This is a genomic window from Comamonas sp. Z3 (assembly GCF_008121565.1).
Classification (GTDB): Bacteria; Pseudomonadota; Gammaproteobacteria; order Burkholderiales; family Burkholderiaceae_C; genus Comamonas; species Comamonas brasiliensis.
The window spans coordinates 227458-284656 of the sequence record NZ_VOQU01000004.1 but is presented as its reverse complement, the minus strand read 5'-3'; the positions used below and the strand labels follow the sequence as shown (position 1 = coordinate 284656).

The following is a 57199-nucleotide window of genomic DNA, read 5'->3' as shown; positions in this document are numbered from 1 at the left end:
GGAACCCATCGCCTGCATGATGCGCAAGGACGATCCCGCCTTCAAGAAGGCCGTGGACGAATCCATCGTGCGTCAGATCAAGGATGGCTCCCTGACCAAGCTGTACGACAAGTGGTTCCTGCAGCCCATTCCTCCCAACAACGTGAAGGTGGGCCTGCCGCTGTCGGCTGCCACCAAGGATGCGTGGGCTCACCCCAACGACAAGCCCATGGAAGCTTACGAAGTCAAGTAATCCCGCCCAATAGGTGTACCGCCCCTTCTGCCAAGCGGTTAGAAGGGGCTTTTTTGTTGCGAGGGCCGGTGTGAGCGTTTGCCCTCATAAACCGAGAATGAAAGAGGTGCTCGTATGAGTTGGGATTGGCAGGTGTTCTGTGAGGACACCATTACCCAAGAGGTCGGGCAGAGTTGTTTTGGCAAGAACGGTGACATCACCTATCTGGACTGGATGATGTCGGCCTGGGGCTGGACCGTGGCGGTGGCCTTGCTGTCGCTGGTCATTGCCCTGGTGCTGGGCGCAGTCATCGGTACCTTGCGTACCTTGCCCGACCGTCCGTGGATCGTGCGCCTGGGCAATGCCTGGGTGGAGTTGTTCCGCAATATTCCCTTGCTGGTCCAGGTGTTCATCTGGTATCACGTGATTCCCGCCATGGTGCCGGCCATGAAGTCCCTGCCGGGCTTTGTGCTGGTGGTGTTTGCCATCGGTTTCTTCACCTCGGCGCGTATTGCCGAGCAGGTGCGATCCGGTATTCAGGCCCTGCCGCGAGGCCAGCGCTACGCCGGTATGGCCGTGGGTTTCACGACCTTCCAGACCTACCGCTATGTGCTGCTGCCGATGGCGTTTCGCATCATCATCCCGCCGCTGACCAGCGAGGCCATGAACGTGTTCAAGAACTCGTCCGTGGCATTTGCCGTGTCAGTGGCCGAGCTGACCATGTTCGCCATGCAGGCACAGGAAGAAACGGCGCGCGGCGTCGAGATCTATCTGGCTGTCACCGGTCTGTATGTGATTTCTGCCTTCATCATCAACCGCATCATGGCCTTCATCGAGAAGCGTTCCCGCGTTCCCGGCCTGATTGCAGCCAGCGGTGGAGGCCACTGATATGAATCTCAACCTCGACTGGTCGTTTTTCTCGTTGGAACTGTTCAGCAACTTTGTGCTGAAGGGGCTGTATTTCAGCGTGTTCCTGACGGTGGTCGCCACGCTGGGCGGCATCTTCTTCGGCACCTTGCTGGCGCTGATGCGCCTTTCGGGCAAGAAGTGGCTGGAGCTGCCAGCCACCATCTATGTCAACGGCATGCGCTCCATCCCGCTGGTGATGGTGATCCTGTGGTTCTTCCTGCTGATGCCCATGCTGATCGGCAAGCCCATCGGCGCGGAGACTTCGGCCATCATCACCTTCGTGGCTTTCGAAGCCGCATATTTCTCTGAAATCATGCGTGCCGGCATCCAGTCCATTCCACGTGGACAGGTGTTTGCGGGCCAGGCGCTGGGCATGACCTATGGTCAGAACATGCGTCTGGTGGTGCTGCCTCAGGCCTTCCGCAACATGCTGCCCGTGCTGCTGACCCAGACCATCATCCTGTTCCAGGATACTTCGCTGGTCTATGCGATCGGTGCCTACGACATGCTCAAGGGCTTCGAAATTGCCGGCAAGAACTTTGGCCGACCCATCGAGTCCTATCTGGCGGCTGCCGTGACCTATTTTGTGATCTGCTTTGCACTGTCTTGGTTCGTCAAGCGTCTGCACAAGAAGATCGCCATTATTCGATGAAACACCCCCTGAGTCGCTTCGCGCCCTCCCCCTCAAGGGGGACGACGGCCTCGGCTGCGGGGCGGCCCTTGCTGGCCGTCCCTGGCCTGACCGAGCCCGTTGCAGGCGCTGCGATGGATCACTGACAAAAGTCGGAGTGAAAAATGATTGAACTCAAGAACGTTTCCAAGTGGTACGGCAGCTTTCAGGTGCTGTCCGATTGCTCCACCAATATCAACAAGGGCGAGGTGGTGGTGGTGTGCGGCCCTTCGGGCTCTGGCAAGTCCACGCTGATCAAGACCATCAATGCGCTGGAGCCCTTCCAGAAGGGCGAGATCTTTGTGGACGGCACGGCCGTGCACGACCCCAAGACCGATCTGCCCAAGCTGCGCAGCCGCGTGGGCATGGTGTTCCAGCACTTTGAGCTGTTCCCCCATCTGTCGGTGACGGAGAACCTGACCATCGCGCAGATGAAGGTGCTGGGCCGCAGCGCGGCCGATGCCAAGACCCGTGGCCTCAAGATGCTGGACCGCGTGGGCCTGACCGCTCACAAGGACAAGTTCCCCGGTCAGCTCTCCGGCGGCCAGCAGCAGCGCGTGGCCATTGCGCGCGCGCTGTCCATGGACCCCATCGTGATGCTGTTCGACGAACCCACTTCGGCGCTGGATCCGGAAATGGTGGGCGAAGTGCTGGACGTGATGATGGGCCTGGCCAACGAAGGCATGACCATGATGTGCGTGACCCACGAAATGGGTTTTGCACGCAAGGTGGCCAGCCGTGTGATCTTCATGGACGTGGGCGGCAAGATTCTGGAAGACTGCAGCAAGGAAGAGTTCTTCGGCCATCCCGAAAACCGCCAGCCGCGTACCAAGGAATTCCTCAACAAGATCCTGCAGCATTGATGCCGCAGGCAAGCCGCAAAAAAGGCGCTCGCAGGAGCGCCTTTTTTCATGGCCTCGCGCCAGCCTCAGACTGAGTCGCTCAGCATTGCAGCACGCCGCGAGGCTCGCGCATCAGCGTGCTCTGGCCAAACAGGCTTTGCACCAGATCCACCACCAGCTCCGCCGTCTGGTTGCGCAGGTCCAGTGCCGGATTCAGCTCCACGATGTCCAGCGATGCAAGGCGGCCGGTGTCGGCAATCATTTCCATGCACAGCTGGGCCTCGCGGTAGGTGGGGCCGCCGCGTACCGGCGTGCCGGTGCCGGGCGCGATGTCGGGGTCGAGAAAGTCCACGTCGAAACTCAGATGCAGATGGACGTCGCTGTCGTTGCGCCCCAGCAAGGTGGCCAGCGCGCGGCGCATGACTTCACGCATGCCCAGCTCGTCGATGGCGCGCATGTCGTAGACCTCCAGCCCCAGCTCGCGGATCATGTGCTTCTCGCTCTCGTCCACGCTGCGCAGCCCGATCTGGCAGAACGATGAGGCGGGCAGGGCGGGAGTTGCCCCGGACAGCGCAGCCAGCTGAGCCGGCCCCAGTCCGCACAGGCTTGACACCGGCATGCCGTGCAGATTGCCCGTGGGCGAACTGTCGGGGGTGTTGCAGTCCGAATGGGCATCCAGCCAGAGCACGCGCAGCTGCTTGCCCGTGGCGCGGCAATGGCGGGCCACGGCGCTGATGGAGCCCGTGGCCAGCGTGTGGTCGCCGCCCAGCAGCATGGGCAGCCGGTTTTGCTGCAGCACCTGCAGTACCGCGTCATGGGCGATCTGGTTCCAGCTCAGGCATTCGGCCAGATTGCGCAGGCCCTGGGCATCGCGCGCGCCACGCGGATTGCCGGGGCCGGCCAGGTTGCCCAGATCGCTGACCTGTACGCCCAGTCGTTCAAGCGCCGGACCGAGCTGGGCCACGCGCAGGGCGTCGGGCCCCATGGCGGCGCCAAGGCGCGAAGCGCCGACATCGGTGGGAAGACCTATCAGTGTGCATGAGGTGTGTGTCATAAGCCGCTCCGCTTCAGGCCGTCTTACGGGCCGCAAGATGGGTGAACTGGGGACTCGATGCCTGTCTCACCATGGCAAACAGATCCTTGGGGTCGGCGAGCTCCGGCACCAGCTCGATCTGCGACAGCAGGCCCGCCTCGCCTGCCAGGCGGTGCATGGTGCGCAGCGCCGAGTAGTCCTCCAGTGCGAAGCCCACGGAGTCGAACAGGGTGATCTGGGCGTCCGATGTCCGGCCCGGCGCCAGCTTCTGCAGCACGCGCCACAGCTCGGTCACGGCAAAGTCGGCCGGCATCTGTTGCAGCTCGCCTTCGATGCGCGTCTGCGGCTCGTATTCGACAAAGACCTGTGCACGCTGCAGGGCGCTGGCATCGAACTCCGTCTTGCCGGGGCAGTCGCCGCCCACGGCATTGATATGCATGCCGGGCTCCAGCAGATGGCCGGGGATGATGGTGGCGCGGGTCTTGTCGGCGGTGGCGGTGGTCACGATATCCGTGCCGGCCACGGCATCGCGCACGCCGGTGCAGACGATGGCCGTGGCGCCAAAGCCGGGCAGGAACGGCTGCAGGTTGCGCAGCAGCTTTTGCGAGGCGGCCGGGTCAATGTCGAACAGGCGCAGCTCGCGCACGCCCAGCAGTTCCATGAAGGCCAGTGCCTGAAATTCGCTTTGCGAGCCGTTGCCGATCAGCGCCATGCTGCGGTTGCCGGCGCGCGCCAGATGGCGCGCGGCCATGGCCGATGTGGCGGCGGTGCGCAAGGCCGTGGTCAGCGTCAGCTCGCTGACAAAGCGCGGCATGCCGGTGGCGACATCGGCCAGCGCGCCGAAAGCCATCACCGTGGGCAGGCCCAGGCGCGGATTTTGCGGATGGCCGTTGACGTATTTGAAGGCGTAGTCCCGTGCATCGGCCACAGGCATCAGCTCGATCACGCCGCTGGCGGAATGGGCGGCCGTACGCGCGCTTTTGTCGAAGTCCTGCCAGCGGCCGAAGTCGGCCTCCAGGGCTTCGCTGACCAGGCGCAGCACCTGGGTGATGCCGATGCGCGCGACCAGCCGGGCAGCGTCGCTGGCGCTGAGAAAGTCGGTGCGCAAAGGTGTGCCGGCCAGAGCTTGAGGAACAGACATAAGACCTCCTCCTTGGCTTCATTCTTGAGGATTTCTGCGCCAAATGCCAGAGACAACAGCCTGTGACCGTCGTGGGAGCACTGCTCTTGCGGGTCGGGTGCGACCTTGCCGCCAGGGAAGATGGGACAATATCGGCCATGACTCAGACCATCACGATTACCCGCCCCGATGATTGGCACTTGCATGTGCGCGATGGCGATGCCATGCGCTGCGTGGTGCCGCACACGGCCCGCCAGATGGGCCGTGCCATCATCATGCCCAACCTCAAGCCCCCGGTCACCACGGCGGAGATGGCAGCGGACTACCGCGCCCGCATTCTGTCTGCCGTGCCTGCAGGCAGCCGGTTCCAGCCGCTGATGACGCTGTATCTGACGGACAACCTGGGCCCCGAGGAAATCGTGCGAGCCAAGGCGGCCGGCGTGGTGGCCTGCAAGCTGTACCCCGCAGGTGCCACGACCAATTCCGACCATGGCGTGACCGATCTGCGCAAGATCTACCCGACGCTGCAGGCCATGCAGCGCGAAGGCCTGGTGCTGCTGGTGCACGGTGAAGTGACCGATCAGAGCATCGACCTGTTCGACCGCGAGGCCGTGTTCATCGAGCAGCAGCTCAAGCCTCTGCGCAAGGATTTCCCCGAGCTCAGGATCGTCATGGAGCATGTGACGACCAAGGAAGCCGCCGAGTACGTGGCCGCAGCCGATGATTTCCTGGCGGCCACCATCACGCCCCAGCATTTGCTGTTCAACCGCAATGCCATCTTCCTGGGTGGCGTGCGACCGCACTTCTACTGCCTGCCGGTCCTGAAGCGAGAAACCCATCGCCTGGCGCTGGTGCAGGCCGCCACCAGCGGCAGCAGCAAGTTCTTCCTGGGCACGGACAGCGCTCCCCATGCCGCGCATCTGAAGGAAGCCGCGACCGGCTGCGCCGGCTGCTACAGCGCCCACGCCGCCATCGAGATGTATGCGGAGGTGTTTGACGGCGTTGGCGCCCTGGACAAGCTGGAGGCCTTTGCCTCCTTCAACGGCGCCGATTTCTACGGCCTGCCCCGCAACACCGACACCATCACCCTGGTCAAGGAAAGCTGGACACCTCCCGTGAGCTTTGAATACGGCGAAGGTGCGCAGCTCAAGCCCCTGCGCTTTGGCGAAGCCTTGCCCTGGAAGATGCTGGATTAAAAACAGTAGCTGCAAGCGCCTGTGTTCACTTGAATTAAAGGTGTTTCCGGTCTGAAATCAAGAAAGGAGTTGAGTAAGCTGCTCCTTTTTTAATTTGGCTTTACGCAAGGCCTCGGTTAGGCTTGGCCAAACAGCGCTCAGGAGATTGCATGCCCAACGATGTCCAGCCCAGGATTGCCTTGCTGATCGATGCGGACAACGCGCCCGCGGAGATGATTGACGAGATATTGACCGAGCTGTCCACCTTCGGCCTGATCAATATCCGCCGTGCCTATGGCAACTGGACCAAGGCCGGTCTGCATGGCTGGCAGAGCAAGCTGCTCGAATATGCCGTGCGGCCCATGCAGCAGTTCGATTACTCCAAGGGCAAGAACGCGACCGACATGGCCATGACGGTGGATGCCATGGAGCTGCTCTATACCGAAAAGCCCGATGCCTTCGGCATCGTCTCGTCGGATGCCGACTTCACCCCGCTGGTCATGCATTTGCGCGCCAAGGGCGCTGCCGTCTATGGATTCGGGGCGGAGCAGACGCCCAAGGCTTTCGTCAACGCCTGCTCGCGCTTCCTGTATTTCGATGCGCTCAAGGAGCTGGGCGACGGCATTGTCAGCCGCAGCGAACGCCGCGAGTTGGAAGAAGATGCGGGGGACGCTTTGCCACAGTCATCTGCCAGCCTTGTCGCAGCTGTGACGGCCGTGCCTGCCATCCTTGAAAAAGCACCAAGCTCTGCGGAGCCGGCGACTCCGGCGCCGGTGCCGACCAATTTGCTGCGCCAGAACACCAAGCTGCTGGCGATGTTGCGGGATGCGGTGAAGGCTACCCAAGATGAAGCCGGGTGGGCGTTGGTGGGTAAGCTGGGCACGCATATCGGCAACAAGCTGTCCTTTGATGCGCGCAACTATGGCTACCCTTCCTTGAGCAAGCTGCTGGCAGCAATTCAGGCATTTGAATTCCGGGATGAAGGCACTTCGCGGGTCGCCGTGCGCGACAAGCGCATGAAGAAGGCAGCATCGCCCCAGAGCACCTCGGCCGCAATGCCACCGCCAAAATAGCGGCATGGAGTGCATGAATCCGCTGCGCACCGCATGTCAGGGCCTGTCGAGTGCCAGCGATGCCGAGGAGTTTTTAGCGATCGACTGGTCACGCCCTTGGCTGAGCTGTCTGGCTTCTGCCGGGCGGACGATGGCGGAGCGCATTGCGAAAGGGATGCCTGTGTACCTTGCGCTCAATCACAGGCTGCCCTCGGCACTGAGCGATCATGGCTGGCAGTTCGTCGATCAGCTGCAGCTGCCTGTCGGTCAGGCCTATGAGGCATTTATCCACAGCCGGCGCTGCATTCCCACTCGCGACAATCTGCATGATTTCTTCAACGGCCTGATCTGGCTGCACTGGCCGCTGCTCAAGCAGCGGCTCAATGCATTGCAGGCGGCCGAGATCGCGCGCCAGGGCGTGGGGGCGCAGCGCGGGCGCCTGCGCGACTCGATCACGGTGCTGGACGAGAACGGCGGCCTGCTGCTGGCGCCTCAGGCCCTGTGCGATGCGCTGCGCGACAAGCGCTGGCAGGAGCTGTTCGTGGGCCGGCGGGCGCTTTGGGAGCAGGCGCGCTTCCTGCCCATAGGCCATGCCCTGCTGGAAAAGCTGGTCCAGCCGCGCAAGGCCATCACGGCGCATGTGATCTGCGTGCCGACGCAGCAGGCGCCGTGCCTGGCATCGCCGGCCGAGGCCGATGACTGGTTGTGCGAACAGCTGCGCACACAGTCTTGCAATCTGGCCGACAAGCCCTATCTACCAATTCCCATATTGGGAATCCCGGACTGGTGCCTGCAAAACCAGAACTTTTCCTTCTATGATGACTCTCTAGTTTTCCGAGCCCCACGTACCGTACAAACAACACAACAACGGGTACCGCCAGAAAGAGAACTGGCTTGATGCGCATTCGCCCTGCACAGGCGGTGCCTCAAGGGTTCTGGTCATTTTGTCCCCTGTGTGGAGTACACCCTCGATGAAACGTATTGCCTTATTTCTACTGACCAATATCGCCGTGGTGGCGGTATTGGGCATCGTCGCCAGCTTGCTGGGCGTCAACCGCTACCTCACTGCCAACGGCCTCAACCTGGGCGCCCTGCTGGGCTTTGCCTTCATCATGGGTTTTGGCGGTGCCATCATCTCGCTGCTGATCTCCAAGCCCATGGCCAAGTGGACATCGGGCGTGCAGGTCATCAACGAGCCGCGCAATGCCGATGAGGCCTGGATCGTCAACACCGTGCGCGGCTTTGCCGAGAAGGCCGGCATCGGCATGCCCGAGGTCGGCATCTATGAGGGCGAGCCCAACGCCTTTGCGACCGGCGCCTTCAAGAACTCGGCCCTGGTGGCGGTGTCCACGGGGCTGCTCGAAGGCATGACCCGCGAAGAGGTCGAGGCCGTGATCGGCCACGAAGTGGCCCACATCGCCAATGGCGACATGGTGACCATGACGCTGATCCAGGGCGTGATGAACACCTTTGTGGTCTTCCTCTCGCGTGTGATCGGCTATGCGGTCGATTCCTTTCTGCGCCGCAATGACGAGCAAAGCTCGGGCCCCGGCATCGGCTACATGATCACCACCGTGGTGCTGGATATCTTGCTGGGCTTTGTCGCCGCCATCATCGTGGCCTGGTTCTCGCGCCAGCGCGAGTTCCGTGCCGACGCGGGTGCCGCGCAGCTCATGGGCCGCAAGCAGCCCATGATGAATGCGCTGGCCCGTCTGGGCGGCATGCATCCGGGCGAGCTGCCCAAGAGCGTGGCGGCCATGGGCATTGCCGGCGGCATCGGCCAGCTGTTCTCCACCCACCCGCCCATCGAGCAGCGCATTGCTGCACTGCAAAACGCCCGTTAAGCGTACACCTGTGTAAACGGCAGTAGCCGGTCTTTACCGCTGCTTCACAAGCCCCTGTCAACAACTGGCAGGGGCTTTTGCGTTGTAGGAGCATATACATGTCCCCGGACTTTCAGGAGTTGTGATGTCCTTCATCTCTCAAACCATGACCCGCCGCCTGCTGCCGGTCTTGCTGCTGGGCGGCTCGGCTGCCCTGCTTACGGGCTGTGTGGTGGCCCCGGCCTATCCGGCTTATGGAACCGAGGTGGTCGCGGGCGACGTCTATGCACCCATGGCCCCGCCTGCCCTGATCAACGAGGTGATCCCGGTGGCTCCCTCGCCGGCCTATGTCTGGATCGGCGGCTCCTGGGGCTGGGGCGGCGGACGCTACAACTGGCGTCCCGGTCGCTGGGCCATGCCGCCACGTCCCGGCTACGGCTGGCATGAAGGGGGCTGGAACCATGGCCCTGGTGGCTGGCATCATGGCGGTGGCCATTGGGGGCCACGCCGCTGAGGGCGTCCGCTAGGTGACAAGAGAGGGCACAAGCCCGCTAGGCGGGCCATGCCGGCATCGCTAGAGTCGGATGCAGGAGGTTTGCCGTGAATCCTGCTCTTGTCACCCGCCGCGAAGGCGCTGTTCTCGTTCTCTCCAACAACAACCAGGCCGCGCGCAATGCGCTGTCGCCCGAGTACTACCACGCGGTCATGGAAGCGCTGCGTGCGGCCGGCACCGATGCCTCGGTTGCCGCCGTGATCCTCACGGGAGAGGGCGGTCATTTCTGCGCTGGCGGCGATCTGAACCAGCTGGCGACGCGGCGCGAGATGCCGCTGGCCGAACGCCGCCTCAGGCTCGAGGATCTCAACCATCTGATGCGTGCCATACGCGACTGCCCCAAGCCCGTGATCGCGGCGGTGGAAGGCGCTGCCGCGGGTGCGGGCCTTTCTCTGGCCATGGCTTGCGACATGCTGGTGGCGGCAAGGTCGGCGGTTTTCTCGGTGGCCTATGTGAAGGTCGGCCTCACCCCCGACGGTGGCGCGACGTCTTTTCTGGCCGAGTTCATGTCCCGTCAGTTGCTGACCGAGCTCTGCCTGACGGGTGAGCGCATCAGCGGCGAGCGCATGCATGCGCATGGCTGCATCAACCGCTTGACGGAGCCGGGCCAGGCCTTGGCCCAGGCGCTGGAACTGGCGCGGCAACTGGCCCAGGGGCCGGAGGTGGCGACCGCGCGTATCAAGGCACTGTGCCGGGTGGCTCACAACCACAGCCTGGAGCAGCAGCTGGCGCTGGAGGCTGACCATATGGTCGAGGCCCAGGGCAGCGAGGAGTCCCGCGAAGGCATCGCGGCCTTTCTGGAAAAGCGTGCGCCCGACTTTGCCAGGCTGCGCGGAGCCTGATGGAGCGCTCCTGGCGACCTAGCGAACCGTGTAGTTGAGCTGGAACATCACGCCGGCATTGCCCAGCACATTGACCTGGGCTCCCCAGTTCCGATTGAAGTCATAGCCCACGGCCGGAATGGCCGTGATGCCCCAGCCATGCCGGTTGTTGAACGGGATCTTCTTGTTGTACGGAAACTTGTAGCCGTGAATGATGCCGCCCGTGACCTTGAAGAAAAGGCCTGGCACGCTGTCAAACGGCCTGAAGCGCCAGCCGTAGTAGGCGTACTGGCTGGGCTGACCGAATGAATTCCTGAAATAGGCAAAGCCTGCGATATGGCGTTCGTCCAGCTCCTTCTCGGCCTGGATCAGCCAGACATAGGCATGCTTTTGTTCGTCAGGCTCGAAATCGTTTTCCTTTTTGGCATCGGAGAAGTGCCAGTCCAGGGGGGCGTAGCCAAACATCCAGCCCGACAGCGCAGAGGGCTTGTCGGCGGCAGTGTCTGCCGCAGCAGCTAAATCACTGGTTTGAGCGCTGGCACTGGCGGCAGCCAGCCAGCAGGCCAGTCCCAGGGTGACAGAGGCAGGTGCGAGTCGCAGAGGTTTCATGGTGACGCTTGGCGTGCGATGAAGTCCCCAGCGTACCGATGCCAAGCCTGGCGCAATGTCAGTCAGCGTCCAAAAACTTGTAAGAGCCATGACTTCCGGTGTGCTCGCGCCCCTCAAAGGCAGCCAGCCGGGGGGCTGGCATGCCTGGGGCGCAACGAGGCAGGCCGCGTGGCTTACAGGGCGCCGCCCGAGCCGCGTGCGCCCGAGGAGGGTACCGACACGCCGAGAATCGCCGCAGCCACGGCCTCGCCGACCTTGATGCCGTCGACACCGGCCGACAGAATGCCGCCCGCGTAACTGGCACCTTCACCGGCCGGGTACAGACCGCGCGTGTTGTCGCTCTGGAAGTCGGCGCCGCGGCCGATCTTGACCGGGGACGAGGTGCGTGTTTCCACACCAGTCAGCACGGCATCCTTCATGTCGTAGCCGCGAATCTTCTTGCCAAAGGCGGGCAGGGCCTCGCGCATGGCTTCGATCGCATAGGCGGGCAGTGCCTGGTGCAGATCGCCGAGGCTGATGCCGGGCTTGTAGGAGGGCTGAACTTCGCCAAACTCGGTGGATGGCTTGCCAGCCACAAAGTCGCCCACGAGCTGGCCGGGCGCACTGTAGTTCTGGCCGCCGAGCACATAGGCTTTGGACTCCAGCTGGCGCTGCAGCACAATGCCGGAGAGCGGGTGATGCTCGCCTTTTTGCAGCTTTTCGACGCCGAAGGTCTTGCCGTCAAAGGCCCAGGCAAAGCTCTCGGCGTCTTGCGGGTAGTCTTCGGGGCTGATGGCGCAGACCATGCCGGCATTGGCATTGCGCTCGGCGCGCGAATACTGGCTCATGCCGTTGGTGACGACGCGCCCGGGTTCGCTGGTCGCGGCCACCACGGTGCCGCCCGGGCACATGCAGAAGCTGTAGACGGCGCGGCCGTTTTTGGCATGGTGCACCAGCTTGTAGTCGGCAGCGCCCAGCAGCGGATGGCCGGCATCCTTGCCCCAGCGGGCGCGGTCGATCACGCTTTGCGGATGTTCGATGCGAAAGCCCACGGAGAAGGGCTTGGCCTCCATGGCCACGCCGCGCTCGTAGAACATGGCAAAAGTGTCGCGCGAGCTGTGGCCCAGAGCCATCACGGCATGATGGGTGGGCAGCGCATAGCTTTGGCCCGTGGCCTGGTCGAGCACCTGCAGGCCGACCAGCTGGCGCTGGCCGTCGACCTCTTCGATCTGCACATCGGTCACGCGCTGCTCGAAGCGGATTTCGCCGCCCAGGCGCACGATTTCCTCACGAATGCCTTCGACCAGCTTGACCAGCTTGAAAGTGCCGATATGGGGGTGAGCCGCGTAGAGAATTTCGGGCGGAGCACCATAGGTCACGAACTCGGTCAGTACCTTGCGGCCCAGATGGCGCGGGTCCTTGATCTGGCTGTAGAGCTTGCCGTCTGAGAAGGTGCCGGCGCCGCCTTCGCCGTACTGCACATTGGACTCGGGCGTCAGCTCGCGCTTGCGCCAAAGGCGCCAGGTGTCCTTGGTGCGCTCGCGCACGGTCTTGCCGCGCTCCAGCACGATGGGCCTGAAGCCCATCTGGGCCAGCACCAGTCCGGCAAACATGCCGCAGGGACCAAAGCCCACGACCACGGGGCGCTCGTCCAGGTCGGCCGGGGCCTGGCCCACGGCTTTCCAGCTCATGTCTGGCGTTGGGTTGACATGGGGGTGGTCGGCAAACTGCGTCAGCAGCGCGGCCTCCTGGCCCTCGTCGGCCAGCGTGATGTCGACGATGTAGACGGCCAGCAGTTCCGCCTTGCGCGCATCGAAGCTGCGCTTGTGCACATGCAGCCTGGCAATGGCGGAGCATGGAATGCCCAGGCGCTCGGCTGCGAGCTGGGTGAGCTGGTCCGTGGGCTGATATTCGGTGTGGTTCTCGGGGTGGTATTCCACCGCCGAGAGAGGGAGTTTGAGTTCTGCGATCCGGATCATGGCTTGTACCTATCAAGCAAGGGTCTGGATGGTAAGCCAAAGCCTTTGGGCCGGCTTGGCGCGGGCGGGGTGACCTTGGCGCCTGATCGGTGACACTATCAAAAACTGTAGCGCATGGCGCTTTATGGAAAAGGCATGGAGAGCAATTTTGTATAGCATCGGTAAAGATGAGGCAGCCGCTGGCTGCGTTGGCGGCTGCGGCGCTAGCATGGTGCGATTCACAGACGAGTCCATATCGCCCATGACCCAGCCGCACTCCTCATCCGAAACGCTTGTACCGGCCGCGTGCGCAACCTCGCGCAGAAGCTGGCTGCGGCAATCCGCAGCCCTGCTGGGGGCACTGCCCTTCATGCCATCGCCCGGTCGTGCCGCGCCCGCCGCAATCGGTTCGGCAGCAGCGCCAGCGACGGACGGCGCGGCGAAGGCCGCTGCTCCCTGGCTCAGCGGCGGTACCAAGGCCATCACCGCTGCCGTGCGCGGCATCAATCCATTTGCTGCGGCCGGTCTGGCGGGCGGTTGCCGCCTGACCTGCGAGGCCACCATCGGCCCCTGCCATACGCTGTCGCCCGAGCGCATGGATGTCAGCGATGGCTGGGACGGCCTGCCGCTGCATATGCAGATTCGCGTGGTCAACGAGCGCTGTGAGCCGGTGCCGGGCACGATTGTGGAGATCTGGCATACCAATCACACGGGCGGTTACTCGGGCCAGACTCACCGCATGTGCAACAACGATGCCGCCGATGTGAACAAGCAGTTCTTTCGCGGCTATCAGCGCACCGACGGCCATGGCGTGGCGCGTTTCGACAGCTGCTACCCCGGCTGGTATCGCGGCCGTGCCGTGCATGTGCACTTTCGCATCCTGCAAGGCAGCTACGACCCGGCGGACAGTGCTGCATCGTGGCTGACCAGCCAGCTGTTGTTCAGCGATGCGCTCAACAGCGAGATCTTTGCGCAGGCACCGCTTTACAAGGACAAGGGCCAGCCCGATACCCGCCTGGATGTGGACAACGTGGTCGGGCAGGAGCCGGACAAGACGCCTTATGTTTTCGATGTGCAGAACCTGGGCGGGGTGATGCTGGCATCGAAGACCGTGGTGGTGCGCAGCGACAGTGCCGACAAGCTCTGCCAGGTCAAGGGCTCCATGCCGCCAGGCGGCCCGGGTGGGCCAGGAGGTCCGGGGCGTCCCGGCGGCATGCGGCCGCCGCGCCCTGGCATGATGCCGCCACCTCCGCCCGGCACCTGAGTCAGGCTTCAGATCACCAGTCTGGAGTAACCGATTCCGGCTGCCTTTTCCACGCGGATCTGCGCCGGAATACGCTCCTTGAGCGCTTCCACATGGCTGATGACGCCAATCATCTTGCCGCTGGCGTTGAGTGCATCTAGCGCGGCCAGGGCGATCTCCAGCGTGTCGCCGTCCAGCGTGCCGAAGCCTTCGTCCAGGAATAGCGAGTCAATCGAGGTCTTGCTGCTGACCAGATCCGACAGTGCCAGCGCCAGTGCCAGGCTGACGAGAAAGGCCTCGCCGCCCGAAAGCGTGCGCGTGTCGCGCGCCACATCGCCCTGCCAGCCGTCCACGATGTCCAGTTCCAGCTCGCCCGTGGGCTTGCGCCGCAGCAGATAGCGGCCGTGCAGGCGCTCCAGGTGCCGGTTGGCCAGCAGCAGCAGATGGTCCAGCGTCAGCCCCTGGGCAAACTTGCGGAACTTGTCGCCCTCCTTGGAGCCGATCAGGCTGTTGAGGCGCTGCCATAGATCGTTGTCTTGCTCCAGTGCCGCAATTTGCAGCAGCAAGGCCTGCTGGCCCGTGCGGCGCTTTTCATCGTCAGCCAGGCGCGCACGCTGGGCACCCAGGCGCTCGGTCAGGTTGCCGCGCTCGGCCTCCAGGGCCTGCAACTGGGCGGCGATGGTCTCGGGTGTTTCCGCAGTCAAGGCCTGGGCCTGCAACCGGGCATGGTGTTGCGTGGCTTCAGCCAGCAAGGTCTGGTTGCGCTGCAAGGCTTGCTGCAATTGATCGCTGCGCTCTGTCAGGCGCTGCCATTCATCGGCGGGCAGCAGGGCCTGGGCAAAGGCGGCGGCATCGGCAAAAGGGCTGGCCTTCAGCGCGGTATCCCATGCGGCCTGCGCTTGGGCGCTGCTTTGCTGCAACTGGGTCAGATGGCCGCTGGCCTGCTGGCTCTGGCCTTGCAGGCTGGCCAGCTGTTGCACCGTGCGCTCCAGCAGTGCGGCGCATTCGACCAGATTGGCGGGCATGGCAGGCGCGGGCACTTGCGCGTCCACGGCCAGCAAATCCGCAGGCGAATCCGTCGGCAATTGCGCAGCGCCTTGCTGCCAGTGCCGGGCGTCTTGAGCGGCTTGCTCCACCTGACGCTGCTGCAATACCAGCTGCTGAGCCAGCGCCTGCAACTGGGTGCTGCGCTGCTGCCATTGCTGCCAGTCCTGCTGGCGCGCCTGCAGCCAGGCCTGGCTGTGCACCGCATCGGGCACCGCCCAGCCGGCTTGCGACATGGCCGCTTGCAGCTCGGTATTCAGGGCAGATGCGCTGGCTTGCAGGGCCTGAACGGCATCGCTCAAACGCTGCTGCTGGGCAGCGTTGCCCTGCTGGGCCTGCTGCACGCGCTCTTGCTGGTGCTCGGCGCCCTGCAAGCTTTGCGCGGCCGCATGGGCCGCATCCCTGGCTTGCTGTGCGCGGCGCTCGCCTGCCTCCGTACCGCTCAGCGCCTGCTGCAGGCTGGCGGCTTGCTGGCTGCCTTGTTGCTGTATCTGCGCCAATGCTTCGGCATGCATCCAGGCATCATCGGCCAGCATGGGCGCGCAGGCCTGGCGCAATGTGCTCCACTGCGCCTGCCATTGCTGGATATGGGCGGTCGTCGCTGCCAGCTGCTTTTGCAGACTGCTGTGCTGGCTTTCGCTGGCCGCGTGATCGGCCTTGCGCTGGCTGCCTTGCTCCTTGAGCGATTCCAGCTCGGCTCTGGCAGTTTGCAGTGCGGCCTCGGTGGCCGATATATCGAGCGCCGCATAGGCGGTGATGGCAGGATGCTCGTGCGAGCCGCACAGCGGGCAGGCCTCTCCGGGCTGCAGCGTGCGGCGGTGCGCCTCCAGGTTTTGAATGCGCCGCTCTTGCGCCAGCAGCTGCTCCTTGTCGCTGACTTTTTCGTTCTGTGCCTTGTACCGGCTGCGCAGGCTGACAAGATCCGCAGCTTGCTGCTGCATGCGTTGGTTGCATTCCTGCAGATCGGCGTCCAGCTGCTGCTCTTGCTGGTGCAGGGCATTGCGCTGGCTGGCCTGCTGTTGCAATTGCAGGATGAGCTGCATCTGCTGCTGCGCAGCCTGCCAGCGGGCACGCAACTGAGCCAGGCTGCCGCCATGGGGAGCCAGCAGAGTTTGCTGAGCCGCGTTGGCTTGTTCGGCAGCGCTCTGGGCCTGTTGCAGTGCGGTCTGCGCCTGCTGCACCACGGTGGCTTGCGCACTGCTTTGCTGTTGCAGGGCTTGAGCCTGATTCTGGGTGTCTTGCAGCTCGGCCTGCGCGCTCTGCAATTGCTGTTGGTGTTGTTGGCGTTGTTCAAGCTGTTCGCGCCAGCCGCTCAGCTGTTCGCCGAGTTGGGCATGGGTGGCATGTTGCTGCTGCCATTCGATCAAATCGGTCTGTTGCGCCTGCAGGTCATGCGCAAGCAGCTCTGCTTTTTGGTGTGATTGCGCGGCCAAGGCACTGGCCTGATGGTGCAGGTGCCACTGCGTGCCGCGCGTTTGCGTCAGTCTGTCTTGCAGATCGCTCAGCTGGCTTTGTGCAGCCTCGCTGGCACTTTGCATCTGTTGCCAGCGTTGGTGCAGTGCGGCAATGGCCTGGGCCGGGCCGTGGGCTTGCAGGCGCTGCAGATCGGGTGCGGCAGCATCCAGCGCTTGCCGGGCTTGCTGGACCTGCAGTTGGGCCTGCTCGGCCTGCACCCGCGCTTGTGCGGTTTGTTCCTGCCAGCGCTGCAGGCTGTGCAGGTGCTGGTGGCTTTGTTGCAGATCAGAGAGCGCGCTTTGCAGCTGTGCGGCCTCGGCCTGTAACTGGGTGCGCTCTTCCTCGGGCAGCAACTGCATGCCGTCGGCCTGTGCCTGGGTGGTGCTCAGCAACTGGCGCGCATCGCGGGCGCGCTCGAACACGGTTTGCGAGATCTGGCTGTAGATGTCGGTGCCGGTCAGCTCTTCCAGCAGCTCGGCGCGCTCGTTGGCGCTGGCCTGCAAAAAGGCTGCAAAGCCGCCCTGGGCCAGCAGCATGGATTTGGTGAAGCGCGCAAAGTCCAGCCCGGTGATCTGGGCCATCTGTCTGAGCTTGTCCGCACTTTGGCTGCTGAGGATATGACCGTCGGCCACGCGCGCCAGTTCCACCTTGGGCGCCTGCAGCGCGCCGCTGGCCTTGTCGCGTGCGCGGCGCTGGCTCCAGAAGGCACGGTAGACTGCACCTTTGACTTCGAACTCCACCTCGGCCAGGCAGTCGGCCTGATGGCGTGTCATCAAGTCATTGCTGCCGGCGCTGATGGTAGCCAGACGCGGTGTCTGGTGGTACAGCGCCAGGCAGATGGCGTCCAGCAAGGTGGACTTGCCTGCGCCCGTGGGTCCAGTAATGGCAAACAGGCTGTTGCCGGCAAAGGGTTCGGCAGTGAAATCGACCTGCCACTCGCCCTTGAGCGAATTGAGATTCTTGAGACGCAGCTTGAGGATTTTCATGCGGCGCTCCCGGGGAGGTTCTCAGGGTGGCTCAGGGATTCGACCACGCTGCGATAGCGCTCGGTCAGCGCCTGCTGCAGCGGCGGCTCCAGTGTCTCCAGTGCCAGGCGGCGGGCAAACACGTCCTGCGGGGTCAGCTCGTCCAGCGACTCCATGGCTGCGCTTTGCAACTGCGGTGCGCTATTGCCGCGCTGGCGCTTGATGCGCAGCACCTGCACGGGCAACTCCTCGACCAGGGCCTGCACACGGGCGGGCAGGTCGGCCAGATAGTCATCCTCTTCAATCGTGATATCCAGCCAGGTGGCGCGCTTGGGGTCTGCGTCAGCGGCTATTTGTTTCAGTGCGTTTGGCAGATCGGCCAGGGTACAGCGCAGCGCGGCCATTGCTTGGGACACCGGAACGGGCAGAGACGTTACGCCCTGCAAGCCGCTTTCGTTCAGCTCGACCAGCAATACCTGCTTGGTCTGGCGCGCTTCGTCAAAGCCCAGCGCAATCGGCGAGCCGCTGTAGCGGATATGCTCCATGCCGCCCACTTTTTGCGGCTGGTGGATATGGCCCAGCGCAATGTAGTCGGCGGGCGGGAAAGCATTGGTGGGAAAGGCTTCGAGCGAGCCCACATAGATCTCGCGCACCGACTCGTTGCTGCTGGCGCCCACGGTGGTCAGATGGCCGGTGGCGATGATGGGCAGCTTGCGGCCCAGCGTGGCTTGCAGCTTTTGCTGCAGGTCCAGGGCCGCTTCATACACCTGTCGATAGGTGGACTGAATGGCGGTCTGCAAGGCCAGCTGCTTGTCCTGCGCGCTTTGACCGGCCTGGCTTTGCTGCACGTCGCGGGCGCGGATAAAGGGCAGGGCGCAGACAATGCAGCCGGGCTGGCTTGCACCGTCCGGGTCTGAGCGGCGTGCATCTGGACCGCGTAGTGGCAGGGTGACGGCATGCTGCTGCGGAGCGCCGGTGGAGGCAATCACCTGTGTGCCCAGATGGCGCAGCAGATCGCGGCTTTCGTCGAGCACGCTGACCGAGTCATGGTTGCCGCCCAGAATCAGCAGGCCCACACCGGCCTGGTGCAGCCGCGCAATCAGCTGGTTGTAGAGTTCGCGCGCATAGCTGGCCGGTGCGCCGGTGTCGAACACATCGCCGGCAATCAGCACGGCGTCGACCTGATGGGCCTGTACCTGCTGCAGCAACCAGTCAATCAGGGCCTGATGTTCGGCCTGGCGGCTGCGGCCCATGAAGTGCTGGCCCAGGTGCCAGTCGGAGGTGTGGAGAAGACGCATGCGGCGATGGTATGCCAGCCGGGCCGGCTGGCGGGCGCAGGCGCCTTCTTATTCGCTGTCCAGCCGTTCTTGCGACAGCTCTTGTTCGAACAAGGCATGGCCTTTGGCCCAGCCGCCACCCCAGATCAGATCCATGGTCCCGGCCAGAGCTTCCAGGCGCGGTTCGTCGAGGTCCGAGCGCGCATGCTCGGCCTGAAAAAGGCGGTAGAGCGCGGCCTGGGTCATGCCTTCATCCCTGAGTGCCTGGGCCAGCGCCACCAGCGTCGCCGCAGGCGGAGGCGGCTGGTCTGGCCGCAGAGCTGCCTGCAGGCGCCGGGCGGGCATCATCTCAGCGCCTGCCAGCGCGCTTGGCCGTCCAGTAGCTGAATTCCTCCTTGCCCACCTCATAGTCCAGCTCCTGCAGCCTGGCCTGCAGGTTCTCCTGCACATCGGCCACGGCACGGTTGTAGATGCTGGGGCCTATTTCCGCGAGAAAGAAATTCAGCAGGGCACCGGATTGCATATTGCCTATGGGCTCGTCCATGTTTTCGCGGAAATAGCGTTCTATGGAGGCAATGGCCTGCTGCTGTGCGTGTTTGGGGAGTTCTATGCTCATCGATCAAGCGTTCCTGTGAATTTCTGGCGCTTCAAGCGTCTGATGGACAAGGATTATTGTGGCGTATCGTGCTTCATCGGCTCCGGAGCGAGCGGTGCTGCAAGTCGTTGTATTTCTGGCTGCCTTTGCTGCCGCAACAGTCTGTGCCTGCGCGGGCCTGGCATGCAGACCTTCATGGATGGACGCGGGCTCGGCGCTCTTGTTCAGGCAGGCCGCGACGTCGCCTCGCGGCTGGCGATGGGCCAAGAGTGCCTGATTCTGGCTGTCGGCCCTGGTGCATGTCAGCATGCAGATATTGCTGCATCGCATGCACTTATCATGTGCATGCGCTCATGTTGATGCACGCAGATGGCATGAATACGATGGTTTCTTCATCATTCCCAAGGAAAAGCCATGCCCCTCGCCATTCGAATCTACCGCTCAGGTGCGCCCGAAGTGATGCAGCTCGAAGCGCTGGATCTGCCGTCGCCAGGGCCGGGCGAGGTTCTGCTCGAGCAGACTGCCATCGGTGTCAATCCTCTGGATGTCAGCCAGCGCAAGGGCCTGGTCCCGATTGCATTGCCTTCGGGATTGGGTCTGGAGGGTGCGGGGAGCGTGGCCGCAGTGGGTGCGGGAGTCCCGGGCCTGAAGGTGGGGGATCGGGTCGGCTACGCCACCGGTCCGCTGGGTGCCTATGCCAGTGCGCGCCTGTTCCCTGCCGGTCGCCTGGTCAGGCTTCCGGACGCACTCGGGGATGACGCTGCTGCGTCGGTCCTGTTCAAGGGCATCACGGCCCAGTATCTGCTCAAGACCACCGGCCAGGTGAAGCAGGGCAGCCGCGTGCTGATCTATGGCGCTGCGGGGGCGCTGGGGCAGCTGATGTGCGCCTGGGCAAAGCACCTGGGAGCCCAGGTACTGGGCGTCGTCTCCAAGCCGGCCAGCGTGGAGCGCGCCAAGGCGGCAGGCTGCGACCAGGTGTTTGTCTTCGACGCGCAGTCGCTGCCATCCCAGGTGATGCAGGCCACGCAGGGGCACAAGGTGGACGTGGTCTACGACCCCATCGGAAAAGACACTTTCTCCGCTTCGCTGGACTGCCTGCGGCCCAGAGGGCTGATGGTGTCGTTTGGCGCCACCTCGGGCTTGCCGCCGGCCGTCGAGCCGGGAGTGCTCAATGCCAAGGGTTCGCTGTTTCTGACCCGCCCTTCGCTGGCCGCACATACGGCAACGATAGAGGAGTACCAGAGCCGCGCGCAGGACGTGCTGGATGCCATCGCCGCCGGCATACTCAGGCCCCACGTCTGGAAAAGCTACGCGCTCAAGGATGCCGCTGCGGCGCACGCGGACCTGGAGCAAGGCCGCTCGCAAGGATCGATCATCCTCACTCCCTGAATCGCCACAGACACCATGCACATACTCGACAGTCAGCGCACGGACGAGCTCGCCACGCTGCTCGCACTGGCAGAGCAGGGTTCATTTGCCGCTGCGGGACGGTCTCTCGGGCGTCATCCTTCGGTGCTCTCCAAGCGCATGCAGGCGCTCGAGCGAAGACTGGGTGTGCGGCTGGTGGAGCGCACCACGCGCCAGCTGCATTTCACCAGCGAAGGCCTGCGGCTGGTCGAGAAGGTGAGTCAGGCCAGCCACCTGATTCGGGAGGCGGAGCAGGAAGCGGCGCAGGGAGCTCAGGAAACGCGAGGACGCCTGCGCCTGTCCATACCCGCGTCGATGGGGCGGCGCTGGATCAGTCCCATGCTGGCCGAATTTTCCCTGGCCTATCCGGAGGTCGTGCTCGAAGTGGAGTACAGCGACCGCATCGTGGACCTCGTGGGAGAGCGTTTTGATGCCGCCATACGCATCGGCCATCTGTCGGACAGCCGGCTGGTGGCCACGCGACTGTGCGAGCAGTACCGTCTTCTGTGTGCATCCGCCCGCTATCTCGAGCGCCACGAAGCACCCCGCAGACCCGAGGATCTCGCCCGTCACAACTGTCTGGGCTACACCGGTCTGCTGGATTTTCCGCAATGGCGGCTCGTCAGGCCCGCAGGCAGGCGCTCAGCCAGGGTGGTCGAATCGGTGCGCGTCAGCGGTTCCATGCTCAGCAACGACAATGAAGCGCTGCTTCATGCAGCCCTCAAAGGTGTGGGCATCATCGCCGGCAGCGACTGGCACCTCGTGCCCTCCATCCATGCCGGAGAGCTCGTCCGCATATTGCCGCAATGGACATTGGGGGAAGCCGGCGGCATCTACCTGGTGCGCCCATCGGGGCAGTACAACACGGGCGCCATGAAGGCGTTCAAGCCATGGATGACCGAGGCCTTTGCGGCAGCGCCCTGGCGGCCCGCAGATCGCTGAGGAACCTTGCCTGTCCCGCTGCTCCAGGGCGATGAGGGCGGGCTGCACAAGGCCTGGGGCGCGGCTGCTGCGCGAGGGCTAGGTGCCGCTCTTGCTTCCCAGCCAGGCCGCGCTATTGAGAAAGAAGCGCACCAGCTCGCTCTGGCGACGGGCGCCGGTCTTGGAGAAGATGGAGCGCAGGTGAGCTCTTGCGGTATTGAGGCGGATGCCCAGCGCTTTGGCGGCCTCCTCCAGCGTCAGGCCATGGGTCAGCTGGATCACCAGCGCGGTCTCCGCCGACGTGAGCTGAAACAGCTGCTGGGCCAGATGCGCGGACGGATCGGCCTTGCCATCGGTGTTGCGCATGAACACCGCGACGCAGGGACGACTCTTGGCCTCTGCTTTTTCATCCGAGGAAATGCTCTGTACGACAAGCCCCCAGTTGAGCTGACCCGAAGGACGCGCAATCGAGATGCCTTCGGTCATGACCGAGGTCGATGTCCGGGAGGACAGCAAGGCATCCTTGATCAGGCGCTGGAGCTTGCGGTTGTCGCTCGCATATTCAGCCTCCAGCATGCCGCCGGAGATCCGGATGCCGTCCTGAGCATCGAGAATGCCTTTGGCCGCAGGATTGCTTTCCAGCAAGTGAGCATTCTGGTCCAGGATGACGACACCGACCATCAGGCGCGCCGTGACGCTGCTGTACAGCGACATGACCTGGCGGTCATGGTGCAGCGCCAGATGCATGTTCAGCGCACGGCGGATATGCGGCATGATCATGCGCCCCAGATCCAGATCCCTCTGGCTGAAGGCGGGTTCCGACTCGGGACGCGTGATCCGCAGGCCGTAGACACTGCCATCGGTGGTCACGATATCGGCAGCCATTACATGGAAAATATTGTGCACACGGCACCAGTCCTTGTAATAGACGCTGCTGCGCCATTCGCTTTCGGACATCAGGTCCGGAATGGTCTTGAATTGCTCCTTGGGCATGCCAAGGAACGGACTGTGCTCGCTGTAGACGTCGTGCGTAAGCAAGTCCTTGAGTCCTCCGGATGCGGTGATCGTCAAACCGATATTGTCGCCCTCGGTCTGGCGGATGATCAGCACGGCAAAATTGCTGCGCATATGCGTGCGAATCACTTCCAGGCAAGACACCCAGGCTTCCGGCAGGGAAGCCGCGTCATAGAGGTGATTGATGAATTCGCTGAAACGCTCCGCGCTGATCAGCTCTTCGGTCGCCGGGCTCTGAATGGCGGATAGCGGGCCATCCTTGATTGCAAAACTCGTGGAAGCTTGTGCGTAATCGATGGGTTTCAGTTTGCCGTAGGTGGGACTCATTGCGTTGACCTCTTGCTGCATCGCATTATCAGCGTCTCATTGCCCGGCTTCGATTTGCAAGACTTCATCCATGGTGTCATCAGTGCTCCCTGGCTCCGGCGCTGGCCAGGACGAGCCGGCCGCAATTGGCAGGGCCGACATTCTCGCTCCTGGCCCGGCCGGCAGCGGCAGCCACAGGTGCGGGCACACGCAGGCACCGCACTGCCTGGCGAGACATCAATCGTCAAAGTCCCAGAACTCATGCAGGTCCAGGCGCAGGCGGCTGTCGCTCTCCAGCGTGTCCACGCGTGCCATGCGCTCGGCCAGCACGGCGTCGGCAAGCACGCGGCGCGCAGCCAGCAGCTCGGCCAGGCCGGACTCGCCGGCACGATAGGCACGCATTGCGCGGTCGGTCGCGCTGCGCTGGAGCGTCGCCGCACGGACCTGTGCCGCGGCGGCAGCACGCCTGCCATTCAGCTGGCTCCAGAGCACATCGAACTCCGCACCCAGGCGTCTGGCTACCGCCAGGCGACGCGACAGCGCTGCATCGGCATCGGCCAGCGCTGCCGCAGCCTGGGACTGCCGATAGGCGGAGCCCAGTGGCAGACTGATGCTGAGGCCTGCAATGCGCTCGGCACCGCCGCGCTCGCTGCTGGCAAACACACCGATCGTGGGGTCGGGGTGGCGCTCGAGATCCGTGCGGCGGGCCTGGTGCAGCGCCAGAGTCTCCTCGGACAGGGCCAGCAGATGCTCATGGCTGTGCTCTATGTAGCGTGAGCGCAGCTGAGCCTCCGATCCGCTCGGGAGTGCGGGCAGCGCGCTTGCGTCGATTGAAATGCCGGCCAGAGGGCAGAGGTCGGGAAAGCGTGCGCAGAGCTCGGCCCGCGCCGAGGTCTGCGCGGCCTCTGCTGCGGCCAGCGCAGCCTGCATGCGGGCCTGTTCGGCGGCAGCCAGCTCGGCTTCAAGTCTGGCTGCATCGCCCGCGCGCAGGCGGCGCTCGGTGACGCGCGCCAACTCTGCAGCAGCATCGGAATTGTCCTGCGCCGCCTGGCGGGCCTGAGCCGCGCGCAGAGCCGAAAACCACAAGGCCAGCAACTGGCGTGCCGTCTCGTGTCGGGCATCTTGCGCTGCCAGCAGGCCGGTGGCCCGGGTTGCCTCGGCCAGCTCGGCGTCGACAGCGGCCTTGCCCCAGAGTCGCAGCGGTCGCTCCAGGGCAATCTGGCCTTCGGTAAAACGCTGGCCTGAGCCGTCATGCGTCCAGCGGCGCTGGCCGGAGGCGCGCACCACGGTTTCATGTGATCCCGTGCGCAGGCCGTCGGCGCGGGCTCGGGCCGCGCGTGTTACCGCCTCGGCCGCCTGCACTGCCGGTGACTGGTCCACGGCCATGCGCACGGTGGCTTCGGCAGGCAGATAGCTCTGAGCCTGGGCCGCACCCGCAAGCAGCAGAGCGCAGGCACAGGCACAGGCATGAAACAGGGAGTTCTTCATAGACATACCCGGGAAATGGAAATTGAAATTGCCTAGGGATCTTGGGCACAAAGCGTTTGCCGCATTCATGGGCGCACCTCCTTGGCGCTGCGTGCCAGGCCAAAGCGTTCGAACAGCAAGGGCAGCAGCAACAGGGTCAGTGCCGTGGAGCTGATCAGGCCCCCGGCCACGACCACGGCCAGCGGGCGCTGGATTTCCGAGCCCGGACCGGTAGCCAGCAGCAGCGGGACCATGCCCAAAGCCGTGATGCAGGCCGTCATCAGCACCGGCCTCAGGCGGTCACGCACGCCCTGGCGTACAGCCTGGGCCAGTTCCATCCCCGATGACAGCAGCGCGTTGAAGTGCGAAACCAGAACTACGCCGTTGAGCACGGCAATGCCCAGCAGTGCAATAAAGCCCACGGAGGCGGGGACCGACAGATATTCGCCACTAAGGCGTAAAGCGGCCATGCCGCCCACCAGCGCGAACGGGATGTTGGCGATGACCAGCAAGGCTTGTCGCGTCGAACGGAAGGTGAGAACCAGTAACACGAAGATGGCCGAGAGCGCCACAGGCACGACCAAGGCCAGACGTGCGGCCGCGCGTTGCTGGTTTTCGAACTGGCCGCCCCAGACAATGCGCAGATTCTTGAGGTCGGGGTCGGCATTCACCAAGGCCTGGGCCTCGCGTACAAAGCCTGCGAGATCGCGCCCCTCGACATTCACCTGGACCACGGCAAAGCGTGCTCCGTCCTCATGGTCGATACGTACCGGACCGTCCTGAGGGGAGAGTGTCGCGAGAGAGGTGACTGGCCAGACCGTGCCGTCGGGTGCGGTCACCAGCAGGCTTGTCAGGCCTTCCGGTGACTGCCGCAGCGCTGCTGGACCACGCAGCAGCAGCGGCGTGCGCGCCATGCCTTCGGGCACGATGCCGATACGCTCGCCCTCTACCAGTGCACGTAGCTGGGCCTGCAGGGCATCACCGGAGAAACCGGACTGACCGAGTGCTGCGCGATTGAGCACGACCTGCAGGTATTGCACGCCGCTGTTGCTGGGTGCAATCACTTCGGAGGCGCCGGGGATGCTGCGCATGCGCGCAGCAATTGCCTGGGCGGCGGCGTCTATCCTGGCCAGGTCGGCGCCGAAGATCTTGATGGCCACGTCGCCGCGCGCACCGGTCAGCATCTCGGATACGCGCATCTCGATGGGTTGTGTGAAGCCGTAGATCAGGCCTGGAAAACCCTCCATCACGCGGCGGATGGAATCGGCGATGTCCTCCTTGCTGCCGCGCCATTCGGCGCGAGGCTTGAGCACCAGAAAGGTGTCGGTCTCGTTGAGACCCATGGGGTCCAGCCCCAGATCGTCCGAGCCCGTGCGCGCCACGATGGAGCGGATTTCCGGAACGCCTTCGAGCAGCGCTTGCTGCACGCGCTGATCCATATCCAGCGATGCGGGAAGCGAAATCGACGGAGCTTTCTGCAACTGCACGATGAGATCGCCTTCGTCCATGGTCGGCATGAAGGTCTTCCCCACGGACAGATACAGGGCCGCCGCGCCGGCGAGCGTCGCTACCGCGAGACCGAGTACCGTGCTTCGGTGCGCGAGGCTCCAGGCCTGCATCCGCGCAAAGCCGCCTGCCAGCCTTCGCATCAGCCAGGGCGCATCGTCGGCATGTGAGCGCAATACCAATGAAGCCAGCGCCGGAACGACGGTAAATGCAATGAGTACAGAAGCACCCAGGGCCAGGACGATGGTCAGCGCAACCGGCGCAAACAGCTTGCCTTCCAGGCCTTGCAGCGACAGCAGCGGCAGGAAAACAATGGCGATGATGGAAACGCCCGCCAGCATGGGAGCCGACACGGCCGACACTGCATCCCGAATCAAGGCGAAGCGGTCCTCGGCTGTTGCCGCAGATCCGCCTTCCTGCCGCTGAGCCAGTGCGGTCTCAATGTTCTCCACCACCACCACCGAGGCGTCCACCAACATGCCCAAGGCAATCGCCAGACCACCCAGGCTCATCAGATTGGCTGTCAGGCCCACATAGTGCATGAGCAAGAATGTGCTCAGCATGGACAGCGGAAGCGTAGCCGCCACCACCAGCGCAGCACGCAGGCCACCGAGAAACAGATAGAGGATGACGACCACCAGCACACTGGCTTCGACCAAGGCGCGCATGACGGTGCCAGCGGCGCGCGAGACCAGCTCGCCGCGGTTGTAGAACACCTGGGTGCTCATTCCCTCGGGCAGGCGCGGCGCCAGTTCGTCGAGTCTGGCCTGCACGGCGTCGACCAGGCGGCGAGCATCCACGCCGCGCAGGCCCAGCACCAGTCCCTGTACCGCCTCGCCCTGCCCGTCGCGGCTCACGGCCCCATTGCGCGTGGCCTCGCCCAGGCGCACAGTGGCCACATCACCTACCGTGGCGGCCGCCTGTGCATTGCTGGCCGGCACGACCACCACTGCACGCAAATCGTCGAGCCCGCGGACCCCTCCCTCCACGCGCACCACCCAATGTTCCTCGCCACGATCCAGCCGGCCTGCTCCGTCGTTGCGGTTGTTGGCCTCTAGCGCCTGACGCAGCTGATCCAGCGTCACGCCGCGCGCGCGCAGCCGCGCCGCGTCCGGAATCACCTCGTAGCCGCGCACCACGCCGCCCAGGGCATTCACGTCGGCAACGCCCGCAACAGTGCGCAGTGCCGGTCGTATCACCCAATCGAGCACATAGCGGCGTTCGGCCAGCGAGTGGCTCTCGCTGTCAATGGTGAACATGAACATCTCGCCCAGCGGCGTGGTGATGGGAGCCAGCCCCCCTTCGGCCGTGGCGGGCAGATCACGCTGCAGGCCGGCCAGGCGCTCGGACACCTGCTGGCGTGCCCAGTACACATCCGTGCCTTCCGAGAAGTCCACGGTCACGTCGCTGATGCCGTACTTGGAGACCGAGCGCACGATGGTCTTGTGCGGCAGGCCCAGCAGTTCCTGCTCTACGGGCGTGGAGACGCGCTGCTCTACCTCCTCGGGCGTCATGCCCGGCACCTTGAGGATCACCTTGACTTGGGTGGGCGAGATATCGGGAAAGGCATCAATGGGAAGTTGCACATAGGCCCAGGCGCCAGCGAGCGCCAGGGCCGCTGCAGCGAGCAGCACCAGAGCGCGCTGGCGCAACGAGAAATCGATCAGCTTGGCCAGCATTACTCACCTCCGGACAGCAGGCTTTTGAGTGCAGCGATGCCTGCCACCGCAATCTGCGCCCCGGCCGGCAGCCTGCCGCGCACCACGGCAGTCGCCTCGTCCCGAGTCTCCACCGACAAGGCCGTGAAGCGCATGCTCTGTCCTGTTTCTATGAATACACCGCTCTGGCCTTGCCAGTACACCAGTGCCGCCGCCGGGATGCGCAGACGGTCTGCGGCATTGGCCTGCGCCTTGCCCGTGCCAGACTCCTTGAGCGTCAGCATGGCCGTGACACTCTCGCCCAGACGCAGATCGCCGTTGTTGCTCAGCGCCACGCGCACGCGCATCCCCGCGCTGCCGTCCCCCACGGGCGCAATGCCCTCGACACGGCCTGTGGCGGCGCGCGTGGCAACCTGCACACGGTCGCCCACAGCGGGCAGCGGAACCTCGCGACCGAGCAGCAGATCCAGTTCCAGCGCCTTGGGGTCAGCCACTCGCACCAGCGCTGCCGAAGCCTCGACGCGCGTGCCGGGCTGGACCATGACTTCGGTCACAATGCCCGCGCGCGGCGCCAGCAACTGTGCCTCCTTGCCATCCATCTTCACGCCGCTGGCAGCCAGTTCGGCGCGTCTGGCCTGGGCCATGGCCGCCGCTTCGACAGCGTGCGCCTGGGTTGTCTGCCAGCGGCTGGCGGCGATGATGCCGTCGTCATGGAGCATCCGGTCGCGCGTCAGGGCCTGCTGCGCCAGCCGTGACTGCGACTCGGCTTGCGCCACTGCGCGACGCGCTTCATAGAGCTGTGGACTGGCAAATGTCGCCACGGGCTGGCCGGCTCGCACGGACTGGCCCACCGCGACCAGCACGCGCGGCAGCATGCCGGCATAGGGAGCTGCAACCACGACCTGGGCATCGGGTCTCAGCAGCACACGCGCATGGGCCGAAACATTGAGTTCGCCAGAACTCTTGATGGATTGAAAGCGCACGCCCAAGGTACGCGCCTGCTCGGGGGATAGGGGCACGGCCTCGGCGGCCATGCCTGTGACTGGCAGCGCAAGTGCGCCAGCCAACAGCCATTGGTACAAGTACATTCCTGACTCCGGAAAAGGAAAAGACATGCATCCATGCGCAGGCACGGATGCTGACCAGCCTGTGAAAGGCTTGGGAGCTCAGGAAAATTGAGGCGGAGCTTGGGCCGGAGACGGCCGGATGATGCGACCGCGCCAAGGCCAAAGCCTGTGCACGGGTTTCGGGCGCGGTACGGGTCTGGCGGCAATGCAACGCATGCGCGACGCACGCAGACCCCAAGTCAGCAGAGCCAGGCCAATGATGGCCAGCAGCGGAGCCGCCAGCAGATCCAGCGGTTGCAATGCGTTCTGCACATCCACTTCAAAGGGCTCGGCTTGAGCCTGAGGGGCAGGGTGGTCGCTGCGAGAGTCGTGTCCGGTGAACAGATGGAAATGAGAATCAGCAATTCTGGAGGGTGTCGCGTGCACGTGCAGGCCGGATTGATTCGGAGTCCCGAAGTGGCCGTGCAGCAGCGGAATCAGCAGTTGCGCTGCCATGATCAGCAGCAGCAATGCGCTCCGCAGAGAAAGTCTCTGGATGGCACGCGACATGCGGTCGATTGTAGCGCTGCGACTGTCGGTGCAACAGCGCAATCCATTGATCAGGATTAGACATCCCGCCGATAAACGGCCGGCCTTTCAGCGGGCAGGGCCATCCGCAGCAGCGCCTGCAGCGATGGCTCAGGCTCGAGAGCATGGTGTCGTGCCGGCCATTGCATGGCTGCTGCAGCGCAGTCAAAAAAGGGGAGCCAAGCGCCCCTTCGAATTGCCGGTGCCCTTATGAAAAGAGCCGAATGCGCCGCATATCAAGCGCTGCAAGCCATGCCGGCTGGGCCGGTCTATTGCACGGCCTCGTCCTGGTCGGCCAGAAAGCCGCCGCTCTGGTGTGCCCAGAGCTTGGCGTAGATGCCGCCGTGCTGCAGCAGTTGCTGGTGCGTGCCTTCCTCCACGATATGGCCTTCGTTCATCACGATCAGGCGATCCATGGCCGCGATGGTGGACAGGCGGTGGGCAATGGCGATCACGGTCTTGCCGTCCATCAGCGAGTCCAGGCTTTCCTGGATGGCGGCTTCCACCTCGCTGTCCAGCGCGCTGGTGGCTTCGTCGAGCAGCAAGATGGGCGCGTCCTTGAGCATCACGCGTGCAATCGCCACGCGCTGGCGCTGGCCGCCCGAGAGCTTGATGCCGCGCTCGCCGACCTGGGCGTCGTAGCCGCTGCGGCCCTTGAGGTCGGTCAGCGTGGCGATGAAGTCCGAAGCCTCGGCCTTGTCGGCAGCGGCGTGCATGTCGGCTTCGCTGGCATCGGGGCGACCGTAGAGGATGTTGTCGCGCATGGAGCGGTGCAGCAGCGAGGTGTCCTGCGTCACCATGCCGATGGCGCTGCGCAGGCTGTCCTGCGTCACGCCGCGGATGTCCTGGCCGTCGATGGTGATGCGCCCGCTTTGCGGCTCGTGAAAGCGCAGCAGCAGATTGACCAGCGTGGACTTGCCAGCGCCCGAGCGTCCGATCAGGCCGATGCGCTCGCCGGGGCGGATGTGCAGGTTCAGATGGTCCAGCACCTTTTTGCCGCCCGCCTTGTAGCCAAAGCTCACATCCTCGAAGGCAATCGCTCCTCGCGTGACCTGCAGCGGCTTGGCGTCGGGTGCATCGACGATGGTGCGCGGCTTGGTCAGCGTGGTGATGCCGTCCTGGATGGTGCCCACGTTCTCGAACAGGCCCGTCATCTGCCACATCACCCAGTGCGAGTAACCCATCAGCCGCAGCGCCATGGCAATCACGGCCGCCACCACGCCGGCGGAGGCCTGACCTTGCGTCCACAGATAGAGCGCCGTGCCGCCGCTGCCCAGCAGCAGCAGGGCAATCATCAGGTGGTTGGTGATTTCGAACAGGCTGACCAGACGCATCTGCGCATAGCCCGTGGCCTTGAAGGCCTCCATGGCATTGCGCGCATATTCGGCTTCGCGGCGCGTGTGGGCAAACAGCTTGACGGTGGCGATATTGGTATAGGCATCGGTGACGCGGCCCGTCATCATGGAGCGCGCATCGGCCTGCTCCTTGCCGATCTGGCCCAGGCGTGGCACGAAATAGAAGCAGGCAGCGGCATAGGCGACGAACCACAGCGCAAACGGAATCATCAGCCGCCACTCGAAGCTGGCGGCCAGGATCAGAATGCCGATCATGTAGACGCCCACGCCCACAAACACGTCCACCACCATGAACACCACTTCCCGCACCGACAGCGCGGTCTGCATGATCTTGGTGGTGATGCGGCCGGCAAACTCGTCCGCATAGAAGGACATGCTCTGGCCCAGCATCAGCTTGTGGAACACCCAGCGCAGCCGCATGGGGAAGTTGATGGCCAGTACCTGGTGCATCACGGTGGTGTGCAGGGCCAGCAGCGCCACGCTGCCGAGCAGGATGGCGGCAATGCCCTGCACCGTGGCCTGCTGTTCGGCCCAGAAGTTGGCGGGCGAGACCGTGCCCAGCCAGTCCACCACGCGGCCCATGATGGCGAACAGTACGGCTTCATAGGCGGCCAGCAGGGCCGAGGTAAGGGTCATCAGGCCAATCCAGCCGCGCATGCCCTGGGTACAGGCCCAGACAAAGGCAAAGAATCCCTTGGGCGGAACCTTGGGCTCCTGGCCGGGATAGGGGGCTACCTGTTTTTCAAAAAATCGGAACAAGATGGAAATACTCCCGTGTCATGCTTGTGGCATATCTTGTCCCCATGGTAGGGGAGTGCCCTGGTTTGGTGTCAAGCGGACTCGATGACCGCTTGTCCCATGGGCCATTGGCATGGGCCGATGAGCGCGCGGCGAACTCGGGCTATGCGCGAGGTGTGCGGCGGGCATGAAAAACGCCGCATCTTGTGCGGCGTGGCAGGAAAGCGCGCGGCGCGATCAGGCGTTGGGCAGGAAGCCTTCCACCGACAGATAGCGCTCGCCCGTGTCGTAAGCAAAGCCCAGCACCCTGGCGCTGGGCGGCAGCTCTGGCAGCTTCTGGGCAATGGCGGCCAGCGTGGCGCCCGAGGAGATGCCGACCAGCAGGCCTTCCTCGCGAGCGGCGCGGCGCGCGTATTCGCGTGCGGGCTCGGCTTCCACCTGGATCACGCCGTCGAGCAGGCTGACGTCCAGATTCTTGGGCACAAAGCCGGCGCCAATACCCTGGATGGGGTGGGGCGCGGGCTGACCGCCGGAGATCACGGGCGAGGCCGCGGGCTCCACCGCATAGACCTTGAGGTTGGGAAACTTGGCCTTGAGCACCTTGGCCACGCCGGACAGGTGACCGCCCGTGCCCACGCCGGTGATGAAGGCGTCGAGGCCGTCGGGGAAGTCGCGCAGGATTTCCTGGGCCGTGGTGGCCTCATGCACGGCCACGTTGGCGGGGTTCTCGAATTGCTGGGGAATCCAGGCTCCGGGCGTCTGGGCGGCCAGTTCCTGGGCGCGGGCGATGGCGCCCTTCATGCCTTTTTCCTTGGGAGTCAGGTCAAAGGATGCGCCATAGGCCAGCATCAGGCGGCGGCGCTCGATGCTCATGCTCTCGGGCATGACCAGGACCAGCTTGTAGCCCTTGACGGCCGCGACCAGGGCCAGGCCCACACCGGTGTTGCCGCTGGTGGGCTCGATGATGACACCACCGGGTTTGAGCGCGCCGGATCTCTCGGCGTCTTCCACCATGGACAGCGCAATACGATCCTTGATGGAGCCACCTGGGTTGCTGCGCTCGGACTTGATCCAGACGTTGGTATTGCTGCCGAACAGACGGTTGATGTGAATGACGGGCGTGTCGCCAATCGTTTGCAGAATGTTGTCAGCTCTCATCGGACCTCCGCGAATAAGGGGTGGTGGGACAGTGGATCGCAGCGCAGGATGTCTGCGCAGACACAGAGCATTGTGCACGCAAGCGTTCTGCGAATGGGCTATATCGATATGACCCGAAAAGTGGGCAAGGCAGCGGGCGGTGATTAACATCGCCCCATGAATCTACGGTTTCTGGAAACCTTTGTGCTGCTGGCCGAGCTGCGCAACTTCCGCATGACGGCCGAGCGGCTGTTCACCACACAGGCTGCCGTCTCCAGTCGCATCGCCACGCTGGAGCAGGAGTTCGGCGTGCGCCTGTTCGACCGCGGCGTGCGCGAGGTCACGCTCACGGCCGACGGCGCCAAGGCCCTGGTGCATGCCGAGCGCATGCTCAGGCTGATGCGCGAGATGCGCGAGGACATGCTGGACAAGCAGGCCTATGCGGGCGTGATCCGCATCGGCGCCATCGAATCCATCGTGCACAGCTGGTTCCCCGACTTTCTCGCGCTGCTGCAGCAGCGCTATCCGCGCCTGCAGGTGGAGATCGCCTGCGACACCACCATCCATATGTCGGAGCAACTGCTCAAGGGCCAGCTCGATGTCTCGCTGCAGGCCAAGCCCGTGTCCGGCGGTGCCATTGCCAATCTGTCGCTGGGCGAGTTCGCCATGGCCTGGGTGGGCAGCCCCAAGCTGGGCATAGGCGACGAGACCCTGAGCCTGGCCGAGCTGGCGGCTTTTCCCATCATGAGCTTTGCGCGCGGCTCCGAGCCGTATGCGGTGATCGAGCAGCTGTTCAGCGCCGAAGGCAACGCCTCGCCGCACATGAACTGCATTGCCTCGGTGGCGACCATGATCCGCGTGGTCTGCGACGGCCTGGGCGTGGCGGCCGTGCCGCCGGCCATCATCCAGCGTGAGCTGGCCGAGCAGCGCCTGCGCCTGCTGCGCGTGGATCGCGAGTTCCCCTCGCTGCCGCTGGTGGCCTGCTGGCGCAACGATCACCAGAACCCGCTGGCTGAAACCGTGGTGCGCGCCGCCGAAGAGGTGGCCACGGCGTTTGCGCTGAACCACGGCCAGGCCGTGGCGCGGCTGCCGGGCGCCCGTCTGGCAGGGGACGCTTAAAGCGCAGGAGCAGGCACAGCTGGTGCTGGCACCAATGCCTGCCGAGCCTGGGGGTGTGCCTCATACTGAATAAAAAAGGAGCTGCTACCGCCTGTTGCATATAGATTTCAGAGTGTTTTCTGTCTGAAATCGTTTGCAGTAAAGCGTTAGCAGCTCCTATTTTTTACTCGGCAATCAGGCTTGGGCGAGCAAGGCCTCGACGGCCAGTGCCACCGACAGCAGGCGTTGGTCCTGAGCGGCCGTGCCGGCCAGGCTCAGGCCCACGGGCGCTTCGCCCGGGCGGTGGCAGGGCAGGGACACCGCGCAGCCGTCGAGGAAGTTGATCAGCGTGGGATTGCGCAGCATCAGCCCGTTGGCCGCGAAATAGGCTTCGTCGCTGGCCTCAAGCTCGGCAATCTTGGGCGCGATCACGGGCACCGTGGGCATGAGCATCAGGTCGTGATCGGCCATCTGCGCCTGGACGCGGGCAATCCACTGCTGGCGGCGCGCCAGCAGCTCGATATAGTCGGCCGCGCTGATGTCCTTGCCGCGCAGAATGCGCGTGCCCACGCGCGGATCGTATTCGGCCAGGCGGCCGGCGCCGGCGATATGGCTGCGGTGCCAGGCCCAGGCCTCGGCGGCGGTGAAGCCGCCCTTGGCATTGATCTGCGCAAGCTCGGAGAAGGGCGGCACCACGGCCTCGGTGATCTGCACGCCGGCCGCGTACAGCAGCGACAGCGCACGCTGCCAGGCCGCGGCCACGGCGCTGTCCATGCCGTCCAGCACCACATTCGTGGGCGTCAGCAGGCGCAGGCCCTGCAGCGAGGCCGCGCGCAGTTCGCCCTGCGATTCGCCCGACAGCACCGCGTCCAGCGCGGCGCAGCAGCGCACGCTGGGCGCCAGCGGTCCGATGGAGTCCAGATTGGCAGACAGCGGCAGCACGCCCTGCATGGGCACGCGGCGCGCCGTGGGCTTGAAGCCGGTCAGGCCGCACAGCGCCGAGGGAATGCGCACCGAGCCGCCGGTGTCCGAGCCGATGGCGGCCAGCGCCATGCCGTCGGTCACCGAGATGGCCGCGCCCGAGGACGAGCCGCCGGGAATGCGGCCGCCGTCGTTTTCCCGCTGCCAGGGATTGCGCGGCGTGCCGTAGTGCGGATTCAGCCCCAGGCCCGAGTAGGCGAACTCGGTCATATTGGTCGTGCCCACGATGACCGCGCCCGCGCGGCGCAGGCGCTGCACGACTTCGGCCGTCTGCGTGGCGGGTGCGGCATCGGCCAGCAGCCTGGAGCCGCCCAGCGTGGGGTGGCCCGCGATGTCGAACAGATCCTTGACCGAGATGGGCAGGCCTTCGAGGGGCGAGCGTGCCAGGCCAGCCGCGCGCAGCGCATCGCTGGCGCGGGCTTCGGCCAGGGCCTGCTCGGGCAGCACGCGGGTGAACACGCGCGGGCCTTCGCCTTGCGTGGCGCGCTCCAGTGCCTGCTCGGCCAGTTGCACGGCGCTGGTCTGGCCTTGGGCCAGGCGCTCGGAGACCTGGTCCAGGCGGGGAGAGACTGACGTCATGGGTAGCTCCGTGTTCAGGCGACGATGTCCAGCAGCTCACTGCGGTAGCGGTGGCGGATGCTGCGCTGGCTGCGCGGGTCGTACAGCTCCATGGCGAACTGCGTGGCAGGGCGTATGCCGCCGATGGCGGCCATGGTGCCGCAGGTCATGCCACTGCCTTCGGGCAACTGGCTCTGGCCGCCGGTGTAGCGCGCGATCAGGTCCTGGGGCGTGCGCAGGCTGGCCAGCGTGCCTTCCTGGTACAGCACTTCGCGGCCGTCCTCCACGATCCAGGAGCGCAGGATCAGCTCGTCCCAGTGGCCGGCCACATCGGCGAAGCGCCAGGCCTGAGTGGCCACGGGCTTGATGCAGGCCTGCTTGGAGAAGGCAACGCTATAGGCTTCGAGCTTGCGGTCGGTGTGGTCCGAGGCCAGGCTCACGAACATCTCGCCGCCATGGCTGAAGACGAAGACCTCGGCCTCGCCCGAGGAGTCCGGGCCGAGCACTTGCAGCGTGCTGCTCTGGCTCAGCTGGTTGCTGGCGATGCGGTAGTACAGCGGCACGGCGCTGGGGCGCGGAATGCCGAGCGCGGCCAGCTCCTCGATGTGGTGCTCGATGGCCGCATGGTCGCGTCCGGCCCAGCCGGCGACGATCAGGGTGTCGAAGATGGGGGCCAGGGTCTGGCCTTCGGGGGTGGTGAATTGCAGTTGCATGGCGGAAAGCTCAAAAAGGGGAAGGCGGGGCCTTGGCCCCGCATGGCGGCGCTGCGCAGGCAGCGTCAGGAGGTCACTGCTTCTTGACGAAGAGCACGACCAGGAAGGCGGCGAGGAACTCCAGCGCGGCCACGAAGTACAGCCCCGAGGACAGCGAGCCGGTGCTGGTCTTGAGCGCGCCGATCATGTAGGGCGCCACAAAGCCGGCCAGGTTGCCAACGGAGTTGATGAGGGCGATGCCGCCGGCGGCCGCCGTGCCGGCCAGAAAGGCCGAGGGAATGGACCAGAACACGGGGAAGGCGGCGAGGATGCCGACGGAGGCCAGCGTCAGCGCGCACAGGGCCAGCACGGCGTTGTGCAGGAACATGCCGGTCAGGATCAGGCCTGCTGCGGCGATCAAGGCGGCGATGGCGCTGTGCATGCGGCGCTCGCCGGTCTTGTCCGAATGCATGCCGTTCCAGACCATGGCCAGCGTGCCCGCGAGAAACGGAATGGCCGAGATCAGACCGATCTGCAGATTGTTCTGGATGCCGATCTCCTTGATGATGGACGGCGACCAGAAGGCGATCGTGGCGTTGCCGCTGACGATGCAGAAGTACACGGCAGCGCACAGCCAGACGCGGTAGTTGCGGCAGGCATCGGCGAAGGAATGCTGCTTGTGGCCTTGCTGGCTTTCCTCGGCCACGGCGGCGCTGACGGCGCGCTGCTCGGCTGCGCTCAGCCACTTGGCGTTCTCGGGTTTCTCGGGCAGCCAGGCCAGCACGAAGAAGCCGGCGATCACCGAGGGAATGCCTTCAAGAATGAACAGCCATTGCCAGTTGGCCAGATGGCCCACGTCCTGCATGCCGTTCATGATGGCGCCTGCGATCGGGCCGCCCACGGCGCCGGCGATGGCGAACGAGGTCATGAACAGGCCGTTGATGCGGGCGCGGTGGCGGGCCGGGAACCAGTAGGTCAGATACAGCACCACACCGGGGAAGAAGCCCGCCTCGACCACGCCCAGGATGAAGCGCAGCACATAGAACATGGTGGGCGTGGTCACATAGGCCATGGCCATGGACGCCACGCCCCAGAGGATGGTGATGCGCGCCAGTGTCTTGCGTGCGCCGATCTTCTCCAGCAGCAGGTTGCTGGGCACTTCGAACAGGAAGTAGCCGATGAAGAAGATGCCGGCACCCAGGCCGTAGACAGCCTCGCTGAACTGCAGGTCCTGCAGCATCTGCAGCTTGGCGAAGCCGACGTTGACGCGGTCTATCCAGGCCAGGACAAAGAGAAAGACCAGAAAGGGGATCAGGCGCCAGGTGATCTTGCGGTAGGTGGCGTCCATGTCGGGGTGCGCGTGCGCACCGGCATGGCCGGCAAGAGGGTGGGTGGCGGAAGCCGGGCTGCTCATGGGAGTCTCCTGTATGCGAAAGTGCAGCGGGCACATGGGGCGCTTTTGCTGGCGCTCCTGTGTGTCTTGGAACAGTGGAATGCGGCGCGGGCCGGTGTTCCTGTGGCGGCAGTATCGAAAGGCAGCGAGGGGCTGTCCAACAAGAAATTCTGAGCGGCCCTGAATGCAAATTCTTATGAGCAGAGGTGGTGCGGGCTGTGCACCGGCATGAGGCAGGCGTGCACCGATAAGGCGCGGGAAAACCCTAGGATCTATGCGCGCCGGATCGCGCTGCCGGGCCGCTCAAAACCCCGGTCGGCGCCTGGTGCCGGAGATTGCTGATTGATTCACATCAAGTCCTGGGGAGATGGTGTTTCCCCTCGGGCCTGCAATCGGGAACAATGAGGCAAAGTCTGTTTGAGGGAGGACTGCTCTTGCTCACGTTCAACACAATTCTGGTGCTGCTGGGGGTCTGTTGCGTAGGCCTGCTGGTCGGCTTTTCCTGGCGCGAGCAGCGCTGGGGCCCCTGGGTCATGCTGGTGTTCGTGGTGAGTCTGCTGTCGCTGATGAGCTACGCGATTCTCAATCTGCTGCTTTAGCACCGCAGGCCAGGGAAGGCCGCGCGCGCAGCGGGGCCTTCCAGAGCTCGGCCAGCAGCAGACCGGCAATCGTCATGATGCCGCCCACGGCGTGGTAGCCCGCCAGGGGCTCGTTCAGGGTGAATGCCGCGATCAGGGCGGTGAAGACCGGGATCAGATTGAAGAACATGCTCGATCGCCCGGGCCCCAGCGTCTGCACCGCCTTCATCCACAGCAGCGGCGCGGCGATGGAGGCCATGATGCCGGCGTAGCCCACCAGCGGCAGGTTGCTGGCGTCAAGCCCGGTCTTGGGCGAGAAGAGATACAGCGGGAACTGCACGACCACGGCAACCAGCACCTGCAGATACAGCAGCTGCACCGTGGCTAGGCGCGGCATGGGCCAGCGCTTGAGCAGGATGTTGTAGACCGCATAGGCCAGCATGGCCAGGAACATCATGGCGTCGCCCAGGTTCAGGCCCTCGGAAGCCAGATGGCTGAGCCGGCCCGATGAAACCACCAGCGCGACTCCCACAATGGCCAGCAACGAACCCCAGATGCCGCCATGCGTCAGCGGCTGGCCCAGCATGAACACGGCCAGGGCCAGCACCAGCATGGGCGTGAGCGAGCCGATGATGCCCATGTGCGTGGCCGTGGTGAAGTGGGCGGCGTAGTAGGCCAGGCTTTGGTAGATGACCATGCCCAGCACGCCCAGCACGACGATCCGTGGCAGCAGGGGCTTGATGTCGGCGCGCTGGCGCCAGATCGAGGGCAGGACGAAGGGCGTGAAAAGCACGGCCGCCACCAGCCAGCGGAAGAACCCGATCTCGGCCGCGCTGATGCTGTCTGCGGCCAGCTTGCTGACCACGGTGTTGACCGACCAGATCAGCACCGCGCCCAGTGGTAATAGGTATGCACCCATATGAAACTCCTTGAGGTGCTTATGATGCGCTTGACGTATTTGAAGCGCATTGCTGATTTCAGACATTTCATAACTCAAGCCGGACGAACCCATGCCCGCCTCTGCCCCGACTCCCGGCCCGGCCGCCAAGCGGTATGCCGTACAGATACTGGACACCGACAAAGTGCCTGGCAGCTATTACTTCCGCTATGACGAGTTCGGCGAACACAGCGAGGCCCCGTCGCACAGCCACCGCTGGGGGCATCTGAACTATGCGGCCCACGGCAGCCTGAACATGGATGTGCCCAGCGGTCATATCCTGTGCCCGCCGCAGCATGGGGTGTGGATTCCGCCTGGCGTGGTGCACAGCTGCTATCTGCAGCATGCGGTGCAGTACCGCTCCGTCTATCTGGCCCCCGATCTGTGTGCGGACCTGCCGCAGACGGCGGGCTGCATGCGCCTGGGACCTATCGTCAAAGCCGTGCTGGCGGACTTTGGTGCCAGGGGCGTGCAGATCCCGGTGACGGACGCCGATCTGCGGCTGGCCCGGGTGGTGCATGACCAGTTGCGAGCCACGCCGCTGGAGCTGAGCTTTCTGCCCGTGGCCCGGCATCCCGCGCTGGTGCAGGTGCTGGACGCCATGCAGTCGCGCCCCGACGACCACCGTAGCCTGGCCGAATGGGCCGAGACCGTGCACATGACGGAACGAACCCTGGCCCGCCACTGCCAGCGCGAGCTGGGCATGAGTCTGGGGGAATGGCGCCAGCGCATGCGCTATCTGCAGGCGATCGACGCGCTGGAGGCCGGCCACACCGTGCAGCGCATCGCCTATGACATGGGTTACAGCACGCCATCGGCCTTTATTGCGATGTTCCAGCGCGAATCAGGCCTGCCGCCCGAGCAGTTCAGGCGCGAGTTCTGTGCAAGTTCTTTCTGAACGCGGGATAATGCGCGCCGTGAAGTGCGCCAGACCGCCGCTGGTACTAGCCGAAAGGCCAACGCTTGCGTTGGGTCGAAAGACCGTACTGGAGGAACGTCCGGACTGCATAGGGCGGCGTAGCAGCTAACAGCTGTCCACCGTGAGGTGAGGATCAGAGCAACAGAGACGAGTCTGGCAGGAGTGCCGCAAGGCAGACCAACCAGGGTGAAACGGGCAATCTCTACGCGCAGCAATACCAAGTAGGCACACGTTGACGGGGCCCCCGGAGTGTGCGGGTAGGTAGCACCGAGCCATCAGGCGACTGATGGCCAAGATTAATGGCGGTCACATGGCGGGCAACCGTTGTGCACAGAATCCGGCTTATCGGCGCACTTCACACTTTCTTCCTCGGCCGGGCACAGCACCGGCGAATCCCCGGCATTCACTCCACCATCAGCGCGAACAACTGGTGGCGGTGGTGGATATCGAGCCGCGCAAAGGCGCGGTTGCGATAGGTCTTCACGGTGGCTGCGCTCAGCCCGAGATCGGCCGCAATGCCGTCCTGGGTCATGCCGCGCAGCAGGCGCAGGCAGACCTCGAGTTCACGCGCCGTCAGACCCGGTGCCAGCTCGCGCAGTCGAGCCGGCCATCTCTCATCTCCGGCAGCCATGTCCGCCGTCAGCGCCAGGTGCTTGTGCGTCAGAGCCATCAGGGCGCTGGACAGGTCCGCGAAGTCGCTCAGATGCCGGTCGGCAAAGGGTTTCTGGTGCGCATGGCGATAGAGGTTGACGGCAAACACCGAGCCGTCGGCACCGGGCTCGGCAATCGAGATGCGCTCAGCCACGCCATGCGCGTCATACACGCACTGGCGATGCAAGGGCGTGACCTCGTTGGCCTGCACATGGACCAGATTGCGCGCGCCTGGTGTATGCATATGTCCGGGCCATTCCTGGCCCCAGCTTCTGTCCTCGTGCTGGGGTCCCGAGAGATAGGCGCTCCAGCACTGGCGCGTGGTGTCCGCAATGCCCTGGGAGGCCGATAGAAACAGCCGCGGCCGGTAGCTGCCGATGCGATACACCGACAGCGAGGCCGTGGGCGCGATGGCGCTCAGCTGCTCCAGCGCGGTCTGGGCAAAGCAGCTCTGTCCCAGATGTTCCACCAGACCGGCCAGCAAGGCGCTGGCCTGGGCCATGCCGCTGGCCTGGGCCATATCACTGGCCGGCATGGCGTCAGTCGTCGAAGGTAGCTTCCAGGTTCTCATCGGTGTGTCTTGGCGTGGGCTGTCATCTTCTTGGGGGACAGCGAAATCTTCAACAGTGCTTACGCTCATGTCCCTGTGCCTAGACATCGCAAGGAGAGCAATGCTGTCGCCAAACCATGATTTCCAGATTGCCGCTCCAGGGCTGCGCCACTTTGCCGAATTTCGCGTGCAGGTGGGGCCGGCGCAGGAGGTGGGAGAAACGACACGTGGCTTGCGGCGTGTGATTCCCATCGTCGGCGGCCAGGTGCAGGGAGAGGACTGGTCGGCGCGTGTGCTGCCGGGCGGGGCCGACTTCCAGCTGCTGGTCAGCGAGGAAGTGGCCGAGCTGGACGCGCGCTATGTCATCGAAACCGACGGCGGCGATCTGATCTATGTGAGCAACCATGCCTTGCGCACCGGGCCGGCCGAGCTCATGCAGCGTCTGCGCCGCGGCGAGAGCGTCGATCCCTCGGCGATCTACTTTCGCTGTGCGCCGCGCTTTGAAACGGCCTCCAAGCGCTTTGCCTGGCTGGGGCAGCGCCTGTTCGTGGGTGCGGGAGCGCGCTTTCCGGAGCACGTCGTCATGCGGTTTTTCGAAGTGCTGTGAAACAGCATCGCAACAAGGAGACAAAAACATGAAAGTACTGCAAGCCCAGAACCAGCCCGGACCCGCTTTAGAACGTGTTCACGATCTCTACGCAGCCGCGTTGGAGCGCAATCGGGATGAGTTCGAAGCGATGGCTCGCCGCTTGCACCGGGGTGCAAGCAAGAGTCAGCGCGCAGCAAATCGCCCGATTGCGCTCCAACCCTGCGGGACAGCGGCTTTGCGGGCGGTCTGCGGCGTTGCGAATCCTCGCAATAGCGCGGCTATTGCTGCGGTATCGCGCCTTGCATCCCATCCCGCAAAGCCTCTGTCGCGGCACGAGGAAATCGTGAACACGTTCTTGGCACGGGCCTGGCGACGTCGGCTGCTGGCCCTGGCACTGCTGGCCGGCGGCAGTGCAGCCCTGGGCGTCGCTCAGGCCCAGACGGCTTATCCGAGCAAGACGGTGCGCATGATCGTGGGCTTTCCGGCGGGCACGGGACCCGATGTAGTGGCCCGGCTGCTGGCACAGAAGCTTTCCGAAGCATGGGGCGGCGTGGGCGTGGTGGTGGACAACAAGCCCGGTGCCGCCGGCCTGATCGCAGCCAGCGAGGCGGCGCGTGCACCGGCCGACGGCTACACCATCATGCTGGCCGAGACCGGACAGCTCAGCATTGCGCCCAATACCTACCAACGACTTGCCTACCAACCGCGCAAGGATTTCGCCCCCGTCAGCCAGGTGGTGAGTTCCGACTTCGTGCTGCTGGTCAATCCCGAAAAGGTCAAGGCGCGCAACGTCAGGGACTTTGTGGCCTGGACCCGGCAGCAAAACGGCTTGTTCATGGCCACTTTCGGAGCGGGCACGCCGGGGCATTTCGGGGCCTATATGTTTGGCGATGCCGTGCAGTCCAAACCCGAGGTGGTGCACTACAAGAGCACTTCGGATGCCTTGAGCGGCATTTTCAGCGGCGATGTGCAGGGCGTGTTCGCTTCCTCCGGCATGGCGATCCCGCAGGTGCGTGCCGGCAAGCTGGTGGCCCTGGGAAGCACGGGCAGCGCGCGTGTGGAGCAGTTGCCCGAGTTGCCGACCATGAAGGAGCAGGGCTTTGGCAACCTGGAGTTCAGCTCCTGGTTCGGCATCGTGGCGCCCGCCAGGACACCCGCGGACGTGGTGAGCAAGCTCAATGCCGATCTGCTCAAGGTCCTGCAATCGGGCGACGGCAGGGCGCGGCTGCAGGAGGCAGGCTTCAGGGTCACGGGCACCAGTGCGCAGCAGTTTGCCGACATCATTGCTGCCGATACCGTCAAATGGGGCAAGGCAGTGGCTGCGACGGGCTTCAAGGCGGATTGAGCGGGCCGGCGCGTGCCGCGGCCGAGTCCGGTTGGCGGCACGCGAAGGCCGTTCCGCTCAGAACCTTTCCCAGGGCATCAGATAGCGCCACTGACCCTCGGGTACCTTGGCCAGCGAGACGCGGCCAAGGCGCAGCCGGCGCATGCTGACCACCGTCAGGCCGATGGCGGCGCACATTTTCTCGATCTCTTCGGGCGCAATGCCCTTGAGAGCGAAGCGCAGATGGCTTTCGCTTTGCCAGCTGACATGGCAGGGAGGCATGCGGCGATGGCCGTTGCCACCGGGAATGGGCAGACCTTCGTACAGGATCTCCAGGCCATCTTCAATGATCTGGCCCTCCACGCCGACGATGATTTCCTGCTCCAGCCAGATGCCTTCCTCGGCCAGCTTGCGTGCCACGCGCTTGTCCTGGGTGTAGACGATGAGACCGCTGGCAGGCAGCGGAATCGTCAGAAACGACTCCAGATTCCTGAAGTGATGGTCCAGCACCAGCTGGGGCATGGGCGTGTCCAGCTTGGCCTTGGTGTCCTCGCTCAGCAGCGAATGCGCGCTGCGCACGCGGCCATAGGCCGGGCCCTGGGTCATGCCCGCGGGCTTGTTCATCAGGATGGTGACGGGCGGAATGGCTTCAGGCTTGGCATCCTTGCGCAGGATCACCACCTGGTCGGGGCGCACACGGGTTTCGGGCACTTGCACCACTTTGCCGTCCACCTGGACATTGCCCGCGACGATATGGAGCTCGGCCTCGCGGCGCGAGCATTGTTCTTGCTCTGCCAGGCGCTTGGCCAGGCGGATGCTTTCTTGTTCAGGCAGGGATTCAGACATGGCAAGAGCTTAATGCTCCGGCCATGTCCTAGTTGTCCACAGGTCTAGCGCGGCGCTTGCGGCGCGCTATCGGCCCAGGCAGAGCTTCTGGATGCGTTCCACATGCGCCAGCAGCGATTGCTGGGCCACGGGCCACAGCGCTTGCGGCGTGTCGGCATAGGCAATCGCCACCCAGTCCTGAATGCTGCCGTCCGGCTTGGTGCGCATGGCCTGATGCACCTTGGCCTCGCGCGCCAGGCGGTGGGCCTTGAGGCGGGTGATCTGGTGCGCAGCAAAGCCCAGCACGTAGCCGTGGGCGGGCAGGATGTAGCGAATGTCGTACGCCAGACACAGGGAGTGCAGCCGGTCCAGCGAATCGAGGTAATCGATCATATTGCCGTCCGGCGGGCTGATGACGGTGGTGCTGCCATTGAGGATGTGATCGCCGCTGAATAGCAGCGCGTCCTCCTCCAGCACAAAGCACAGGTGGTTGGCCGCGTGGCCGGGCGTGAAGACGGCTTGCAGCGTATGCGTGATTTCGCCTTCTTCTCCTTGTCCGCTAAGTGTGATGCGCTCTCCGTCCTGCAGCGTCACCTCGGGTCGGAAGCGGCTGTTGGCACGTGCCGTGGGCGCAGACGGCAGGCCCATGATGGGGGGGCTGGCATGGCCGGAGAGCAGGACCATGGCCTGCAGCGGCGCGGCACCCGGCGAGTGATCGGGGTGGGAATGGGTGCACACGATGTAGCGGATATCGCCGCCGGCGGCATCGTGCAGGCGCTGCAGATGTTCGGCATCGTTCGGTCCGGGGTCGATGGCGATATAGCCGGTGTGCGCATCGCCGACCAGATAGCTGTTGGTGCCGGGGCCGGTCATCATGCCGGGGTTGGGGGCCGTCAGGCGCATCAGGTTCTTGCGCAGCGGCACGGCTTTTTCAAACTGCCAGTCGAGATGGTGGGCGGCCTGGCCGTCGGGGTGGACCATCTCCAGTTCGCCGTAAGCCGTATCGGTTTCCAGCTGTCTTGTGTCCTGCCCCTTGAGATAGCCCGCACGAGGGTGGGCGTGCCATAGCGGCTTTTCACCCTGCAGGGCATCCAGCACGGCTTGCGTGTCGGCATAGCCCGTCAGGCGCTGCAAGGTGCGCTGGGTGGGGAAGAGGATGAACAATTCCTTTTCCTCGAAGCGCTGCAGGGCTTGCTGGGGGCGGATCCAGGTGGGCTCGAACTGCTCGGTCTCGTCGGCCACCGCTGTTTGGCCCTCGGGCATGCGGGCCACGAAAAACGGCACGTTGAAGCGCTTTGCCAGGTTCAGCGGCGCCGTCCAGTGGGCCAGATACCAGAGCTGATCCACGGCCAGGCTCCAGCCGCGCGCGCGGCATTGCTCGTACAGCGATGCCTTGCGGTCCAGCTGCTCGACTTCGGCCGCAGGCACGGGCCGGCCGGCCTGGTCATAGGCCAGCAGGATGCCCAGCTCCTCAAACGTTTCGCGAATGCCTGCCAATGCCTGTGTGATGCGGCCGGTGCCGGCAATCTCCGCCATGGATGGACGAACCCGCGCCAGCGCATGGTTGGCAGGGGTCGCGTCCTGATCCTCGAGGCCTCCGCCGGGGAACACATAGGCATTGGCAAAAATACCCTGATCGGCGCGCCGCGTCATCAGCACCTCGAAACCGTTGCCGTCGGCGCAATCGCGCAGCAACAGCAAGGTCGAGGCGTCACGCGTGGGCACCGGTTCGCGCTGGGGCAGAAGGAGCTGGCTGGGACGGGGCTGGCTGGTTGATGTCATGAGGTCACATTATGCGAAGTCGCAGGCTTCGTGCCTGTCACGCCCGGACTAGTTGTGCACTACAGCTCCCGAATCGGGGAAAGCACTGAGAGCAAACTCCTGAGGATGTCTTGCATTTAGTTATTTGAAATAACAATAATGATGCAAAAGGAATGGTTATGACTCATAAAGAAATTGCAGTGGAATTCCGTGGCGAAGCCGAACAGGTTGCCGTCATTCGCCTGATGCGCGCTGCCAAGCGCAATGCCTTGTCCGATGGACTGGTGCTGGGTCTGCGCGATGTGTTCATGAATCTGCCCGCCAGCGTGCGCGCGGCGGTGGTGGATGGCGATGGCCCGCATTTCTGCGCCGGCCTGGACCTGAGCGAGCTCAGCGAGCGCGACGCGGCCCAGGGCGTTCTGCATTCGCGCATGTGGCATGAGGCCTTGCGTCAGGTGCAGTTCGGCGCGGTGCCCGTGGTCGCCGCCCTGCATGGCGCCGTGGTGGGCGGCGGTCTGGAGCTGGCCAGTGCCTGTCATATCCGTGTGGCCGACAGCAGCACCTTCTATGCCTTGCCTGAAGGCTCGCGCGGCATTTTTGTCGGCGGCGGCGGCTCGGTGCGCATCCCGCGCCTGATCGGCGCGGCGCGCATGGCAGACATGATGTTCACGGGCCGTGTGTACAAGGCCGAAGAAGGCGAGCGCGTGGGTCTGTCGCAGTATCTGGTGCCAGAAGGACATGCGCTGGACAAGGCTGTGGAGCTGGCGCTGCGCATTGCCGAAAACGCCCCCATGACCAATTACGCGCTCATGCATGCGCTGCCCCGGATTGCCGATCAGCCCGCCGATCAGGGTCTGATGACCGAAGCTCTGATGGCCGCCGTGGCGCAGAGCGCGCCAGAAGCCAAGTTCCGTTTGCAGGAATTTCTGTCCGGGCGGGCCGCCAAGGTCAGCAAGGACTGAAGGCAAGCCAAAAAACAACGCTGTGGAGACAAAGACAATGCAGGAGACAGACACAGCCATGCAGGCTCTGGGCCAGGTGGCAGAGGGGGGCAGGCCCCGCTACCGCGAGCTGGAGTTCGGCGTGCGCAGCATCCGGGTCAGGGAAGCGGGCGACGGCACTTTCTACGTGCGCTCCGATCAGGAGCTGGCAGGGCATGCAGCGCGCATGACGGACAGGCTGGTGCACTGGGCGCAGACCACGCCGCAGCAGACCTTCATCGCCCAGCGGCAGCGATTGGCGGACGGCAGCACAGGAGACTGGCAACGCATCAGCTATGCCCAGACGCTGGCTGCGGCACGCGGCATTGCGCAGGCACTGGCGGACAGAAGACTCTCGGCAGAGCGTCCCGTCATCATCCTTAGCGAGAACGACCTGGACCATGCCATGCTGGCCATGGGCTGCCTCTATGCGGGCGTGCCCTATTGCTCGGTCTCCACGGCCTACTCCCTGGTCAGCACCGATTACGCCAAGCTACGCCATGTGGTCGATACGCTCACGCCCGGCCTGATCTTTGCGGCCGATGCGGCGCGCTATGACAAGGCGGTACGCGCCGTGCTGCCCGAGGGCTGTGAGGTGGTGTACCGCAAGCCGGCCGTCGAGGCCGCGAGCTGCACCTTGTTTGCCGACCTGCTGGCGACCGAGCCCACAACTGCAGTGGATGTGGCCATGCAGGCCACCGGGCCCGACACCATCACCAAGTTCCTGTTCACCTCGGGATCGACCAAGCTGCCCAAGGCCGTCATCAACACCCACGGAATGTGGTGCGCCAACCAGCAGCAGATTGCCCAGACCATGCCCGATATGGTCCAAGGCCCGCCCGTGCTGGTGGACTGGCTGCCCTGGAACCACACTTTTGGCGGCAACAAGAACATCGGCCTCGCGCTCTACCATGGCGGCACGGTCTACATCGACGAAGGCAAGCCGACGGCGACGGGCATTGCCGAGACGCTGCGCAATCTGCGCGAGCTCTCACCCACCGTTTACTTCAACGTACCCACCGGCTTTGAATACATCGCCCGCGCCATGGAGAGCGATGCGCAGCTGCGCCGCAGCCTGCTCAAGCGCGTCAGGCTGTTCTTCTATGCCGGAGCCTCTCTGGCGCAGCCCGTCTGGGATAGCCTGCACCGCACGCAGGAGGCCGAGTGCGGCGAGCGCATCGTGATGGGAACCGGCCTGGGCATGACCGAGTCCTCGCCATCGGCCCTGTTCATCAACCGTCCCGATGTGCGCTCCGGAGACCTGGGCGTACCGGTGCCGGGTCTGGAGCTCAAGCTGGCGCCCGTGGATGGCAAGCTGGAGGTCCGCTATCGCGGGCCGAACGTCACGCCCGGCTACTGGCGCGCGCCCGAAGCCACGGCAGAGGCATTTGACGAGGACGGATTCTTCCGCACCGGCGACGCTGTGCAGTGGCGCGACCCGCAGGATAGAGACCAGGGTCTGCGCTTCGATGGCCGCATTGCCGAAGACTTCAAGCTGGCCACGGGCACATTCGTCAACGTGGGGCCGCTGCGCGCGAAGATCATTCACGCAGGCGCGCCCTATATCCAGGACGTGGTGCTGACCGGCCTGGATCGCAAGGAGGTCGGTGCCATCGTTTTCGGGACCCCGGCCTGTGCGGCCTTAAGCGGCCTGGCCGCGGGAGCGACGCTGGAGCAGATCATGCACAGCGAGCCGGTGCAGCAGCATCTGCAGGCGGTCCTTAACGAGCTGGCGCAGACGGCAACCGGCAGCGCCACCCGCATTGCGCGTGCAGTGGTGGCGATCAAGCCGCCATCGCTGGACCTGGGCGAAGTCACGGACAAGGGCTCCATCAACCAGCGTGCCGTGCTCCAGCACCGTGCCGATGTGGTGAGCGGCCTGTATGACGAAACGCTGGCCCTGATCCTGAAGCCGAATCTCTGAGCCCGTACCGGCTTGAGCCCGACAACAGGAAGCGCAAGCAGCTTTTGAAAGGATAGTGATATGCAAGTTCAGGATCAGATTGCCATCGTGACCGGGGGAGCCTCGGGCCTGGGCGAAGCCACGGCGCGTGCGCTGGCTGCCGCAGGGGCCAGGGTTGCCGTGCTGGATCGTCAGATCGACAAGGCCAAGGCGGTGGCTGCCGATATCGGCGGACTGGCGCTGGAGTGCGATATCTGCGATGCGGCCAGCGTCACGGCTGCGCTGGATTCCGTTCGCGAGCAATGGGGCGGCGATGCACGCATTCTCATGAATGTGGCCGGCATCGGGACGGCCAAGCGCGTGATCGGCCGCGATGGCGAGCCCGCACCGCTGGAAGACTTTGAGCGCGTGATTCGCGTCAACCTCATTGGCAGCTACAACATGACGCGGCTGTTTGCCGCACGCTGCGCCAAGTTGGCGGCGCTGGAGGATGGCGCCCGTGGCGTGATTCTCTATACCGCCTCGGTGGCAGCCTTTGACGGTCAGGTGGGCCAGCAGGCCTACAGCGCATCCAAGGGCGGACTGGTCGGCATGACGCTGCCCATGGCGCGTGATCTGGCCCAGCATGGCATTCGCGTCTGTACCGTGGCGCCAGGCTTGTTCGCCACGCCGTTGATGAAGGAACTGCCCGAGCCGGTCCAGCAGTCGCTGGCGGCGTCCATTCCCTTTCCTTCGCGCCTGGGCAAGCCTTCGGAGTTTGCCGATCTGGCCGTGCATATCGTGCACAACGATCATCTCAATGGCGAGGTGATTCGCCTGGATGGTGCACTGCGCATGGCTCCGCGCTGAGACAGGGTGGGCTGGTGACAGCCCGTTTGTTTGCTATCGAGACGTGTATTGATTCCACAGGACCGAAGAGTCCGTATTTCAAGCAGGAGACAAGTCATGCAAGGTCGTCGCAATTTCGTCAAAGGCATGGGCGCTGGCGCAGCGCTGGCCGCATTCGGCGGCATCGCCAGCCGCGGCGCCTATGCCCAGGGCAGCGGGCCGCTGGAGCAGGTGCGCATTCTGTACGGTTTTCCCGCAGGCAGTGCTGGTGACTCGGTGGCCCGCCGTGTGGCCGAAAAAATGGGCGGCAGCAGCTACACCAGAAATATGGGCGTGGTGGAAAACAAGCCCGGTGCCGGTGGCCGCATCGCGCTGGAGAATCTGCGCAACTCCGTGGGCGATGGCTCGGTGATTGCGCTGTCCCAGGTCTCGGCTTTCTCCATCTACCCGCATATCTATAGCAAGCTGACCTATCAGGCCAAGGATTTCGAGCCGATCTCCATCGGAGCCATCATGCACCACGGTCTGGCCGTCGGCCCCGCCGTGCCGGCCGAGGTCAAGACGCTCAAGGATTTTCTGACCTGGTGCAAGAACAACCCCGACAAGGCCAGCTTCGGCAGCCCCGGTGCCGGCAGTCAGCCGCATCTGCTGGGGGCCCTGCTCAGCCTGCGCTCGGGCGTCAGGCTCAGCCATGCGCCTTATCGCGGCATGGCTCCCGGCGTCTCGGACGTCGTGGGCGGCCAGATTGCCGCCATCATGGGCACTTGCGGCGACTATCTGAGCTATTACAAGGCCGGCAAGCTGCGCGTGCTGGCCACCAGCGGGCCGCAGCGCAATCCCTATCTGCCCAATGTGCCCACGTTTGCCGAGCAGGGTTTTGCCGATCTGACGGCTGAAGAGTGGTTTGGCTTCTATGCCAATGCCAAGACGCCCGCCGATGTGCGCGCACGCGCCCATGCGGCCATCACGACAGCGCTCAAGAGCGATGCGCTCAAGGAAAGCCTGGGCGTGGTCGGCCTGATTGCCACCAGCTCCACGCCCGAGGAAATGGCCCGTTCGCAGCAGGCCGAGTTCGAGCGCTGGGGCCCCCTGGTCAAACAGATCGGTTTCACGGGGGACTCCTGATGGCTCGCAGTATCGAATAGCATTCGAGTCGAGATTTTTCAGACAGGCTCAAGCCTGCACATAGTGATCGAACAATAGAGGAGACAAACATGCAAGATCGTCGCAATTTCGTCAAAGGCCTGGGCGCTGGTGCCGCCCTCGCCGCATTCGGGGGCCTCACCAGTCGCAGCGCCTATGCCCAGGGCAGCGGCCCGCTGGAGCAGGTGCGCATTCTGTACGGCTTTCCCGCAGGCAGCGCCGGGGACTCGGTAGCCCGCCGCGTGGCGGAAAAGATCGGCGGCACCAGCTACTCCAAGAACATGGGCGTGGTGGAGAACAAGCCCGGTGCCGGTGGCCGCATCGCGCTGGAGAATCTGCGCAACTCCGTGGGTGATGGCTCGGTCATCGTGCTGTCCCAGGTCTCGGCCTTCTCCATCTACCCGCATATCTACAGCAAGCTGACCTATCAGGCCAAGGACTTCGAGCCGATTTCCATCGGCGCCATCATGCACCACGGTCTGGCGGTTGGCCCCGCCGTGCCGGCCGAGGTCAAGACGCTCAAGGACTTCCTGGCCTGGTGCAAGAACAACCCCGACAAGGCCAGCTTCGGCAGCCCCGGTGCGGGCACCCAGCCGCATCTGATCGGCTCCCTGCTCAGCCTGCGTTCGGGCATCAAGCTCAGCCATGTACCTTACCGCGGCACGGCCCCTGCCGTGTCCGATCTGGCCGGTGGCCAGATTGCTGCCGTGATGGGCCCCAGCGGCGACTTCCTGAGTTACTACAAGGCCGGCAAGCTGCGCGTACTGGCCACCAGCGGCCCGCAGCGCAACCCCTATCTGCCCAATGTGCCCACGTTTGCCGAGCAGGGTTTTGCCGATCTGACGGCCGAGGAATGGTTTGGCTTTTATGCCAATGCCAAGACGCCCGCCGATGTGCGTGCACGCGCCCATGCGGCCATCACGGCTGCGCTCAAGAGCGAGGCTCTCAAGGAAAGCGTGGGTGTGGTCGGCCTGATTGCCACCAGCTCCACGCCCGAGGAGATGGCCCGTTCGCAGCAGGCGGAGTTCGAGCGCTGGGGGCCGCTGGTCAAGCAGATCGGCTTTACTGCTGATACCTGATCACCCCCTGAGCCGCTTTGCGGCTTCCCCCTCTCTCGCTGCACGGGAGGGGGACGATGCCCTCGCTGCGGGGCGGCCCTTGCTTGGCATCCCTGGCTTGGGCCGCGCTCCGGCATGAATGGGGCAGCCTCTAGAGATTTTTATTTGCTGCTTGGCAGCCGGTTTTGTATGTCTTATTTGCCTGCCATTGCCGATAACGCGTTTCTTCTATTTGATGTGCTCAGGGCCGATGAGCAGTTGCAGCGCCTGCCGGCGCATGCGGCAACGGACCGGGGGCTGATGCAGCAAGTGCTGGAGGAGTCCGGCAAATGGGTGGGCGAGGTGGTGGCTCCGCTGTCACGTTCTGGCGACGAGACCGGAGCCAGGTTTGAGGGCGGTCAAGTCGCTACGCCACCCGGTTTTGCGGCGGCCTATCAGGACTTCTGGCAGGCGGGCTGGCCTGCGCTGGCCTGTGCCGAGGAGGACGGTGGTCAGGGGCTGCCCTGGGTGCTGGAAGGTGTGCTCTATGAATGGCTGAGTGCCGCCAACCATGGCTGGACCATGGCTCCGGGCTTGCTGCATGGCGCTTATGAGTGTCTCAAGCACCATGGCAGCGAGGCCTTGAAGAGTGCCTATCTGCCCAATGTGGCCAGCGGCGAATGGCTGGCAACCATGTGCCTGACGGAGGCCCATGCGGGCAGCGATCTGGGACAGGTTCGCACCCAGGCTGTGCCGGCTGGCGCGTCCGAACTGGGCGAGCGCTTCGAGATCAGTGGCAGCAAGATTTTCATTTCCGGCGGTGAGCATGACCTGAGCGCGAATATCGTGCACCTGGTGCTGGCGCGTCTGCCCGGAGCTCCGGCAGGGCCCAGGGGCCTGTCGCTGTTTCTCGTGCCCAAGCTGCTGCCGGGTGGCGAGCGCAACGGCGTGGTCTGCGAGCGTATCGAGGAGAAGATGGGCCTGCATGGCAGCCCCACCTGCGTGATGCGTTTTGAGGCGGCTCAGGGGTGGCTGATCGGTCAGCCCGGCGCGGGTCTGAACGCCATGTTCGTCATGATGAATGCCGCGCGTCTGCATGTGGCACTGCAGGGCATGGGTCTGCTGGATGCAGCATGGCAGAAGGCTCATGCCTATGCTCTGGAGCGCCGCCAGATGCGTGCTCCAGGGGCGGTGCCTGCCTCGCGTGGTGCTGGCGATGCAGCAGATTTGATCATCGAGCACCCGGCCATTCGCCGTACGCTCGATCTGCAGCGTGCCTGGGTGGATGGCGGGCGCGTGCTGGCCTACCAGACCGGTATCTATCTCGATGTGGCGCGACATGCCGAAAGCGCCCGTGAGCGCGAGCAGGCCCAGCAGTGGTGCAGCCTGATCACGCCCATACTCAAGTCCGCCTGGACCCAGCAGGCTTTCGAGGGGGCCAGCGCCTGTCTGCAGGTATTTGGCGGTCACGGCTACATCCGCGAGTGGGGCATAGAGCAGATCGTGCGCGATTCGCGCGTGGCCATGATTTACGAGGGCACCAACGAGATTCAGGCCATCGACCTGCTGGTGCGCAAGGTCTTGCCCGATGGCGGCCAGGCCATGGGGCAATGGCTGCTGGGCCTGCGCAAAAGCCTGGATGCAGGCCGGGCGCTGGATGCAGAGGTGCTGCGCTGCCTGGCCCAACTGCGCTACTTCACCACGGTGCTGGCGCAGGCTTGCAAGGAGGATGACACCCTGGCCTGGCGCGTGGCCGATGACTATCTGCGCAGTGTGGCCGTGGTGTTGCTGGGCTGGGCCTGGGCACGTATCGCGGCCACCGAGGGTGGCGACGGCGAGCGCTGGCAAGGTCCATGCAAGCAGGTGCAGCAGCGCATCCTGCCCGAGATGGACTGGCGTCTGGGTCTGATGAAGGCGCAGTGGGCGCAGGCTTCCGTCGTACACGGCAACCAGCTGTTCAGCCCTGCTCACTGACCAAAAAGGCTGCAAGATGCAGGCAAGACCGGCACAATTGCAGTCTTCTCATCGCGCTCCTGGATTGCTCTTTTGCCATCGAAGTTGACATCCCCAATGCTCGCTCACAAGACCGCCGAATCAGACTCCAAACCTGTGCGCCCTGCGCGTAGTTCTCGCTCCAGAGAGGCCGAGGCGGCGGGTTCGGTCCCGGAGAACGAGTCCAGCGGCGCTGCCGAGGTCTTTGCGGTCGATCGGGTCGACGCCAGCTTTCTGGAGTCGCTGCTGGGCTACAACGCCAGGCGTGCCTCGCTGTCGCTGGTGGGGGTCTTCATGCGCTGCATGGAGCGTTTTGACCTCAAGATCGTCGAGTTCTCCGTGCTGTCGCTGGTGGGCAGCAATCCGGGCATCACCTCGCGCCAGCTCTGCCAGCAACTGGCCGTGCTGCCGCCCAATATGGTGGGCATGATCGATGTGCTGGGCAAACGCGGTTTTCTGGAGCGGCGTCCGCATCCGCGTGACGGGCGTGCCACAGGGCTGTATCTGACCGCCGCAGGGGGCGAACTGGTGGACACCGCCGAGCCCGAACTCAAGAGCAGCGAGGCCCGCTCCATCGCGCATCTGAGTGCGACCGAGCAGGCGCAGCTCATGGAGTTGTTGCAAAAGCTGTACCGCTGATCTCGTGGCATGGCGCAGATCCTGCGCCCGGCGCGATAATGTGCGGCATCATGCAGATTCGCTTTACCAAGATGCAAGGCGCAGGCAACGACTTTGTCGTGCTCGACGAGACCCAGGCTCGTCTGGGCCTGAGTGCCGCCCAGTACCGCTACCTGGCCAACCGTCACTTTGGCGTAGGCGCCGACCAGATCCTGACCGTGCGCCCGGCGCCCTCGGAGGGCGTGGACTTTGAATATGTCATCCACAACGCCGATGGGGGAGAGGTCGAGCAATGCGGTAACGGCGCGCGCTGCTTTGCGCGCTATGTGCATGACAGGGGCCTGACCGACAAGAGCGTGATCCGCGTGCAGACGCTCTCAGGCGTCATCGCTCCAGAAATTCATGCCAATGGCCGCGTCACGGTCGATATGGGTGCGCCCCAGCTGGACCCGGTCAAGGTGCCTTTCTCGACCGAGGGTCTGCAGGCCGAAACTTTGGGTTCAGCGCAAAAATGGCCGCTCACGCTTGATACGCCTGTCCAGCCAGCTACAGTCTGGATAGCGCCTGTTTCCATGGGCAACCCGCACGCGGTGCAACTGGTGGACGACGTGAATGCCGCTGCGGTGGAGGTCCACGGACCGCTGATCGAGAGCCATGTCCGTTTCCCTCAGCGCGTGAACGCGGGCTTCATGCAGATCGTCAACCGCGGCGAAGTCAATTTGCGCGTCTATGAACGCGGTGCCGGCGAGACCCTGGCCTGCGGCACAGGGGCCTGCGCCGCTGTGGTGGCAGGCATTGGCTGGGGTCTGCTGGACCAGCGCGTGGATGTGCATACCCGAGGCGGTCTGCTGACCATTGAATGGGCCGGCGCAGCGCAGGATCGCGTGCGCATGACAGGCCCAGCCGAATTTGTTTTTGAAGGCCAGATCGACATACCTGATACCTTATGAACAGCTTGACCGACACCGCCATGACTGAAGAGTCGATTGCCGACTATCTTCAGGAAAATCCCGACTTCTTCGAGCGCCATGCCGAAATGTTGACGAGCGTGCGCTTGATCAGCGGCCACGGCCCGCGTGCCGTCAGCCTGCAGGAGCGTCAGGCAGAGATGCTGCGCGAAAAGATCAAGGGTCTGGAGCATCGCATCATGGACATGGTGCGCCATGGCAGCGAAAACGCCTCCATCGCCAACAAGATTCACCAGTGGACCCATGCCCTGGTCAAGGTGCAGGACCTGCGCGAGCTGCCCCATGCGCTCACCGCCAGCCTGCAGCACACCTTTGATGTGCCACAGGTCGCGCTGCGTCTGTGGAATGTGGCGGGCGCTCACAGCGGCACCGTCTACACCATGGGAGTGAGCGATGATGCCAAGGCCTTTGCCTCGTCGCTCACGATGCCGTTTTGCGGTCCCAATATGGGCTTCGAGCCCGTGACCTGGCTGCCCAATCCGAATGCGGTGCAGTCGGTGGCGCTGCTGACCCTGCATGACGGCGCCATGGACAGCACCTCCAATGCCTTCGGCATGCTGGTGCTGGGCTCGCCCGACCCGCTGCGCTTCGATGCCACCATGGGGCTGGAGTTTCTCTCGCGCATCTCCGAGCTGGCCAGTGCCTCGCTCTCGCGCATGCGCGCTCCGACGCTGACGCTGGCGCACGGCTGACGCGGCAAAAGGTTGCAGACATCGATGCCAGAGCGCGAGCAGCTCTCTTTTGAGGAGCAGTACGCGCAGCTGCCGGAAGTTGTCCACAGCTATCTGGAGCATGTGCGGGTGCAAAAGCGTCTGGCCGACCGCACGCATACGCTCTATGCGCTGGACCTGATCAAGCTGCAGAGCTTGGCGCAGGCCGCAGACCAGGAGCTCTTGACGCTGCAGCCGGCGCATATCCGCCGCTTTGCTGCGCAAATGCACAGTGCCGGCCGCAGCGCACGCGGCATCGCACTGATTCTTTCGGGCTGGCGCAGCTTTTTCCGCTGGGCGGCCCAGCGGGAGCTGGTGCCGTTCAATCCCGTGGAGGGGGTGCGCGGCCCCAAGGCTGCCAAGCCCCTGCCCAAGGCGCTGGCCGTGGACGACGCCGTGCAACTGGCCAGCTTTCAGATCCCCGATGCCGACCCGTGGATAGAGGCGCGCGACGTTGCCATGACCGAGCTGCTCTACAGCTGCGGGCTGCGTGTGGCCGAGCTGGTGGGGCTGGACCTGCGGCCGGACCAGCAAAGCCTGCAGCAAGGCAGAGGCTGGATCGACCTGGAGGCGGGCGACGCCCATGTGCAGGGCAAGGGCAGCAAGCGCCGCATCGTGCCCGTGGGGCGCATGGCGATCGAGGCCTTGCAGCGCTGGCTGGCGCTGCGCAGCAGCGCGCTGACGGGGGCGGCACAGTTCAAGGCGCAGGATGAGACGGCCTTGTTTATCGGTCGTCGCGGCGAGCGGCTCGGCGGCCATTCGGTCTGGTCACGGCTCAAGCAGCGCGGCCAGCGGGCGGGGCTGGCCTCGGGCGTACATCCGCATGTGCTGCGTCACTCCTTTGCCAGTCATATGCTGCAGTCCAGTGGCGATCTGCGTGCCGTGCAGGAGTTGCTCGGGCATGCCAGCATCGCCACCACGCAGATCTACACGCGCCTGGATTTTCAGCACCTGGCCCAGGCCTATGAAAAAGCCCACCCGCGTGCCCAGCGCAGCAGCGCAGCCGAGAAGCCCGGGGCGCGACGCAAGCCCGAGGACAAGGAGAAGGATTGAGTTGTCATTTTTTGATAGCTTGAAGCGGTTATTGGGGAAGCGTTTGAGTTGAATTTTTAATGAAATATATGCCGCCCCTGCTGACCGTGCGCGCTTGAAAGCGCCGCTACACTCCCCAGCTGTTATCACCGGAGCGCGCATAGGGATGCGCCGCCCAGGTGTTTTTTGGACAGCCGCATGTGGCGGCTGGCCGCAGCAAGAGGTTTCAACGCATGGCTCTCATTCCAGTCACCATCCTCACGGGCTTTCTGGGCTCGGGCAAGACCACGCTGCTCAAGCGCGTGCTGCACGAATCCCACGGCATGAAGATTGCCGTGATCGAGAACGAATTCGGTGAGGAGAACATCGACACCGATATTCTCAAGACCGAGTCGAAAGAACAGATTCTGCAGATGAGCAACGGCTGCATCTGCTGCACCATCCGTGAAGATCTGCGCGAGGCCTTGCAACTGCTGGCCGCCAAGCGCCGCAAGGGACAGGTGGACTTCGACCGCATCGTGATCGAGACCACCGGTCTGGCCGATCCCGGTCCCGTGGCCCAGACCTTCTTCATGGATGACGAGATCGCCGAGACCTATCTGATCGACTCCATCATCACTCTGGTGGATGCCAAGCATTCCAACCAGCAGCTCGA

General features: G+C 64.4%; 51 protein-coding genes and 1 other RNA gene (2 of these 52 running past the window's edge). 30 read left to right on the top strand and 22 right to left on the bottom strand.

Annotated elements, in window-relative coordinates; genetic code table 11:
* The 4 genes from FSY59_RS13435 to FSY59_RS13420 all read left to right on the top strand — a co-directional run.
* Positions 1–232: the end of a transporter substrate-binding domain-containing protein gene (locus FSY59_RS13435; protein WP_003051113.1), read on the top strand. 668 nt of this gene lie to the left of the window's left edge; the window shows 232 of its 900 coding nt (coding positions 669–900); the start codon falls outside the window, past its left edge; its stop codon occupies positions 230–232.
* Positions 233–346: 114 nt separating this feature from the next.
* Complete coding sequence (locus FSY59_RS13430; RefSeq protein WP_003051116.1) at positions 347–1099, top strand: amino acid ABC transporter permease; 753 nt, start codon at positions 347–349, stop codon at positions 1097–1099.
* A 1-nt stretch (position 1100) separates the two neighbouring features.
* The gene (locus tag FSY59_RS13425) at positions 1101–1772 is read left to right on the top strand and encodes an amino acid ABC transporter permease (RefSeq protein WP_003051118.1); all 672 of its coding nucleotides are present in this window, start codon (positions 1101–1103) and stop codon (positions 1770–1772) included.
* A 143-nt stretch (positions 1773–1915) separates the two neighbouring features.
* Positions 1916–2653, top strand: a complete 738-nt coding sequence (locus FSY59_RS13420; protein WP_003051120.1) for an amino acid ABC transporter ATP-binding protein — start codon at positions 1916–1918, stop codon at positions 2651–2653.
* 79 nt (positions 2654–2732) lie between these two features.
* Here FSY59_RS13420 and rocF read toward each other — a convergent pair whose 3' ends face one another.
* Complete coding sequence (gene rocF, locus FSY59_RS13415; protein ID WP_003051121.1) at positions 2733–3686, bottom strand: arginase; 954 nt, start codon at positions 3684–3686, stop codon at positions 2733–2735.
* Between the two features lie 13 nt (positions 3687–3699).
* A complete protein-coding gene (locus tag FSY59_RS13410) occupies positions 3700–4806 on the bottom strand; it encodes an ornithine cyclodeaminase (RefSeq protein WP_148729110.1) in 1107 nt (368 codons plus the stop codon).
* A gap of 128 nt (positions 4807–4934) precedes the next feature.
* Here FSY59_RS13410 and pyrC point away from each other — a divergent pair, with 128 nt between their 5' ends.
* The 6 genes from pyrC to FSY59_RS13380 all read left to right on the top strand — a co-directional run bounded on the left by pyrC (position 4935) and on the right by FSY59_RS13380 (position 10230).
* Positions 4935–5981 (top strand): dihydroorotase, encoded by a 1047-nt coding sequence (pyrC, locus tag FSY59_RS13405; RefSeq protein WP_187427926.1) that lies wholly within the window; start codon positions 4935–4937, stop codon positions 5979–5981.
* A gap of 149 nt (positions 5982–6130) precedes the next feature.
* Positions 6131–7033, top strand: coding sequence for an NYN domain-containing protein (locus FSY59_RS13400; protein WP_003051124.1), 903 nt, complete (start codon positions 6131–6133; stop codon positions 7031–7033).
* Positions 7034–7187: 154 nt separating this feature from the next.
* Entirely contained in the window at positions 7188–7910 is a 723-nt protein-coding gene (locus FSY59_RS13395; RefSeq protein WP_370458233.1) for a DUF3025 domain-containing protein, read from the top strand.
* 73 nt (positions 7911–7983) lie between these two features.
* Positions 7984–8856, top strand: a complete 873-nt coding sequence (gene htpX / locus FSY59_RS13390) for a protease HtpX (protein WP_003051126.1) — start codon at positions 7984–7986, stop codon at positions 8854–8856.
* Between the two features lie 124 nt (positions 8857–8980).
* Positions 8981–9349 (top strand): YXWGXW repeat-containing protein, encoded by a 369-nt coding sequence (locus tag FSY59_RS13385; protein WP_003051127.1) that lies wholly within the window; start codon positions 8981–8983, stop codon positions 9347–9349.
* Between the two features lie 86 nt (positions 9350–9435).
* Positions 9436–10230, top strand: coding sequence for an oxepin-CoA hydrolase, alternative type (locus FSY59_RS13380; RefSeq protein WP_003051129.1), 795 nt, complete (start codon positions 9436–9438; stop codon positions 10228–10230).
* 18 nt (positions 10231–10248) lie between these two features.
* Here the strand turns inward: FSY59_RS13380 and FSY59_RS13375 are convergent, their stop codons facing one another.
* Positions 10249–10818, bottom strand: coding sequence for a hypothetical protein (locus FSY59_RS13375; RefSeq protein WP_003051130.1), 570 nt, complete (start codon positions 10816–10818; stop codon positions 10249–10251).
* Between the two features lie 173 nt (positions 10819–10991).
* Positions 10992–12776 (bottom strand): NAD(P)/FAD-dependent oxidoreductase, encoded by a 1785-nt coding sequence (locus tag FSY59_RS13370; RefSeq protein WP_003051131.1) that lies wholly within the window; start codon positions 12774–12776, stop codon positions 10992–10994.
* Positions 12777–12984: 208 nt separating this feature from the next.
* Between FSY59_RS13370 and FSY59_RS13365 the strand changes: the two genes are divergently transcribed.
* Positions 12985–14019 (top strand): intradiol ring-cleavage dioxygenase, encoded by a 1035-nt coding sequence (locus FSY59_RS13365; RefSeq protein ID WP_043375211.1) that lies wholly within the window; start codon positions 12985–12987, stop codon positions 14017–14019.
* 8 nt (positions 14020–14027) lie between these two features.
* Here FSY59_RS13365 and FSY59_RS13360 read toward each other — a convergent pair whose 3' ends face one another.
* From FSY59_RS13360 to FSY59_RS13345, 4 genes are read right to left on the bottom strand one after another with little or no spacing between them, the layout of a single operon-like run.
* Positions 14028–17483: an SbcC/MukB-like Walker B domain-containing protein gene (locus FSY59_RS13360; protein WP_148729108.1), complete on the bottom strand. Its 3456-nt coding sequence runs from the start codon at positions 17481–17483 to the stop codon at positions 14028–14030.
* Positions 17480–18760 (bottom strand): exonuclease subunit SbcD, encoded by a 1281-nt coding sequence (gene sbcD / locus FSY59_RS13355; RefSeq protein ID WP_148729107.1) that lies wholly within the window; start codon positions 18758–18760, stop codon positions 17480–17482. The genes FSY59_RS13360 and sbcD overlap by 4 nt, the downstream gene beginning before the upstream one ends.
* A 48-nt stretch (positions 18761–18808) precedes the next feature.
* On the bottom strand, positions 18809–19087 hold the full coding sequence (locus tag FSY59_RS13350; protein ID WP_148729106.1) for a hypothetical protein: 279 nt from the start codon (positions 19085–19087) through the stop codon (positions 18809–18811).
* Between the two features lies 1 nt (position 19088).
* Positions 19089–19355, bottom strand: coding sequence for a DUF2164 domain-containing protein (locus FSY59_RS13345; RefSeq protein WP_043375203.1), 267 nt, complete (start codon positions 19353–19355; stop codon positions 19089–19091).
* 393 nt (positions 19356–19748) lie between these two features.
* On the opposite strand from FSY59_RS13345, the gene FSY59_RS13340 reads away from it, so the two are divergent.
* Positions 19749–20723, top strand: a complete 975-nt coding sequence (locus FSY59_RS13340) for a quinone oxidoreductase (RefSeq protein WP_148729105.1) — start codon at positions 19749–19751, stop codon at positions 20721–20723.
* Positions 20724–20738: 15 nt separating this feature from the next.
* Positions 20739–21683, top strand: coding sequence for a LysR family transcriptional regulator (locus FSY59_RS13335; protein WP_148729104.1), 945 nt, complete (start codon positions 20739–20741; stop codon positions 21681–21683).
* 78 nt (positions 21684–21761) lie between these two features.
* Here the strand turns inward: FSY59_RS13335 and FSY59_RS13330 are convergent, their stop codons facing one another.
* The 7 genes from FSY59_RS13330 to cysK form a co-directional block, all read right to left on the bottom strand.
* The gene (locus tag FSY59_RS13330; protein WP_050874072.1) at positions 21762–23003 is read right to left on the bottom strand and encodes a LuxR family transcriptional regulator; all 1242 of its coding nucleotides are present in this window, start codon (positions 23001–23003) and stop codon (positions 21762–21764) included.
* A 216-nt stretch (positions 23004–23219) separates the two neighbouring features.
* Entirely contained in the window at positions 23220–24470 is a 1251-nt protein-coding gene (locus tag FSY59_RS13325; RefSeq protein WP_148729103.1) for a TolC family protein, read from the bottom strand.
* Positions 24471–24535: 65 nt separating this feature from the next.
* Positions 24536–27634, bottom strand: a complete 3099-nt coding sequence (locus tag FSY59_RS13320) for an efflux RND transporter permease subunit (RefSeq protein WP_148729102.1) — start codon at positions 27632–27634, stop codon at positions 24536–24538.
* On the bottom strand, positions 27634–28701 hold the full coding sequence (locus FSY59_RS13315; protein WP_148729101.1) for an efflux RND transporter periplasmic adaptor subunit: 1068 nt from the start codon (positions 28699–28701) through the stop codon (positions 27634–27636). Before FSY59_RS13315 ends, FSY59_RS13320 begins: the two co-directional genes overlap by 1 nt.
* A gap of 78 nt (positions 28702–28779) precedes the next feature.
* A complete protein-coding gene (locus FSY59_RS13310; RefSeq protein WP_255439423.1) occupies positions 28780–29175 on the bottom strand; it encodes a hypothetical protein in 396 nt (131 codons plus the stop codon).
* A 341-nt stretch (positions 29176–29516) separates the two neighbouring features.
* Complete coding sequence (locus FSY59_RS13305) at positions 29517–31361, bottom strand: ABC transporter ATP-binding protein (RefSeq protein WP_003051166.1); 1845 nt, start codon at positions 31359–31361, stop codon at positions 29517–29519.
* A gap of 216 nt (positions 31362–31577) precedes the next feature.
* Entirely contained in the window at positions 31578–32498 is a 921-nt protein-coding gene (gene cysK, locus FSY59_RS13300; RefSeq protein ID WP_003051168.1) for a cysteine synthase A, read from the bottom strand.
* A gap of 156 nt (positions 32499–32654) precedes the next feature.
* Between cysK and FSY59_RS13295 the strand changes: the two genes are divergently transcribed.
* Positions 32655–33596, top strand: a complete 942-nt coding sequence (locus FSY59_RS13295; RefSeq protein WP_003051170.1) for a LysR family transcriptional regulator — start codon at positions 32655–32657, stop codon at positions 33594–33596.
* 174 nt (positions 33597–33770) lie between these two features.
* Here the strand turns inward: FSY59_RS13295 and FSY59_RS13290 are convergent, their stop codons facing one another.
* From FSY59_RS13290 to FSY59_RS13280, 3 genes are all read right to left on the bottom strand, one after another.
* Entirely contained in the window at positions 33771–35135 is a 1365-nt protein-coding gene (locus FSY59_RS13290; protein WP_148729099.1) for an amidase, read from the bottom strand.
* A gap of 14 nt (positions 35136–35149) precedes the next feature.
* Entirely contained in the window at positions 35150–35827 is a 678-nt protein-coding gene (locus FSY59_RS13285; RefSeq protein WP_148729098.1) for a DUF2848 domain-containing protein, read from the bottom strand.
* A gap of 73 nt (positions 35828–35900) precedes the next feature.
* Positions 35901–37220 carry an MFS transporter gene (locus tag FSY59_RS13280; protein ID WP_050874070.1) on the bottom strand — a complete coding sequence of 440 codons (1320 nt, stop codon included), beginning with the start codon at positions 37218–37220 and terminating at the stop codon, positions 35901–35903.
* Positions 37221–37633: 413 nt separating this feature from the next.
* On the opposite strand from FSY59_RS13280, the gene FSY59_RS13275 reads away from it, so the two are divergent.
* Positions 37634–37798: a hypothetical protein gene (locus FSY59_RS13275; RefSeq protein WP_223305621.1), complete on the top strand. Its 165-nt coding sequence runs from the start codon at positions 37634–37636 to the stop codon at positions 37796–37798.
* Here FSY59_RS13275 and FSY59_RS13270 read toward each other — a convergent pair.
* The gene (locus tag FSY59_RS13270; protein WP_043376924.1) at positions 37782–38696 is read right to left on the bottom strand and encodes a DMT family transporter; all 915 of its coding nucleotides are present in this window, start codon (positions 38694–38696) and stop codon (positions 37782–37784) included. The genes FSY59_RS13275 and FSY59_RS13270 overlap by 17 nt on opposite strands.
* Before the next feature lie 91 nt (positions 38697–38787).
* Between FSY59_RS13270 and FSY59_RS13265 the strand changes: the two genes are divergently transcribed.
* The gene (locus FSY59_RS13265) at positions 38788–39612 is read left to right on the top strand and encodes a helix-turn-helix domain-containing protein (protein WP_003051188.1); all 825 of its coding nucleotides are present in this window, start codon (positions 38788–38790) and stop codon (positions 39610–39612) included.
* A 21-nt stretch (positions 39613–39633) separates the two neighbouring features.
* Positions 39634–39994: RNase P RNA component class A (rnpB, locus tag FSY59_RS13260), an RNA gene on the top strand.
* Between the two features lie 42 nt (positions 39995–40036).
* On the opposite strand, the gene FSY59_RS13255 is transcribed toward rnpB, so the two are convergent.
* Positions 40037–40819, bottom strand: a complete 783-nt coding sequence (locus FSY59_RS13255) for a LuxR family transcriptional regulator (protein ID WP_043375189.1) — start codon at positions 40817–40819, stop codon at positions 40037–40039.
* Between the two features lie 136 nt (positions 40820–40955).
* Between FSY59_RS13255 and FSY59_RS13250 the strand changes: the two genes are divergently transcribed.
* Entirely contained in the window at positions 40956–41441 is a 486-nt protein-coding gene (locus FSY59_RS13250) for a DUF3237 domain-containing protein (RefSeq protein ID WP_148729097.1), read from the top strand.
* Between the two features lie 325 nt (positions 41442–41766).
* Positions 41767–42768: a tripartite tricarboxylate transporter substrate binding protein gene (locus FSY59_RS13245; protein ID WP_019042436.1), complete on the top strand. Its 1002-nt coding sequence runs from the start codon at positions 41767–41769 to the stop codon at positions 42766–42768.
* 57 nt (positions 42769–42825) lie between these two features.
* On the opposite strand, the gene FSY59_RS13240 is transcribed toward FSY59_RS13245, so the two are convergent.
* Positions 42826–43593, bottom strand: coding sequence for a pseudouridine synthase (locus FSY59_RS13240; protein WP_003051199.1), 768 nt, complete (start codon positions 43591–43593; stop codon positions 42826–42828).
* 66 nt (positions 43594–43659) lie between these two features.
* Positions 43660–45354 carry an MBL fold metallo-hydrolase gene (locus FSY59_RS13235; protein WP_003051202.1) on the bottom strand — a complete coding sequence of 565 codons (1695 nt, stop codon included), beginning with the start codon at positions 45352–45354 and terminating at the stop codon, positions 43660–43662.
* Between the two features lie 158 nt (positions 45355–45512).
* Here FSY59_RS13235 and FSY59_RS13230 point away from each other — a divergent pair, with 158 nt between their 5' ends.
* The 11 genes from FSY59_RS13230 to FSY59_RS13175 all read left to right on the top strand — a co-directional run.
* Complete coding sequence (locus tag FSY59_RS13230) at positions 45513–46295, top strand: crotonase/enoyl-CoA hydratase family protein (protein ID WP_003051204.1); 783 nt, start codon at positions 45513–45515, stop codon at positions 46293–46295.
* A 37-nt stretch (positions 46296–46332) separates the two neighbouring features.
* Positions 46333–48237: a feruloyl-CoA synthase gene (locus FSY59_RS13225; protein WP_050873887.1), complete on the top strand. Its 1905-nt coding sequence runs from the start codon at positions 46333–46335 to the stop codon at positions 48235–48237.
* Positions 48238–48297: 60 nt separating this feature from the next.
* Complete coding sequence (locus tag FSY59_RS13220; RefSeq protein ID WP_043375176.1) at positions 48298–49065, top strand: SDR family NAD(P)-dependent oxidoreductase; 768 nt, start codon at positions 48298–48300, stop codon at positions 49063–49065.
* 96 nt (positions 49066–49161) lie between these two features.
* Positions 49162–50169, top strand: coding sequence for a Bug family tripartite tricarboxylate transporter substrate binding protein (locus FSY59_RS13215; protein ID WP_148729096.1), 1008 nt, complete (start codon positions 49162–49164; stop codon positions 50167–50169).
* Positions 50170–50258: 89 nt separating this feature from the next.
* The gene (locus FSY59_RS13210; RefSeq protein ID WP_003051215.1) at positions 50259–51266 is read left to right on the top strand and encodes a Bug family tripartite tricarboxylate transporter substrate binding protein; all 1008 of its coding nucleotides are present in this window, start codon (positions 50259–50261) and stop codon (positions 51264–51266) included.
* A gap of 168 nt (positions 51267–51434) precedes the next feature.
* Complete coding sequence (locus FSY59_RS13200; RefSeq protein ID WP_003051218.1) at positions 51435–53198, top strand: acyl-CoA dehydrogenase family protein; 1764 nt, start codon at positions 51435–51437, stop codon at positions 53196–53198.
* 96 nt (positions 53199–53294) lie between these two features.
* Positions 53295–53855, top strand: a complete 561-nt coding sequence (locus tag FSY59_RS13195) for a MarR family winged helix-turn-helix transcriptional regulator (RefSeq protein WP_148729095.1) — start codon at positions 53295–53297, stop codon at positions 53853–53855.
* Between the two features lie 50 nt (positions 53856–53905).
* Positions 53906–54784 (top strand): diaminopimelate epimerase, encoded by an 879-nt coding sequence (dapF, locus tag FSY59_RS13190; RefSeq protein WP_029158376.1) that lies wholly within the window; start codon positions 53906–53908, stop codon positions 54782–54784.
* Positions 54781–55494 carry a DUF484 family protein gene (locus tag FSY59_RS13185; protein ID WP_003051227.1) on the top strand — a complete coding sequence of 238 codons (714 nt, stop codon included), beginning with the start codon at positions 54781–54783 and terminating at the stop codon, positions 55492–55494. The genes dapF and FSY59_RS13185 overlap by 4 nt, the downstream gene beginning before the upstream one ends.
* Before the next feature lie 24 nt (positions 55495–55518).
* Positions 55519–56565: a tyrosine recombinase XerC gene (locus FSY59_RS13180; RefSeq protein ID WP_003051230.1), complete on the top strand. Its 1047-nt coding sequence runs from the start codon at positions 55519–55521 to the stop codon at positions 56563–56565.
* 212 nt (positions 56566–56777) lie between these two features.
* Positions 56778–57199, top strand: the start of a protein-coding gene (locus FSY59_RS13175) for a GTP-binding protein (RefSeq protein ID WP_043375167.1). It continues 700 nt past the right edge of the window; the window shows 422 of its 1122 coding nt (coding positions 1–422); it begins with the start codon at positions 56778–56780; the stop codon falls past the right edge of the window.

Coding starts and splice junctions, on each gene's coding strand:
- FSY59_RS13240 (WP_003051199.1), bottom strand. CDS start 43,593: ATGTCTGAATCCCTGCCTGAACAAGAAAGCATCCGCCTGGCCAAGCGC.
- rocF (WP_003051121.1), bottom strand. CDS start 3,686: ATGACACACACCTCATGCACACTGATAGGTCTTCCCACCGATGTCGGC.
- FSY59_RS13350 (WP_148729106.1), bottom strand. CDS start 19,087: ATGATGCCCGCCCGGCGCCTGCAGGCAGCTCTGCGGCCAGACCAGCCG.
- FSY59_RS13325 (WP_148729103.1), bottom strand. CDS start 24,470: ATGAAGAACTCCCTGTTTCATGCCTGTGCCTGTGCCTGCGCTCTGCTG.
- FSY59_RS13370 (WP_003051131.1), bottom strand. CDS start 12,776: ATGATCCGGATCGCAGAACTCAAACTCCCTCTCTCGGCGGTGGAATAC.
- FSY59_RS13395 (WP_370458233.1), top strand. CDS start 7,188: ATGCCTGTGTACCTTGCGCTCAATCACAGGCTGCCCTCGGCACTGAGC.
- FSY59_RS13285 (WP_148729098.1), bottom strand. CDS start 35,827: ATGCAACTGCAATTCACCACCCCCGAAGGCCAGACCCTGGCCCCCATC.
- FSY59_RS13330 (WP_050874072.1), bottom strand. CDS start 23,003: ATGAGTCCCACCTACGGCAAACTGAAACCCATCGATTACGCACAAGCT.
- FSY59_RS13230 (WP_003051204.1), top strand. CDS start 45,513: ATGACTCATAAAGAAATTGCAGTGGAATTCCGTGGCGAAGCCGAACAG.
- FSY59_RS13255 (WP_043375189.1), bottom strand. CDS start 40,819: ATGCCGGCCAGTGATATGGCCCAGGCCAGCGGCATGGCCCAGGCCAGC.
- FSY59_RS13335 (WP_148729104.1), top strand. CDS start 20,739: ATGCACATACTCGACAGTCAGCGCACGGACGAGCTCGCCACGCTGCTC.
- FSY59_RS13280 (WP_050874070.1), bottom strand. CDS start 37,220: ATGAGCAGCCCGGCTTCCGCCACCCACCCTCTTGCCGGCCATGCCGGT.
- FSY59_RS13295 (WP_003051170.1), top strand. CDS start 32,655: ATGAATCTACGGTTTCTGGAAACCTTTGTGCTGCTGGCCGAGCTGCGC.
- FSY59_RS13340 (WP_148729105.1), top strand. CDS start 19,749: ATGCCCCTCGCCATTCGAATCTACCGCTCAGGTGCGCCCGAAGTGATG.
- FSY59_RS13310 (WP_255439423.1), bottom strand. CDS start 29,175: ATGGCAGCGCAACTGCTGATTCCGCTGCTGCACGGCCACTTCGGGACT.
- FSY59_RS13270 (WP_043376924.1), bottom strand. CDS start 38,696: ATGGGTGCATACCTATTACCACTGGGCGCGGTGCTGATCTGGTCGGTC.
- FSY59_RS13235 (WP_003051202.1), bottom strand. CDS start 45,354: ATGACATCAACCAGCCAGCCCCGTCCCAGCCAGCTCCTTCTGCCCCAG.
- FSY59_RS13195 (WP_148729095.1), top strand. CDS start 53,295: ATGCTCGCTCACAAGACCGCCGAATCAGACTCCAAACCTGTGCGCCCT.
- cysK (WP_003051168.1), bottom strand. CDS start 32,498: ATGAGAGCTGACAACATTCTGCAAACGATTGGCGACACGCCCGTCATT.
- FSY59_RS13265 (WP_003051188.1), top strand. CDS start 38,788: ATGCCCGCCTCTGCCCCGACTCCCGGCCCGGCCGCCAAGCGGTATGCC.
- FSY59_RS13375 (WP_003051130.1), bottom strand. CDS start 10,818: ATGAAACCTCTGCGACTCGCACCTGCCTCTGTCACCCTGGGACTGGCC.
- FSY59_RS13180 (WP_003051230.1), top strand. CDS start 55,519: ATGCCAGAGCGCGAGCAGCTCTCTTTTGAGGAGCAGTACGCGCAGCTG.
- FSY59_RS13420 (WP_003051120.1), top strand. CDS start 1,916: ATGATTGAACTCAAGAACGTTTCCAAGTGGTACGGCAGCTTTCAGGTG.
- FSY59_RS13315 (WP_148729101.1), bottom strand. CDS start 28,701: ATGTACTTGTACCAATGGCTGTTGGCTGGCGCACTTGCGCTGCCAGTC.
- FSY59_RS13215 (WP_148729096.1), top strand. CDS start 49,162: ATGCAAGGTCGTCGCAATTTCGTCAAAGGCATGGGCGCTGGCGCAGCG.
- FSY59_RS13400 (WP_003051124.1), top strand. CDS start 6,131: ATGCCCAACGATGTCCAGCCCAGGATTGCCTTGCTGATCGATGCGGAC.
- FSY59_RS13425 (WP_003051118.1), top strand. CDS start 1,101: ATGAATCTCAACCTCGACTGGTCGTTTTTCTCGTTGGAACTGTTCAGC.
- FSY59_RS13200 (WP_003051218.1), top strand. CDS start 51,435: ATGTCTTATTTGCCTGCCATTGCCGATAACGCGTTTCTTCTATTTGAT.
- FSY59_RS13210 (WP_003051215.1), top strand. CDS start 50,259: ATGCAAGATCGTCGCAATTTCGTCAAAGGCCTGGGCGCTGGTGCCGCC.
- dapF (WP_029158376.1), top strand. CDS start 53,906: ATGCAGATTCGCTTTACCAAGATGCAAGGCGCAGGCAACGACTTTGTC.
- FSY59_RS13320 (WP_148729102.1), bottom strand. CDS start 27,634: ATGCTGGCCAAGCTGATCGATTTCTCGTTGCGCCAGCGCGCTCTGGTG.
- FSY59_RS13220 (WP_043375176.1), top strand. CDS start 48,298: ATGCAAGTTCAGGATCAGATTGCCATCGTGACCGGGGGAGCCTCGGGC.
- sbcD (WP_148729107.1), bottom strand. CDS start 18,760: ATGCGTCTTCTCCACACCTCCGACTGGCACCTGGGCCAGCACTTCATG.
- FSY59_RS13430 (WP_003051116.1), top strand. CDS start 347: ATGAGTTGGGATTGGCAGGTGTTCTGTGAGGACACCATTACCCAAGAG.
- FSY59_RS13290 (WP_148729099.1), bottom strand. CDS start 35,135: ATGACGTCAGTCTCTCCCCGCCTGGACCAGGTCTCCGAGCGCCTGGCC.
- FSY59_RS13185 (WP_003051227.1), top strand. CDS start 54,781: ATGAACAGCTTGACCGACACCGCCATGACTGAAGAGTCGATTGCCGAC.
- FSY59_RS13360 (WP_148729108.1), bottom strand. CDS start 17,483: ATGAAAATCCTCAAGCTGCGTCTCAAGAATCTCAATTCGCTCAAGGGC.
- FSY59_RS13410 (WP_148729110.1), bottom strand. CDS start 4,806: ATGTCTGTTCCTCAAGCTCTGGCCGGCACACCTTTGCGCACCGACTTT.
- FSY59_RS13365 (WP_043375211.1), top strand. CDS start 12,985: ATGGTGCGATTCACAGACGAGTCCATATCGCCCATGACCCAGCCGCAC.
- FSY59_RS13345 (WP_043375203.1), bottom strand. CDS start 19,355: ATGAGCATAGAACTCCCCAAACACGCACAGCAGCAGGCCATTGCCTCC.
- FSY59_RS13250 (WP_148729097.1), top strand. CDS start 40,956: ATGCTGTCGCCAAACCATGATTTCCAGATTGCCGCTCCAGGGCTGCGC.
- FSY59_RS13225 (WP_050873887.1), top strand. CDS start 46,333: ATGCAGGAGACAGACACAGCCATGCAGGCTCTGGGCCAGGTGGCAGAG.
- FSY59_RS13385 (WP_003051127.1), top strand. CDS start 8,981: ATGTCCTTCATCTCTCAAACCATGACCCGCCGCCTGCTGCCGGTCTTG.
- htpX (WP_003051126.1), top strand. CDS start 7,984: ATGAAACGTATTGCCTTATTTCTACTGACCAATATCGCCGTGGTGGCG.